The 55,411-nt window shown below is 74.6% G+C and carries 55 protein-coding genes and 4 pseudogenes (2 of these 59 cut by a window edge); 16 read left to right on the plus strand and 43 right to left on the minus strand.

The window, feature by feature from the left end; translation table 11 throughout:
• From KIN34_RS02505 to KIN34_RS02515, 3 genes are all read left to right on the plus strand, one after another.
• Positions 1-346, plus strand: partial view of an ABC transporter ATP-binding protein gene (locus KIN34_RS02505; protein WP_214346214.1) — the 3' portion only. The gene continues 779 nt to the left of window position 1, outside the view; 346 of the gene's 1,125 nt are visible here — the last part of the coding sequence; its start codon lies beyond the left edge, outside the window; the stop codon is at positions 344-346.
• 81 nt (positions 347-427) lie between these two features.
• Positions 428-1,984, plus strand: a complete 1,557-nt coding sequence (locus KIN34_RS02510; RefSeq protein ID WP_214346216.1) for a cation:proton antiporter — start codon at positions 428-430, stop codon at positions 1,982-1,984.
• 49 nt (positions 1,985-2,033) lie between these two features.
• Positions 2,034-3,317, plus strand: a complete 1,284-nt coding sequence (locus KIN34_RS02515; protein WP_214346218.1) for a DUF4032 domain-containing protein — start codon at positions 2,034-2,036, stop codon at positions 3,315-3,317.
• An 18-nt stretch (positions 3,318-3,335) separates the two neighbouring features.
• Here KIN34_RS02515 and KIN34_RS02520 read toward each other — a convergent pair whose 3' ends face one another.
• The 6 genes from KIN34_RS02520 to KIN34_RS02545 are packed head-to-tail and all read right to left on the minus strand — an operon-like array spanning position 3,336 to position 9,656.
• Positions 3,336-4,076, minus strand: a complete 741-nt coding sequence (locus tag KIN34_RS02520; protein ID WP_372449549.1) for a copper homeostasis protein CutC — start codon at positions 4,074-4,076, stop codon at positions 3,336-3,338.
• Positions 4,077-4,113: 37 nt separating this feature from the next.
• Positions 4,114-5,103, minus strand: coding sequence for a 23S rRNA (guanosine(2251)-2'-O)-methyltransferase RlmB (rlmB, locus tag KIN34_RS02525; RefSeq protein ID WP_214346220.1), 990 nt, complete (start codon positions 5,101-5,103; stop codon positions 4,114-4,116).
• Positions 5,103-6,536 carry a cysteine--tRNA ligase gene (gene cysS / locus KIN34_RS02530; protein WP_214346222.1) on the minus strand — a complete coding sequence of 478 codons (1,434 nt, stop codon included), beginning with the start codon at positions 6,534-6,536 and terminating at the stop codon, positions 5,103-5,105. Before cysS ends, rlmB begins: the two co-directional genes overlap by 1 nt.
• Before the next feature lie 20 nt (positions 6,537-6,556).
• Positions 6,557-7,735 (minus strand): amino acid deaminase/aldolase, encoded by a 1,179-nt coding sequence (locus tag KIN34_RS02535; RefSeq protein ID WP_214346225.1) that lies wholly within the window; start codon positions 7,733-7,735, stop codon positions 6,557-6,559.
• Positions 7,732-8,982: an MFS transporter gene (locus KIN34_RS02540; protein ID WP_214346228.1), complete on the minus strand. Its 1,251-nt coding sequence runs from the start codon at positions 8,980-8,982 to the stop codon at positions 7,732-7,734. The genes KIN34_RS02535 and KIN34_RS02540 overlap by 4 nt, the downstream gene beginning before the upstream one ends.
• Positions 8,979-9,656, minus strand: a complete 678-nt coding sequence (locus KIN34_RS02545; protein ID WP_214346231.1) for a TetR/AcrR family transcriptional regulator — start codon at positions 9,654-9,656, stop codon at positions 8,979-8,981. Before KIN34_RS02545 ends, KIN34_RS02540 begins: the two co-directional genes overlap by 4 nt.
• Before the next feature lie 141 nt (positions 9,657-9,797).
• Here KIN34_RS02545 and KIN34_RS02550 point away from each other — a divergent pair, with 141 nt between their 5' ends.
• Together KIN34_RS02550 and KIN34_RS02555 are read left to right on the plus strand one after the other, a co-directional pair.
• Positions 9,798-11,132 carry a D-arabinono-1,4-lactone oxidase gene (locus KIN34_RS02550; RefSeq protein WP_214346234.1) on the plus strand — a complete coding sequence of 445 codons (1,335 nt, stop codon included), beginning with the start codon at positions 9,798-9,800 and terminating at the stop codon, positions 11,130-11,132.
• Positions 11,133-11,223: 91 nt separating this feature from the next.
• On the plus strand, positions 11,224-12,168 hold the full coding sequence (locus KIN34_RS02555) for a quinone oxidoreductase family protein (protein ID WP_307858052.1): 945 nt from the start codon (positions 11,224-11,226) through the stop codon (positions 12,166-12,168).
• Positions 12,169-12,202: 34 nt separating this feature from the next.
• Here KIN34_RS02555 and KIN34_RS02560 read toward each other — a convergent pair whose 3' ends face one another.
• On the minus strand, positions 12,203-13,102 hold the full coding sequence (locus KIN34_RS02560) for a LysR family transcriptional regulator (RefSeq protein ID WP_214346239.1): 900 nt from the start codon (positions 13,100-13,102) through the stop codon (positions 12,203-12,205).
• Positions 13,103-13,174: 72 nt separating this feature from the next.
• Between KIN34_RS02560 and KIN34_RS02565 the strand changes: the two genes are divergently transcribed.
• A complete protein-coding gene (locus KIN34_RS02565) occupies positions 13,175-14,242 on the plus strand; it encodes an EamA family transporter (protein ID WP_443623138.1) in 1,068 nt (355 codons plus the stop codon).
• Here KIN34_RS02565 and KIN34_RS02570 read toward each other — a convergent pair.
• The 3 genes and pseudogenes from KIN34_RS02570 to KIN34_RS02580 all read right to left on the minus strand — a co-directional run.
• A pseudogene (locus tag KIN34_RS02570) lies at positions 14,164-14,592 on the minus strand (2-C-methyl-D-erythritol 2,4-cyclodiphosphate synthase); the annotation flags it as partial. The gene KIN34_RS02565 and the pseudogene KIN34_RS02570 sit on opposite strands and share 79 nt — an antisense overlap.
• On the minus strand, positions 14,589-15,335 hold the full coding sequence (gene ispD, locus KIN34_RS02575) for a 2-C-methyl-D-erythritol 4-phosphate cytidylyltransferase (protein ID WP_214346246.1): 747 nt from the start codon (positions 15,333-15,335) through the stop codon (positions 14,589-14,591). The gene ispD and the pseudogene KIN34_RS02570, both read right to left, overlap by 4 nt.
• Before the next feature lie 21 nt (positions 15,336-15,356).
• Positions 15,357-15,839: a CarD family transcriptional regulator gene (locus KIN34_RS02580; RefSeq protein WP_048341557.1), complete on the minus strand. Its 483-nt coding sequence runs from the start codon at positions 15,837-15,839 to the stop codon at positions 15,357-15,359.
• A gap of 360 nt (positions 15,840-16,199) precedes the next feature.
• Here KIN34_RS02580 and KIN34_RS02585 point away from each other — a divergent pair, with 360 nt between their 5' ends.
• A complete protein-coding gene (locus KIN34_RS02585) occupies positions 16,200-16,724 on the plus strand; it encodes a hypothetical protein (RefSeq protein ID WP_214346248.1) in 525 nt (174 codons plus the stop codon).
• Positions 16,725-16,791: 67 nt separating this feature from the next.
• On the opposite strand, the gene pstB is transcribed toward KIN34_RS02585, so the two are convergent.
• The 10 genes from pstB to KIN34_RS02635 form a co-directional block, all read right to left on the minus strand.
• Entirely contained in the window at positions 16,792-17,571 is a 780-nt protein-coding gene (pstB, locus tag KIN34_RS02590) for a phosphate ABC transporter ATP-binding protein PstB (RefSeq protein ID WP_214346251.1), read from the minus strand.
• A 10-nt stretch (positions 17,572-17,581) separates the two neighbouring features.
• Positions 17,582-18,550, minus strand: a complete 969-nt coding sequence (gene pstA, locus KIN34_RS02595; RefSeq protein ID WP_214346254.1) for a phosphate ABC transporter permease PstA — start codon at positions 18,548-18,550, stop codon at positions 17,582-17,584.
• Positions 18,550-19,560 (minus strand): phosphate ABC transporter permease subunit PstC, encoded by a 1,011-nt coding sequence (gene pstC / locus KIN34_RS02600; protein WP_214346257.1) that lies wholly within the window; start codon positions 19,558-19,560, stop codon positions 18,550-18,552. The genes pstA and pstC overlap by 1 nt, the downstream gene beginning before the upstream one ends.
• A 121-nt stretch (positions 19,561-19,681) precedes the next feature.
• Complete coding sequence (gene pstS, locus KIN34_RS02605) at positions 19,682-20,803, minus strand: phosphate ABC transporter substrate-binding protein PstS (protein WP_214346259.1); 1,122 nt, start codon at positions 20,801-20,803, stop codon at positions 19,682-19,684.
• Positions 20,804-20,944: 141 nt separating this feature from the next.
• Entirely contained in the window at positions 20,945-21,667 is a 723-nt protein-coding gene (locus KIN34_RS02610) for a response regulator (RefSeq protein WP_214346261.1), read from the minus strand.
• Positions 21,664-22,878 (minus strand): sensor histidine kinase, encoded by a 1,215-nt coding sequence (locus KIN34_RS02615; protein WP_214346263.1) that lies wholly within the window; start codon positions 22,876-22,878, stop codon positions 21,664-21,666. The genes KIN34_RS02610 and KIN34_RS02615 overlap by 4 nt, the downstream gene beginning before the upstream one ends.
• 142 nt (positions 22,879-23,020) lie before the next feature.
• On the minus strand, positions 23,021-23,503 hold the full coding sequence (locus KIN34_RS02620; protein ID WP_214346265.1) for a DUF1269 domain-containing protein: 483 nt from the start codon (positions 23,501-23,503) through the stop codon (positions 23,021-23,023).
• A gap of 10 nt (positions 23,504-23,513) precedes the next feature.
• Complete coding sequence (locus KIN34_RS02625; protein WP_237689029.1) at positions 23,514-23,885, minus strand: SHOCT domain-containing protein; 372 nt, start codon at positions 23,883-23,885, stop codon at positions 23,514-23,516.
• A 54-nt stretch (positions 23,886-23,939) separates the two neighbouring features.
• A complete protein-coding gene (locus tag KIN34_RS02630) occupies positions 23,940-24,368 on the minus strand; it encodes a DUF6325 family protein (protein WP_214346267.1) in 429 nt (142 codons plus the stop codon).
• A gap of 89 nt (positions 24,369-24,457) precedes the next feature.
• A complete protein-coding gene (locus KIN34_RS02635) occupies positions 24,458-24,862 on the minus strand; it encodes a DUF7144 family membrane protein (protein WP_214346270.1) in 405 nt (134 codons plus the stop codon).
• A gap of 260 nt (positions 24,863-25,122) precedes the next feature.
• Between KIN34_RS02635 and phoU the strand changes: the two genes are divergently transcribed.
• Together phoU and KIN34_RS02645 are read left to right on the plus strand one after the other, a co-directional pair.
• Complete coding sequence (gene phoU / locus KIN34_RS02640; protein WP_214351678.1) at positions 25,123-25,785, plus strand: phosphate signaling complex protein PhoU; 663 nt, start codon at positions 25,123-25,125, stop codon at positions 25,783-25,785.
• A gap of 225 nt (positions 25,786-26,010) precedes the next feature.
• On the plus strand, positions 26,011-26,922 hold the full coding sequence (locus KIN34_RS02645) for a hypothetical protein (protein ID WP_214346273.1): 912 nt from the start codon (positions 26,011-26,013) through the stop codon (positions 26,920-26,922).
• An 80-nt stretch (positions 26,923-27,002) separates the two neighbouring features.
• Here the strand turns inward: KIN34_RS02645 and KIN34_RS02650 are convergent, their stop codons facing one another.
• The 4 genes from KIN34_RS02650 to KIN34_RS02665 form a co-directional block, all read right to left on the minus strand.
• Entirely contained in the window at positions 27,003-27,740 is a 738-nt protein-coding gene (locus tag KIN34_RS02650) for a phosphoglyceromutase (protein ID WP_214346276.1), read from the minus strand.
• A gap of 85 nt (positions 27,741-27,825) precedes the next feature.
• Positions 27,826-29,139, minus strand: coding sequence for a glycosyltransferase (locus KIN34_RS02655; RefSeq protein WP_214351681.1), 1,314 nt, complete (start codon positions 29,137-29,139; stop codon positions 27,826-27,828).
• 129 nt (positions 29,140-29,268) lie between these two features.
• Positions 29,269-30,375 carry a lactonase family protein gene (locus tag KIN34_RS02660; protein ID WP_214346279.1) on the minus strand — a complete coding sequence of 369 codons (1,107 nt, stop codon included), beginning with the start codon at positions 30,373-30,375 and terminating at the stop codon, positions 29,269-29,271.
• Positions 30,376-30,404: 29 nt separating this feature from the next.
• Complete coding sequence (locus KIN34_RS02665; protein ID WP_214346282.1) at positions 30,405-31,598, minus strand: ROK family transcriptional regulator; 1,194 nt, start codon at positions 31,596-31,598, stop codon at positions 30,405-30,407.
• A 79-nt stretch (positions 31,599-31,677) separates the two neighbouring features.
• Here KIN34_RS02665 and xylA point away from each other — a divergent pair, with 79 nt between their 5' ends.
• Positions 31,678-32,868, plus strand: a complete 1,191-nt coding sequence (xylA, locus tag KIN34_RS02670) for a xylose isomerase (protein ID WP_214351684.1) — start codon at positions 31,678-31,680, stop codon at positions 32,866-32,868.
• Between the two features lie 32 nt (positions 32,869-32,900).
• The gene (gene xylB / locus KIN34_RS02675; protein WP_214346286.1) at positions 32,901-34,337 is read left to right on the plus strand and encodes a xylulokinase; all 1,437 of its coding nucleotides are present in this window, start codon (positions 32,901-32,903) and stop codon (positions 34,335-34,337) included.
• Between the two features lie 76 nt (positions 34,338-34,413).
• On the opposite strand, the gene KIN34_RS02680 is transcribed toward xylB, so the two are convergent.
• From KIN34_RS02680 to lysS, 3 genes are all read right to left on the minus strand, one after another.
• The gene (locus KIN34_RS02680; protein ID WP_214346289.1) at positions 34,414-34,749 is read right to left on the minus strand and encodes a histone-like nucleoid-structuring protein Lsr2; all 336 of its coding nucleotides are present in this window, start codon (positions 34,747-34,749) and stop codon (positions 34,414-34,416) included.
• Between the two features lie 84 nt (positions 34,750-34,833).
• The gene (locus KIN34_RS02685) at positions 34,834-35,028 is read right to left on the minus strand and encodes a hypothetical protein (RefSeq protein WP_214346292.1); all 195 of its coding nucleotides are present in this window, start codon (positions 35,026-35,028) and stop codon (positions 34,834-34,836) included.
• A complete protein-coding gene (lysS, locus tag KIN34_RS02690; RefSeq protein WP_214346295.1) occupies positions 35,025-36,566 on the minus strand; it encodes a lysine--tRNA ligase in 1,542 nt (513 codons plus the stop codon). Before lysS ends, KIN34_RS02685 begins: the two co-directional genes overlap by 4 nt.
• Positions 36,567-36,672: 106 nt before the next feature.
• Here lysS and KIN34_RS02695 point away from each other — a divergent pair, with 106 nt between their 5' ends.
• Positions 36,673-37,248: an RNA polymerase sigma factor gene (locus KIN34_RS02695; protein WP_214346298.1), complete on the plus strand. Its 576-nt coding sequence runs from the start codon at positions 36,673-36,675 to the stop codon at positions 37,246-37,248.
• Entirely contained in the window at positions 37,245-38,600 is a 1,356-nt protein-coding gene (locus KIN34_RS17035; RefSeq protein WP_214346302.1) for a hypothetical protein, read from the plus strand. Before KIN34_RS02695 ends, KIN34_RS17035 begins: the two co-directional genes overlap by 4 nt.
• Positions 38,601-38,628: 28 nt before the next feature.
• Here the strand turns inward: KIN34_RS17035 and nadC are convergent, their stop codons facing one another.
• From nadC to folP, 10 genes and pseudogenes are all read right to left on the minus strand, one after another.
• Positions 38,629-39,540, minus strand: coding sequence for a carboxylating nicotinate-nucleotide diphosphorylase (gene nadC / locus KIN34_RS02705; protein ID WP_214346304.1), 912 nt, complete (start codon positions 39,538-39,540; stop codon positions 38,629-38,631).
• 81 nt (positions 39,541-39,621) lie between these two features.
• Positions 39,622-41,310: an L-aspartate oxidase gene (locus KIN34_RS02710; protein WP_214351686.1), complete on the minus strand. Its 1,689-nt coding sequence runs from the start codon at positions 41,308-41,310 to the stop codon at positions 39,622-39,624.
• Positions 41,311-41,582: 272 nt separating this feature from the next.
• A pseudogene (panD, locus tag KIN34_RS16625) lies at positions 41,583-42,026 on the minus strand (aspartate 1-decarboxylase); the annotation flags it as partial.
• Positions 42,023-42,994: a pantoate--beta-alanine ligase gene (gene panC / locus KIN34_RS02720; protein WP_214346306.1), complete on the minus strand. Its 972-nt coding sequence runs from the start codon at positions 42,992-42,994 to the stop codon at positions 42,023-42,025. The gene panC and the pseudogene panD, both read right to left, overlap by 4 nt.
• Entirely contained in the window at positions 42,991-44,073 is a 1,083-nt protein-coding gene (locus KIN34_RS02725; protein WP_214346308.1) for a Rossmann-like and DUF2520 domain-containing protein, read from the minus strand. The genes panC and KIN34_RS02725 overlap by 4 nt, the downstream gene beginning before the upstream one ends.
• On the minus strand, positions 44,070-45,617 hold the full coding sequence (locus KIN34_RS02730) for a PH domain-containing protein (protein ID WP_307858053.1): 1,548 nt from the start codon (positions 45,615-45,617) through the stop codon (positions 44,070-44,072). Before KIN34_RS02730 ends, KIN34_RS02725 begins: the two co-directional genes overlap by 4 nt.
• Positions 45,614-46,120: a PH domain-containing protein gene (locus tag KIN34_RS02735; RefSeq protein ID WP_214346310.1), complete on the minus strand. Its 507-nt coding sequence runs from the start codon at positions 46,118-46,120 to the stop codon at positions 45,614-45,616. The genes KIN34_RS02730 and KIN34_RS02735 overlap by 4 nt, the downstream gene beginning before the upstream one ends.
• Positions 46,121-46,173: 53 nt before the next feature.
• Complete coding sequence (locus KIN34_RS02740; protein WP_214346312.1) at positions 46,174-46,653, minus strand: DUF3180 domain-containing protein; 480 nt, start codon at positions 46,651-46,653, stop codon at positions 46,174-46,176.
• Positions 46,653-47,912: a 2-amino-4-hydroxy-6-hydroxymethyldihydropteridine diphosphokinase gene (folK, locus tag KIN34_RS02745; RefSeq protein WP_214346314.1), complete on the minus strand. Its 1,260-nt coding sequence runs from the start codon at positions 47,910-47,912 to the stop codon at positions 46,653-46,655. The genes KIN34_RS02740 and folK overlap by 1 nt, the downstream gene beginning before the upstream one ends.
• Entirely contained in the window at positions 47,909-48,832 is a 924-nt protein-coding gene (folP, locus tag KIN34_RS02750) for a dihydropteroate synthase (RefSeq protein ID WP_307858054.1), read from the minus strand. The genes folK and folP overlap by 4 nt, the downstream gene beginning before the upstream one ends.
• A gap of 151 nt (positions 48,833-48,983) precedes the next feature.
• Between folP and KIN34_RS02755 the strand changes: the two genes are divergently transcribed.
• Positions 48,984-49,352 carry a VOC family protein gene (locus KIN34_RS02755; RefSeq protein WP_214346317.1) on the plus strand — a complete coding sequence of 123 codons (369 nt, stop codon included), beginning with the start codon at positions 48,984-48,986 and terminating at the stop codon, positions 49,350-49,352.
• Positions 49,353-49,388: 36 nt separating this feature from the next.
• On the opposite strand, the gene KIN34_RS02760 is transcribed toward KIN34_RS02755, so the two are convergent.
• Positions 49,389-49,805: a PIN domain-containing protein gene (locus KIN34_RS02760; RefSeq protein WP_214346320.1), complete on the minus strand. Its 417-nt coding sequence runs from the start codon at positions 49,803-49,805 to the stop codon at positions 49,389-49,391.
• Entirely contained in the window at positions 49,790-50,044 is a 255-nt protein-coding gene (locus tag KIN34_RS02765) for a type II toxin-antitoxin system Phd/YefM family antitoxin (RefSeq protein WP_214346322.1), read from the minus strand. The genes KIN34_RS02760 and KIN34_RS02765 overlap by 16 nt, the downstream gene beginning before the upstream one ends.
• A gap of 120 nt (positions 50,045-50,164) precedes the next feature.
• On the opposite strand from KIN34_RS02765, the pseudogene KIN34_RS16630 reads away from it, so the two are divergent.
• Positions 50,165-50,416, plus strand: a pseudogene (locus KIN34_RS16630) (IS21 family transposase); the annotation flags it as partial.
• A 25-nt stretch (positions 50,417-50,441) separates the two neighbouring features.
• Positions 50,442-50,672: pseudogene (locus KIN34_RS16635) on the plus strand (VOC family protein); the annotation flags it as partial.
• Between the two features lie 1,125 nt (positions 50,673-51,797).
• Here the strand turns inward: KIN34_RS16635 and KIN34_RS02775 are convergent.
• The 4 genes from KIN34_RS02775 to ftsH form a co-directional block, all read right to left on the minus strand.
• Positions 51,798-52,118, minus strand: a complete 321-nt coding sequence (locus KIN34_RS02775) for a hypothetical protein (RefSeq protein ID WP_214346328.1) — start codon at positions 52,116-52,118, stop codon at positions 51,798-51,800.
• Between the two features lie 541 nt (positions 52,119-52,659).
• The gene (locus KIN34_RS02780; protein ID WP_214346333.1) at positions 52,660-53,289 is read right to left on the minus strand and encodes a 1-acyl-sn-glycerol-3-phosphate acyltransferase; all 630 of its coding nucleotides are present in this window, start codon (positions 53,287-53,289) and stop codon (positions 52,660-52,662) included.
• A gap of 4 nt (positions 53,290-53,293) precedes the next feature.
• Complete coding sequence (folE, locus tag KIN34_RS02785) at positions 53,294-53,896, minus strand: GTP cyclohydrolase I FolE (RefSeq protein ID WP_214346348.1); 603 nt, start codon at positions 53,894-53,896, stop codon at positions 53,294-53,296.
• Positions 53,896-55,411, minus strand: partial view of an ATP-dependent zinc metalloprotease FtsH gene (ftsH, locus tag KIN34_RS02790; protein WP_214346351.1) — the 3' portion only. The gene runs 518 nt beyond the window's last position; the window shows 1,516 of its 2,034 coding nt (coding positions 519-2,034); its start codon lies beyond the right edge, outside the window; it ends in the stop codon at positions 53,896-53,898. Before ftsH ends, folE begins: the two co-directional genes overlap by 1 nt.

Consider the following 55,411-nt stretch of genomic DNA (forward strand, 5'->3'; position numbering starts at 1 on the left):
GCCCGTCGCCCGTGAGGCCATCGGCCAGTTCACCGAGGACGACAAGAACCACGTCACCATCGGCTTCCGTCCCGAGTCGCTCGACGTGCTCCCCCAGGGCTCGCCGGACTCGATCCCGGTCGTCGTGAACATCGTCGAGGAGCTCGGCTCGGACGCGTTCGTCTACGGCTCGCTCACCAACGAGTTCGGGCAGGCCGACGTCGTGCACTCCGGTGCCGGCGACGCGCAGGTCATCGTGCGCTGCGACCCGCGCCAGGTCCCCGCCAAGGGCGAGACGATCAACGTCCGCATCCGCCCGGGCGAGCAGCACCTGTTCCACGCGGGCTCGGGCGAGCGCATCGGCTGACCCACCCCGCACCGTCCGGAGGGCGGGCGGCGACCACCCGGTCGCTGCCCGCCCTCCGTCCGTCTGCGGCAGGCTGGGGCCATGCCCGTGCTGCTCGTGGTCGGAGTCCTGGTCGCCGGCGTCGTCGCACTGACGCCCGTGGCGGACCGCATCCGCGTCCCCTACCCCGTGCTGCTGACGCTGTTCGGCCTCGCGGTGCCCCTGGTCCCCGGCGTGCCGGACCTGCGCATCGAGCCGGACCTGATCCTGCCGCTGGTCCTGCCGCCCCTGCTGTTCGCCGCGACCCAGCGCGCCACCGGCCGCGACTTCAAGGACAACGCCGGGACGATCGGGTGGCTGGCCGTCGGCCTCACGCTCGCGAGCGCGGTGGCGGCGGCGGCGGTCGCGCACGCGATGGGCCTGCCCTGGGCGCCGGCCGCGGCGCTCGGCGCGATCGTGGCGCCCCCGGACCCCGTGGCGGCCACGGCGGTCGCGCGCCGGCTGCGCCTGCCGGGGCGGCTGGTGACGGTCCTCGAGGGCGAGGGCATGTTCAACGACGCCACCGCGCTCGTGCTCTACAACGTCGCGGTCGCGGCGGTGGTGGCGGGGCACGTCACCGCCGGGGACCTGGGCCTCGGCCTGGTGCTCGCGCTCGCCGTCGGCGTGGGCCTCGGGCTGCTCGCCGGCGTGCTGGGTCACTGGGCGCTGCACGGGCTCCACTCGGCGCCGGCCGAGACCACGGTGACCATCGCGCTGCCGTTCGCGGTGTACGTGCTGGCGGACCGCCTGGAGGGCTCGGGCGTGCTCGCGGTGCTCACGCTGGGGCTGTACCTGCGCGGGCGGAGCCACAGCGCGCTCACCTCCGGCGGGTGGCTGCTGGGGCGCGCGGTCTGGCGGTACGCGGACTACCTGATCACGAGCCTCGTCTTCGTCTTCATCGGGTTCGAGCTCACCGAGGTGCTGAGCAACCACGACGACCGCGGCGCCGCGCTGGCGATGGCGGGCTGGGTCTGCCTGACGCTCGTCGCCGTGCGGTTCGGCTGGGTGCTCGTCGTGACGTGGCTGGTCCCACGCGGCCGCGGCGACCGCCCGGCGAGCGGGCGTGAGGCGGTGGTGACCTCCTGGGCGGGCATGCGCGGGGTGGTGACGGTCGCGACGGCGCTCGCGCTCCCGGTCGCGGTGGACGGCGGCGGGGCGTTCCCGGACCGCGGCACGATCGTGGTCGTCGCGCTCGTGACCGTCCTGGTCACGCTGGTCCTGCAGGGGCTGACGCTCGCCCCGCTCGTCACCCGCCTGCGCGTCGGCACCGAGGTCGACCCGGCGCAGGAGGTCCGGGAGCTGCGCGAGCGCGCGACGCTGGCGGTGCTGGAGTCGCTGGACGACATCGGCGCGGGCGCGCCGGAGCGCGTCCGCGACGCCGTCCGGCTGGAGTACCAGGGCTACCTCTCGGCGCAGCTCGCGCTGACCACCGCCCGGTACGGCGGGGACGCCGACGACGACGAGGGCGACCGCGAGGCGGTCGAGGACCTGCTGCGCGCGGCCGGCGAGGTCGAGCGCCGCGTCGTCGTGGACGCCCGCAGCTCGGGCGCCATCTCGCCCGAGGCGGCCGACGAGGTGCTCGACGAGGTCGAGCGCCGCGCGGTGCGCGAGCTCGACTGACCCGTCCCCAGGGGCGCGCGCGGGGCCCGGGCGCTGGAAGGATGGGGGCATGAAGCCGAACCGGCAGCAGCTGCAGATCACCGCGGCCTCCCCCGACCCCGCGCTGCTCGACCTGCCGTGGCACATCCCGCTCGAGCACTGGCCGGCCGAGACGCTCGCGGCCCTGCCCCGCGGCATCTCCCGGCACATCGTGCGGTTCGCGCGCCTGTCCGGCCGGGTCATCGCGATCAAGGAGATCGGCGAGACGGTCGCGTACCGCGAGTACGAGCTGCTGCGCCAGCTGCGGCGCCTGGACGTGCCGTCGGTCGAGCCGGTCGGCGTGATCACGGGCCGGCGGTCGCCCGAGGGCGAGCCGCTCGAGGCGGTGCTGATCACCCAGCACCTGCAGTTCTCGCTGCCGTACCGCTCGCTGTTCAGCCAGTCGCTGCGCCCGGACACCGCCACGCGCCTGATCGACGCGCTCGCCGTCCTGCTGGTCCGGCTGCACATCGCGGGCTTCTACTGGGGCGACGTGTCGCTCTCGAACACGCTGTTCCGCCGGGACGCGGAGACGTTCGCCGCCTACCTGGTCGACGCCGAGACCGGGGACCTGCACGAGCGGCTCACCGCCGGCCAGCGCGGGTACGACCTCGAGGTCGCGCGCGTGAACATCATCGGCGAGCTCATGGACCTGCAGGCCGGCGACTTCCTCGAGGAGGACGTCGACGCCGTCGCGATCGGCGACGCGCTCGCCGAGCGCTACGGCGAGCTGTGGCGCGCGCTGACCGAGGTCGAGTCGTTCGGGTACGGCGAGCGCTGGCGCGTGCAGGCGCGCATCGACCGGCTCAACGACCTGGGCTTCGACGTCGGCGAGCTCGACATCACGAGCGACCTCGACGGGACCACCGTGCGGATCCAGCCCAAGGTCGTCGAGTCCGGTCACCACAGCCGGCGGCTCATGCGGCTCACGGGTCTCGACGTCGGCGAGAACCAGGCGCGCCGCCTCCTCAACGACCTCGACGAGTTCCGGGCGGCGACGGACCGGCAGGCGGAGGACGAGTCGTTCGTCGCGCACGACTGGCTGACCGAGGTCTTCGAGCCCGCCGTGCGGAAGGTCCCGCGCGAGCTGCGCGGCAAGCTCGAGCCCGCGCAGATCTTCCACGAGCTGCTGGACCACCGCTGGTTCCTGTCCGAGCAGCAGCACCGCGACGTCCCGATGAAGGAGGCGGTGAAGAGCTACGTGAAGAACATCCTGCCCAACCGTCCCGACGAGCAGGCGATCCTGGGCGTGCAGCCCGGCGACCTGCGGGACACCGAGACGATCCCGCGCGTCGACGACGAGATCATCGGCTGACGCCCCGGCGCGCCACCGTCAGCTGGCGGCGTCGAGGGCCTGACGAGCCTGCGCGACCGTGCCCGGGTCCGTCGCGGTCCGGCCCTGCGTGCCGCCGCCGCCCGGACCACCGTCGTCGGCCACCGGCACGGACGCGGACAGGTGCACCGCGTCCACGCCGAGCCCGACGAGCGCGGCGACGTCGTCGGGCCGCACCCCACCGCCGGCCATGACCTCGATCCGGCCCGCCGCCGCCCGGACGGTGGCCGCGAGGCGCGGGAGCCCGTCGCCCGCGCGGGCCGCGCCGCCCGAGGTCAGCACCCGGCGCACGCCCGCCGCCGCGAGCACGTCGAGCGTGCCGGCGACGTCGTCGAGCACGTCGAACGCCCGGTGGAAGGTGACCTCGCGCCCGTCAGCCGCCACGACCAGCCGCGCGAGCGCGCGCTGGTCGACGCCGCTCGCGCGCCCGTCCGCCAGCGCGCCGACGACCACGCCCGCGGCGCCCGCGGCCACCGCCGCCCGCACGTCGCGGACCTGCACGTCGACCTCGTCGTCGCCGTACCGGAACCCGCCCGGCCGCGGGCGCACCAGCACGTGCACGCCCGTCCCGGGGACCGCGTCGAGGACCGCCTCGAGCAGCCCGGGGCTCGGCGTCAGCCCGCCCGTGGCACCGAGCGCGACGCACAGCTCGAGGCGGTCCGCGCCCGCGGCCACGGCCGCGAGGGCACCGGCCACGTCCTGCACCGCGACCTCGAGCACGGGCACCGCACGCTCGGGCACCGCACGCTCAGGCACCGCACGCTCGGGCACGGCGCGCTCAGGCACGACGAGCGGCGACCTCGTAGAGCGCGATCCCCGCGGCGACGCCGGCGTTGAGCGACTCGACGTCGCCGCCGATCGGGATCGAGGCGATCGCGTCGCACTGCTCGCGCACCAGCCGCGAGATGCCCTTGCCCTCCGAGCCCACGACGAGCACGAGCGGGTCGGTCGCGTACGGCAGGTCGCCGATGGCCACGTCGCCGCCGCCGTCGAGCCCGACGACGAAGACGCCGGCCTTCTTCCACTCCTGCAGCGTGCGGGCCAGGTTGGTGACGCGCGCGACCGGCACCCGCGCCGCGGCTCCCGCGGAGACCTTCCACGCGGCGGCCGTGACGCCGGCCGAGCGACGCTCCGGCACCAGCAGCCCGTGCGCACCGAACGCGCCGGCCGAACGGAGCACCGCGCCGAGGTTGCGGGGGTCGGTGACCCCGTCCAGGGCGACGACGAGCGGGCTCGTGCCGGCCGCCGCCGCGCGGTCCAGCAGGTCCTCGTCGTCGGCGTACGCGTACGGCGGCACCTGGATCGCGACGCCCTGGTGCACCGAGCCGTCCGTGAGCCGGTCGAGCTCGGTGCGGGTCACCTCGAGCAGCGGGTAGCCCGCGTCGGCCGCGATCGAGATGATCTCGCGCGTGCGGTCGTCGGCCTCGAGCCGGGTCGCGAGGTAGACCGTGGCGATCGGCACGCCGACGCGCAGCGCCTCGAGCACCGAGTTCCGCCCGGACACGATCTCGTGCGTCGAGGACTTGCGGCCGCCCTTGAGCCCGGCGGGCCGCCCGCCCGAGGAGCCCCGCCCGCCCGAGGGCCGGCCGCCGGACTTCTCCGCGGCGACCTTGCGCTTGTGGGCGACGTGGTAGACGCGGTCCTCGGCCTTGGGCGTCGGGCCCTTGCCCTCGAGCGCGCGGCGGCTGTGCCCGCCCGTGCCCGTGGAGGCGCCCTTCTTCGAGCCCGTCTTGCGCGTCGCACCGCGACGCTGGGAGTTGCCGGCCATCAGTCCTCCGATCGGGGGGCGAGCGTCCAGCGCGCGCCGGTGGGCGAGTCCTCGACGACGATGCCCGCGGCCGCCAGGCGGTCGCGGATCGCGTCGGACGTCGCGAAGTCACGTGCGGCGCGCGCCGCGGCGCGCGCCTCGAGCTCGCCGGCGACGACCGCCTCGAGCGCGGACGCGTACCGCTCGTCGGCGGCGCGCGAGCGCCACTGCGCCGAGCCGGGGTCGAGGCCCAGCACGTCGAGCATCGACCGGAGCGTCACCATCGCGGCGCGCGCGGCCGCCGGGTCGCCGGCGGCGAGCGCCGTGTTCCCCGCGCGCAGCGTCTCGTGCACCACCGCGAGCGCGGCGGGCACGTTGAGGTCGTCGTCCATCGCCGCGACGAAGTCCGCGGGCAGCTCGGCTGCCGCGACCTCCTCGTCGGACGCGGTCCCCACCTGCTCGGCGGCGCGCGTGACGAACCCGGACAGCCGGTCCCACGTGGCCTCGGCCTCGCGTAGCGTGTCCTCGCTCCACTCGAGCATCGAGCGGTACTGCACCGCGGTCAGCGCGTAGCGGACCACCGCGGCGCGCGCCTGCTGCAGCACCACGTCGACCAGCAGGCCGTTGCCCAGGGACTTGCTCATCTTGGCGCCGCCCTGCGTGACCCAGCCGTTGTGCAGCCAGAACCGCGCGAACTGCTGGCCCGCCGCGTGCGACTGCGCGAGCTCGTTCTCGTGGTGCGGGAACCGCAGGTCGAGCCCGCCGCCGTGGATGTCGAACTCCGGGCCCAGGTACCGCACCGCCATCGCCGAGCACTCGAGGTGCCAGCCCGGGCGGCCGCGGCCGAACGGGGTGTCCCAGCTCGCCGTGGGCGGCTCGCCGGGCTTCGCGGCCTTCCAGAGCGCGAAGTCGTGCACGTCGCGCTTGGCGCCGCCCACCGGCGCGTCGTCGGGTGCGGGCACCATGTCGTCGACCGGCTGGTTGGTCAGCGCGCCGTATCCCGGGAAGGAGCGGACGTCGAAGTACACGTCGCCCTCGGCCGCGACGTACGCGTGGCCCGCGTCGACGAGGGTGCGCATCAGGTCGACCATCGCGGGGACGTGCCCGGTCGCTCGCGGCTCGTACGTCGGCGGCAGGACGCCCAGCGCGTCGTACGCGCGCGTGAACGCGCGCTCGTTCGCCATCGCCCAGGCCCACCACGGCTCCCCGGCGGCCGCGGACTTCGCCAGGATCTTGTCGTCGATGTCGGTGACGTTGCGGACCAGCGTCACGCGCAGGCCCTGGCGGCGCAGCCAGCGGACCAGGACGTCGAACGCGACGCCCGACCGGACGTGGCCCACGTGCGGCGGCGCCTGCACCGTGGCGCCGCACAGGTAGACGCCGACCTCACCCGCCGTGCGCGGCGTGAAGTCGCGCACCGTGCGGGTCGCGGTGTCGTACAGGCGCAGGGTCACCGGGCAAGGCTACCGGCGGGTCAGCCGAAGCAGAGCCCCTCGCCCCGGTACGTCGGCACGGTCGCCTCCACGGCCTCCCCGCGCACCAGGTGCACGTCGGCGAACCGCTCCATGACCTCGCCCGACTTCGCGTGCCGGAACCACACCCGGTCACCGACGCGCAGGTCGGCCCGGTCCCGCAGCCGCAGCGGCGTCTGCACCTCGCCCGCGCCCTCGCGCGGCGTCAGCGCGAGCCCTGCGGGCCACACCGGCCGCGGCTGCCGCGACGCGGTGGCCGGGCCGGACGCGACGTACCCGCCGCCGAACGCGGTCGCGAGCCCGGGCGCCGGCACGCGCACGACGTCGAGCCCGAAGTACGCGGCGGGCCGGGGCTCGAACGAGCGGTAGTCGTCGAACAGCGTGGGCACGAAGAGGCCGGAGCCCGCGGTCACCTCGGTCACCGTCGGGTCGCCGACCGACGTCTGCACCGACCCCGAGCCGCCCGAGTTCACCAGCTCGAGCCGGTGGCCGACGGCCTGGGTCACCGCGTCGACGCACAGCGCGCGCCGGGTGGCCAGGTCCCGCACCGACAGGCGCTTGACCGCGCGCACGGCGGCGCTCGAGTCCGGCATGCCCGCCACCTGCGCCTCGTAGAACATCAGCCCGCGCACGACGATGCCGTCGCGGCGCGCGATCGCCTCGGCCAGGTCGCCGACCTCCTGCGGCGTGTGCACCGGCGAGCGGCGCACCCCCAGGTGGGCGCGCAGCGGCCCGAGCGCGATGCGCAGGGACGCGTCGACGTCCAGGCACACGCGCAGCAGCGTGCCGTGCGCGACGGCGGCCTTGGCCGCGAGGTCCACCTGCGCGAGGTCGTCGACCATGAGCGTCACGGCCGCGGCCGCCGCCGGGTCCGCCGCGAGCTCGTCGAGCGCTCCCGTGTCCACGGACGGGTACCCGACGAGGACGTCCCGCACCCCCTGCCGCGCGAGCCAGACCGCCTCCCGCAGCGAGTAGGCCATCACGCCCGCGAAGCCCGGCGTCGCCAGCACGCGCTCGAGCACCGAGCGGACCCGCACGGACTTGCTGGCCACCCGCACCGGGGTCCCGGCGGCACGCACGACGAGGTCGGCCGCGTTGGCCTCGAGCGCGTCGAGGTCCACGACGGCGAGCGGTGCGGGCAGGTGCCCCGTGGCGGCGTCGAGCCGGGCTCCGAGCGTCATGCGTCCACCTTCCTGGCGTCCCGGCGGGCGTCGGCGGCGTCGTGCACCGCGAACTGGCCCGCCAGGGCGGTGATGACCAGCACCAGCGCGAGCGGCAGCAGGAACCCGACGCGGAACGAGGTGAGGCTGCTGACGACGCCCACCAGGACCGCGCCGAGGAGCGTGCCGCCGTAGTTGAACACGTTCAGGCGCGCGACCACCGCGTCGGCCGACTCCGGGGCGAGCGCCCCGGCCGCCGAGAAGCACAGCGGCGCGCCGAGACCGAGCCCCGCGCCGGCGAGCGCGAACCCGACGAGGGCCACCGCGGCACCGGGCGCCACGACGACGAGCAGGAGCCCGCCCGCCGCGACGAGGGACGCCGTGCGCACCACGCGCACGCGGCCCCACCGCCGCACGGCGGCGTCCCCGACGAGCCGCGGCACCAGCGCGGTCGCGAGGTAGGCCGCGAGCGTGAGCGGGCCGAGCCACGCGGCGGCGTCCAGCGTCTCGTCGACGTAGAGCGAGCCCCAGGTCTGCGCGGCGTTGTCCGCGGCGTAGAACGCGAGCAGCGCGACGCCGAGGACCAGCAGCGGCCGCCACGGGATCGCGAGGCCGCTCGCCCCGGCGTCCGCGGTCCCGCCGGTGCCGCCGGTGCCGCCGGTGCCGCCGACCCCGGCACCCGCGACGGGCGCGCGCAGGCCGTCGCGCAGCTCGAGCCAGGCGGCGCCCGCGGCGACGAGGAGCCCCGGCAGGAAGACGAGGAGCGCCGAGTCGTGCGGCAGCCACATCACCGTGGCGGAGCAGAACAGCGCCCCCACCACCGCGCCGACCGACCAGGACGCGTGGAAGCCGGACATCAGCGGGCGCCCGTACACCTGCTGCACCGCGACGCCCTGCATGTTGGTGCCCGCGTCGACCATGCCGAGCGCGACGCCGTAGAGGACGAACGCCCCGACCGCGAGGCCGTAGGACGGCGCGAACGCGAGCAGGGGCACCGTGGCCGCGACCGCGAGCAGGCCCGCCCCGAGCGCGACCCGGCTGCCCCCGGCGCGGCGCGTCACGCGGTCCGCGACGAACGAGCCGGCCGCGGCCGCGAGGAGCACGCCGAGCACCGCGAGGGTGAGCTGGTCCTCGGAGAGGTCGTACCGCTCCTGCACCACCGGCAGGCTCGCCAGGATCGTCGTGAGGACGTAGCCCTGCGCGGCGAACGCGACGGCGTCCGCCCGGCGCGCCCGCGCAGCGGCGGAGGCCGGGACCGGGCGGCTCACGCCTGGACCCGGGCGTCCGCGCCCGCGGGTCCCGCGGTCTCGTCGTCGGCAGCGCCCTCGTCGTCGGCGGCGTCGTCGTCGGTCGGGCGCGTCAGGCTCGCCAGGAAGCGACCGAAGCCCTGGATCGACGACCGGGCCGCGTCGTCGTCCCCGTCGACCAGCCAGGACAGCGAGATCCCGTCGACGAACGCGACGACGACCCTGGAGAGCTGCGCGGGGGGCACCGCCCAGGACACGTCCGACACGCGGCCGATCTCGGTGAGCACGGCCTGGGCCGCGGCCCACTGGCCCTGGTACTGCTCGAGCGCGACCTCCGTGAGCTCCGACTGCCGCAGCGAGGCGGTCGTCAGCTCGTAGCTGAGGAGCTGCGCCCCGCGCGCGCCGTGGATGGAGTCCCACAGCGCGGAGACGACCGCCTCGATCACCGACTCGACCGGCGCGCCCTCCGGGACGCCGGACAGGTCGGCCGGCGTGTTCTGGGCGGTGATCGCGTGCGCCATGGCCCGCATCAGCTCGGCCTTGTCCTGGAAGCAGTAGTGCACGACGCCCAGCGAGACCCCCGCCTCGGCCGCGACCGCACGCACCGTGGCGGCGTCGATCCCGTCCCGGCTCGCGACCGCCATGGCCGCCTCGATGAGCTGCTCGCGCCGCTCGGCCACAGGCATGCGGTTCATGCGGTCCCCTCCAGTGCACCTGTCGCGACCTCGTCGCCCCCTGTCGACCCCCGCAGGCCGCCGGTGTCGTCGGCTCAACGATAGACGTACGGTGCCGCACCCGGCTTGACTTGGACAAGCGTTCAGTCCACAGTCTGGACCATGGGAGAGCTGTCGTCGACGTCGCGCTGGGAGAACTGGGCGCGCACCGCAGCGGCCACGCCTGCGCGCGTGGTGCACCCCCGTGACCTGCAGGAACTGGCCGACACCGTCGCCAAGTCGGCCGCGGACGGCCTCCGCGTGCGGGCCGTCGGCGCGGGGCACTCCTTCACCCCGGCCGCCGTCACCGACGGGGTGCACCTGCACCTCGACCAGCTGGACGCGCTCGAGCGTGTCGAGCGCCGCGCGGACGGCACCGCGCTCGTCACCGTCGGCGCAGGCATCCGGCTGTCCGCCCTCAACGGCGTGCTCGACGCGCTCGGGCTGGCGATGCGCAACCTCGGCGACATCGACCAGCAGTCGATCGCCGGCGCGATCTCGACCGGCACCCACGGCACGGGCGTGCGCCTGGGCGGCCTCGCCACGCAGGTGGTCGGCGCGCGCCTGGTGACGGCGGCGGGCGAGGTGCTCGAGACGTCGCCGGAGCAGCACCCGGAGCTCTTCGAGCTCGCCCGCCTGGGCCTGGGCAGCGTGGGCGTGCTGGCCGCGGTCACGCTCGAGGTGGTGCCCGCGTTCCGCCTCGAGGCCGTCGAGGAGCCGTGGGCGCTCGACGACGTGCTCGCCGGGCTGGACGGCCCGGACGGCCTGGTCGAGGGCAACGACCACTTCGAGTTCTACTGGTTCCCGCACACCCGCCGGACCCTGACCAAGCGCAACAACCGCGCCGTCGACGGCCCCGGCCTCAACCCCGTGCGCGGCTGGATCGACGACGAGCTGCTGTCGAACGCGCTGTTCGAGGTCACCAACCGGCTGACCACGCTGGTCCCGCGGATCACGCCGCAGCTCAACCAGGTCGCGGCCCGGAGCCTGTCCCCGCGCCGCTACGTCGCGCGCTCCTCGCAGGTCTTCGCCTCCCCGCGGCGCGTCCGGTTCCGGGAGATGGAGTACGCGGTGCCGCGCGCGGCGCTCGTCGAGGTGCTGGACCGCGTGGACCACTGGGTGCGCTCGTCGGGCGAGCACGTGCCCTTCCCCGTGGAGGTGCGGTTCGCGGCCGCCGACGACCTGTGGCTGTCCACCGCGCACGGCCGCGAGACCGCCTACGTGGCCGTCCACCAGTACTGGCGCCTGCCCTACCTGCGCTACTTCACGGCGGTCGAGGAGATCGTCGCCGCGCACGCCGGCCGCCCGCACTGGGGCAAGCTGCACTGGCTCGAGGCCGAGCGGCTCGGCGAGCTGTACCCGCGGTTCGCCGATGCGCAGCGCGTCCGCGCCGGGGCGGACCCGGACGGCGTCTTCGACAACCCCTACCTCGAGCGCGTGCTGGGCCGCCGCCCCTGACGTCACCCGGTCGGGTGATCGCCGGGTCGCCACGGCAACTTCGACGGCCGCACCCTGGTCAGGAACAGGCCGGGGGTGCACTCTTGCCCGCGTGGCAACCACCAGGGCGGTCGTAGCCGTCGCGTACGGAGGACCGGAGCAGCTCCACGTCGTCGAGGTCGACCCCGGCGAGCCCGGTCCGGGCGAGGTGCTCCTCGACGTCCGCGCCGCCGCGGTCAACCCGGTCGACTGGAAGTCCTACGCCGCCGGCGACCCCGCGCGCCTGCCGCTGCGGCTCGGCCTCGAGGTCGCGGGCACGGTCGCCGCGACGGGCCCGAACGTGCGCTGGCTCAGCGAGGGCGACGAGGTGATCGCCTGGCGCGTCGACGGCGGCTACGCGGGCGCGCTCGTCGTGCCCGAGCAGTCCACGGTGCGCCGCCCACCCACGCTGCCGTGGGCCGAGGCGTCCGGGCTCATGGTCACGGGCACCACCGCCGTCCACACGCTCACCGCAACCCGCACGCGCACCGGGGACGTCGTGCTGGTGCACGGCGGCTCCGGCGGGGTCGGCCGCATGGTCACGCAGCTCGCGCTCCTGCGGGGCGCCCACGTGGTCGCCACGGCGTCGCCGGACGCGCACGACGACCTGCGCGAGCTGGGCGCGGTCCCCGTCGCCCACGGCGAGGACCTGGTGCGCCGCGTGCGCGCGGCGCTGCGGGACGCGGGCCTGGGCCCCGCCACCGTCGCGATCGACACGGTCGGGACCGACGAGGCGCTCGAGGCCAGCGTCGAGCTGGTCCGGGACCGCGGCTCCGTCGTCACCGTCGCCGGGTTCGGTCGCGCCGCGGAGCTCGGCATCCGGGCGCTGGGCGGCGGCCCGGGCGCCGACCCGGGCACGCAGGTGCGCGAGCAGGCGCGCGCGCAGCTCGTCGAGCTCGCCGGCGACGGGTCGCTCGACGTGCGCGTCGCGCGCACCTACCCGCTCGAGGAGGTCGCGCTCGCGCACACCGCGAGCCGCGGCGGGCACGCGCGCGGCAAGCTGGTGCTGCTGCCCTGACGGGCCCCGACGGGTTCCGACGGGTCCTGACGGGTCAGGACACGACGATCTCGCGCGCCAGCGCCGTGAGCTCCGCGAGCACCAGGCGCACGACGAGCCGCTCGGCCGTGTCTCGGCGCACCAGCGCCTCCACGTGCCGGCCGGCCCGGACGCCCGCGAGGGGCACCAGTCGGACGCGCGGGTCCGCCCCGAACGTCCACCGCGGCAGCAGCGTCACGCCGTGCCCGGCACCGACGAGGGCCGCGGCGACGTGGAAGTCGTTGATCCGGTGCCGGATCTGCGGCGGCCCGCCCGCGTGCGCGCCCACGGCCGCCAGCACCGTGGCCACCGGGAAGCCCTCCCGGACCGCCACCCAGTCCTCGTCGGCGAGCTCGTGCGGCTGCACCTCCCGCCGGTCCGCCAGCGGGTGCCCGGGCGCGACCGCGACGTCGAGCGGCTCGCGCAGCAGGGGGTGCACCACCACCGTGCCGCCCCACCCGGGCGACCCGTCCGGCCGGTGCGCGACCACGACGTCGATCTCGTCGGTCAGCGCGACGAACGCGTCCTGCGCCACGTCGTCGTCCGAGCACTCGACCCGGACGCCGGGCAGCCGCGCGACGCGCGTCAGCAGACCCGGCAGCAGGAGCTGCGCACCGCTCGCGAACGCGCTGACGCGCACCGTCCCCACGGGCCGGTCCCGGAGCGCGTCCACCGCGGCGGCGGCCCGCTCGAGCGCGACCGCGACGTCCGCCGCCGCCGCCGCGAGCGCCTCGCCCGCCGCCGTCAGGCGCAGGCCGCGGCCCACCCGCTCGGTGAGCGCGACGCCCACCTCCCGCTCCAGCCGGGCGACCTGCTGCGAGACCGCCGACGGCGTGAGGTGCAGCACCTGCGCGGCCGCGGTCACGCCGCCCTGGCTCCCGACGGCTCGAAGGGTCTGCAGCGCGTGCGCGTCCATGAAGCGACGCTACATCGTCGCTGTGGATGATTTCGATGGTCCTGAACGGTCGACCTGGCGCACGCTGGGCCCATGTCCACCCGCGACCGCCTGCTCGCCGTGCTCGTCGCGATCAGCTGGGGCCTCAACTTCCCCGCGATCCACCTGTCGCTGCAGCAGTTCCCGCCGTTCTTCCTGGTGGCGCTGCGGTTCGCGCTCCTCGCCGTGCCGACCGTGCTGCTGGTGCGCCGGCCCGCGGCGCCCTGGCGCTGGGTGCTGCTCTACGGCGCCGGGTTCGGCGTGCTGCAGTTCGTGTTCCTGTACTGGGCGATGGACGCCGGCATGCCGACGGGTCTCGCCTCGCTGGTCCTGCAGTCGTCGGCGCCCTTCACCGTGGTGCTCGCGGCCGCCCTGCTACGGGAGCGGGTCACCGCCCGCCAGGGCGCCGGGATCCTGCTCGCCGTCGCCGGGCTGACGGGCATCGCGGTGCACCGCGCCGGGCTGGCGGGCGGGGCGACGCTGGTGCCCGTGCTCCTCACGCTGTGCGGCGGCCTGGGCTGGGCCGTCGGCAACCTCGGCAACCGGCTCGCCGTGCAGGCGGCGCCGGGCGAGCCCATGCGGCTGCTGCTGTGGATGTCGGTGGTGCCCCCGCTGCCGCTGCTGGCGCTCTCGCTCCTGGTGGAGGGCCCGGACCGGATCGCGGGCTCGTTCGACGGCCTCGCGACCGCCACCGGTCTCGCCGCCCTCGGCGGCCTCGCGTACACCGTGGTCGTCGCCACGCTGGGCGGCACCGGGCTGTGGACGTCGCTGATGTCGCGGAACCCCGCGGGCGTCGTCGCGCCGTTCTCGATGCTCGTGCCCGTGGTCGGGATCGCGGCGTCGTGGGCGCTGCTCGACGAGCGCACCTCGCTGCCCGAGCTCGCGTGCGGCGCGGCCGTCGTCGCGGGGGTGCTGCTGGGCAGCATGCGCCGCCGGGTGCCCGGACCGGCGGGCCGGACGCGTCTCCCGGCTCAGCCGACCGGCACGACGAGCGCCGTCGCGACCGCGGCCACGCCCTCGCCGCGGCCCGTGAGCCCCAGCCCGTCCGACGTGGTCGCCGACACCGTGACGGGCGCTCCGGCCGCCGCCGACAGCGCCGACTGCGCCTCGTCGCGACGCTGACCGATCCGGGGCCGGTTGCCGATCACCTGCACCGCGACGTTGCCGATCTCGAAGCCCGCGGCGCGCACGCGCCGCGCGGCCTCCGCGAGCAGCGCGGTGCCCGCCGCGCCGGCCCACTGCGGCTCCGCGGTGCCGAAGTTGGAACCCAGGTCCCCGATCCCCGCCGCGGACAGCAGCGCGTCCGCCGCGGCGTGCGCGGCGACGTCCGCGTCGGAGTGCCCGGCCAGCGGCCGCTCGCCGGGCCACGCCAGGCCGGCGAGGTGCAGGACCGCGCCCGGGCCGTCCGCCGCCTCCGCGTCGTAGGCGTGGACGTCCACGCCGATGCCCGTGCGCGGCAGCTGCCCGCTCATGCGTCCTCCCCGAGGAGCTCGGCGACCCGCAGGTCGCGTGCCGTCGTGATCTTGGCGGCCCGCTCGTCGCCCGGCACCACCCAGACGGGCCGGCCCAGTCGTTCGACGAGGCCGGCGTCGTCGCTCGCTGCGACGCGCTCGTCGTGCGCGTGGCGCGCCGCCTCGTCGTGCGCCCGGCGCAGGAGGCCGAGGCGGAAGCCCTGCGGCGTCTGCACCGCGCGCAGCGCCGACCGCTCGACGGTCTCCCGCACCGGCTCGGCGTGCGCGACGTCCGCCGGTCCCACGCGCTTGACCGTGTCGGTCACCGGGAGCCCGGGCACGACCGCGTCGTGACCCGCCGCGACCGCCGCCACCACGCGTGCGACGAGCTCGGGCGGCGCCCAGGGCCGCGCGGCGTCGTGGACCAGCACCACCGCGTCGTCGTCGTCGCCCAGGTGCGCGAGCGCCGCGGCGACCGACGCCTGGCGCGTCGGCCCGCCCGGGACGACGACGAGCCGCACGCCGTCCGCGACCACGGGCGCGACCGCGCCGCGCACGGCGTCGACCAGGTCCGCGGGCGCGGTCACGACGAGCTCGTCGACCAGCCGGGTGGCGGCGCCGTCCGGCCCCGGACATGCCGCGAGGAGCCGCCGCGCCGCATGGGCGACGAGCGGCTCCTCGTGCAGCGGAACCAGGGCCTTGGGCAGGGCATGACCCAGACGGGTGCCGCTGCCGGCGGCCGTCAGGACGGCGAGGACCCTCACCTCAGGGCGTCGGTGACGACGTCAGGACGCGAGGACCTCGTCGAGGATGGCCTCGGCCTTCTCCTCCTCGGTGTGCTCCGCCAGCGCGAGCTCCGAGACGAGGATCTGCCGGGCCTTGGCCAGCATGCGCTTCTCGCCGGCTGACAGGCCGCGGTCGGCGTCGCGACGGGACAGGTCCCGCACGACCTCCGCGACGCGGATGACGTCGCCCGACGCGAGCTTCTCGAGGTTCGCCTTGTACCGGCGGGACCAGTTGGTGGGCTCCTCCGTGTAGGGCGCCCGCAGCACCTCGAAGACGCGGTCGAGGCCCTCCTGGCCCACCACGTCACGCACACCCACGAGGTCGACGTTCTCCGCCGGGACCTCGATCGTCAGGTCGCCCTGGGCGACCTTGAGCTTGAGGTAGATCTTGTCCTCGCCGCGGATGGTCCGGGTCTTGATCTCTTCGATCAGCGCTGCACCGTGGTGCGGGTAGACGACAGTCTCCCCAACCGTGAAAGTCATCTGCAGGTGTCCCCTTTCGCAGGCGGCCTATCCTAGCACGCCGGCTCCGCGCTCCCGACCGTCGTCCGGCTCCCCTCGAGGGGCATCTGCGCAGGTCATAGGCCATATCGCCGTCGGACAAGCGTCCAGGACGAGCGGTCGGCCCGACCGCTCGTCGGGCGCCGCCGGCCGGCCGCGGACCCACGGACGCCGCCGCGGTGTGGTGCGCCTCACGCGTCCGCGCGGCCCAGGGACCCCACCCGCGCGGCCCGCCCACCACCTGGGCGACCACGCGCCCGATAGGCTGTGCGTGCCCGTGCGCGGCCCCGCCGCCGCGCCCGCGCGTCGCCCGTCGCACCCGTCGTCCGCGTAGGAGTCATCGTGACCTCGCTCCGTCCCCGCCGCCCCGGCACCCGCGCCGTCGCCGCAGCCGCCGGCCTCGCCGTCGGGCTCCTGCTGGCCGGCTGCTCGGCGACCAACCCGATCCAGACGGAGCACGACTACAGCCCGTCGGACGGCGTGCGCGTGACGGTCGGCGACGTGCGTGGCAACAACCTCATGCTCCTGACCAGCGGCGAGGGCGCACCCGGCGTGCTGCACGGCGCGTTCACGAACGACGCGACCGAGGACCGCACCGTCACGGTGTCCTTCGCCGGCGCGGACGGCGCCGAGGCCACCGACGCGACCACGGTCCAGGTCCCCGCGCGCTCCACCGTCCTCCTCGACGGGACGGAGGACGAGGGCCGCGCGGAGGTCTCCGTGGCCGCGACGCCGGTCGCCCCCGGCGACGTCGCCACGATCACGCTCGAGACCGACGCCGACGGCTCGACGGACCTGCAGGTCCCCGTGCTCGACGGCACGCTGCCCGACTACGCGACGTCGGTGCCCTCGCCCTCCGCGAGCTGAGCCCCCCACGCAGCACGACGCCCGCCACCCCCGAGGGGTGGCGGGCGTCGTCGTGCCCGGGGTCACGTCACCCGAAGCGGCCCGAGATGTAGTCCTCGGTCGCCTGCTCCTTGGGCGCGGAGAAGATCACCGACGTGTCGTCGATCTCGACGAGTTTGCCCGGCTGCCCCTGCCCCGCGAGGTTGAAGAACGCCGTGCGGTCGGACACGCGCGCCGCCTGCTGCATGTTGTGCGTGACGATCACGATCGTGTACTCCGCCTTGAGCTCGGCGATGAGGTCCTCGATCGCGAGCGTCGAGATCGGGTCCAGCGCCGAGCACGGCTCGTCCATGAGCAGGACCTGCGGACGCACCGCGATGGCGCGGGCGATGCAGAGGCGCTGCTGCTGACCGCCGGACAGCCCGGAGCCCGGGCGGTCGAGGCGGTCCTTGACCTCGTTCCAGAGGTTCGCGCCCCGCAGCGACTCCTCGACCAGGTCCTGCGAGTCGCCCTTCGACATCCGCCGGTTGTTCAGGCGGACGCCCGCGAGCACGTTCTCCGCGATCGACATCGTCGGGAACGGGTTCGGCCGCTGGAAGACCATGCCGACCTGGCGGCGGACGGCGACCGGGTCGACGTCGGTCGCGTACAGGTCCACCCCGTCGACCTCGACGCGGCCCTCGACGCGCGCGCCGGGGATGACCTCGTGCATGCGGTTGAGCGTCCGCAGGAAGGTCGACTTGCCGCAGCCCGAGGGGCCGATGAAGGCGGTCACCGAGCGGGGCTCGACGGACATCTCCACGTCGGCCACGGCGCGGAAGTCGCCGTAGTAGATGTTCAGGTCCTTGACGTCGATGCGCTGTGCCATGGGGGGGTCCTCAGCTGATGGTCTTGGGTGCGAAGAGACGGGTGACGAGCCGGGCGATCAGGTTGAGCACCATGACGATGAGGATCAGCGTCAGGGCGGCGGCCCACGACCGGTCGTAGGCGACGGTCGCGATGCACGCGGTGTCGTCCGGGGAGCAGGGGATGAGGCCCTGCTGGAACTGGCGGTACACGTAGACGGGGAGCGTCATCATGCGGCCGTCGAACAGGTTGAAGTTGATCGAGTCGGCGACGCCCACGGTGATGAGCAGCGGCGCCGTCTCGCCGATGACGCGGGCGATGGCGATCATCACGCCGGTCACGATGCCGGCGACCGCGGTCCGCAGGACCACCTTGACGACGACCAGCCAGCGCGGCACGCCCAGGGCGAGCGCCGCCTCGCGGAGCTCGTTCGGCACCAGCCGGAGCATCTCCTCGCACGAGCGCACGACGACCGGGATCATCAGGACCGACAGCGCGATCGACCCGACCGCACCCATCCGGATGCCCGGGCCGAGGATGACCGCGAACAGCGCGTACGCGAACAGGCCCGCGACGATGGACGGGATGCCGGTCATCACGTCGACGAAGAACGTGACCGCGCGCGCGAGCGAGCCGCGGCCGTACTCGACCAGGTAGATCGCGGTGAGCAGCCCGATCGGCACCGAGATGAGCGCCGCGAACAGCGTGATCTCGACCGTGCCGACGATCGCGTGGTAGATCCCGCCCGCGTCCATGCCGCCGTACACGCCGCGCATCGAGTGCGTCAGGAAGTAGGCGTTGAACCGCTCGATGCCGTGGGAGACCACGGTCCAGGCGACCGAGACCAGCGGGACCATCGCGAGCGCGAACGCGCCCGTGATGACCCACCGCATGAGCCGGTCCTTGCGCTTGCGGCGCGGGTCGACCTGCCGGAGCAGCTCCGCGAGGTCGACCGTCGGCGCGGACCCCGGGGCGGGCGCGTCAGCTGTGGTGGCGGCCATCAGTTGGCTCCCGAGAAGTCCTTGCGGCGCGCGACGATCGCGCGCGCGGCCATGTTCACGACGAGGGTGATGACGAACAGCGCGAGCCCGGTCGCGATGAGGACGGACATGCCCATCTCGCTGGCCTCGGGGAACTGCGCGGCGATGTTCGCGGCGATGGTCTGCTGCTGCCCGGCGACCAGGAGCAGGAACGAGTACAGGAAGCCCTGCGAGATGATCATCAGCACGGCCATCGTCTCGCCCAGCGCGCGGCCCAGGCCCAGCATCGCGGCGGACACCACGCCCGAGCGGCCGAACGGCAGCACGGTCATCCGGATCATCTCCCACCGCGTCGCGCCGAGCGCGAGCGCCGCCTCCTCGTGCAGACGCGGGGTCTGGAGGAACACCTCGCGGCTGACGGCGGTGATGATCGGCAGGATCATGACGGCCAGCACCACGGCCACGGTCATGATCACGCGCCCGGTCGGGGAGACCTCGCCGCCGAAGAGCGGGATCCACCCGAGGACCTCGTTGAGCCACTCCCACACCGGCTGCACGAACGGCGCGAGCACCAGGGCTCCCCACAGGCCGTAGACGACCGACGGCACCGCCGCGAGCAGGTCGACCACGTAGCCGAGGGTCGACGCGAGCCGGCGGGGTGCGTAGTGGGAGATGAACAGCGCGATGGCGATCGCGACCGGCACGGCCAGGAGCAGCGCCAGCGCGGCCGCCAGGACCGTGCCGAAGACGAGCGGGCCGACGTAGTCGAGCAGCGACGACGAGTTCCGCATGAAGCTGACGTCGTCGACGAGCTCGCCGGAGGACGCCGACAGCGCGGGCATCGCCTTCACGACGAGGAACACCGCGACCGCCGCGAGCACGACGAGGATGAGCGCTCCCGCGCCGGTCGCGACCCAGCGGAACACGCGGCTCGCACCGCGGTCCGCGACCCGACGGCTCGGCCGGCGTCCGGGTTCCCGGGTGCCGCCCGGGTCGGTGCCCGCGATGACGGGACTGGTGGTGGCAGTCACTTCTGCTCCTGCACGTGAGGTCGGGGAGGACTGGGGGGGACATCCCCTCGCGGCCGCGAGCCGCGAGGTCGTCGGTGGCCGGCCCGCGTCCCCCCCGGGACGGGCCGGCCACCGACAGCCGTCAGGCTCCGGCGATCGCGTCCACGGCCGCCTGAGCCTCCGCCGCGAGCTCGGCGGGCAGCGGCGCGGAGCCCGCGGCCTGCTGCGAGGCCGCCTGGCCCTCGTCGCTCACCATGTAGCCGAGCAGACCCTTGACCAGGTCCGCCGTCTCGGTCGAGTCGTAGTCGAGGCACGCGACCGCGTACGACACGAGGATCAGCGGGTAGGCGCCGTCCGCGGTCGTGGTGCGGTCGACCGAGATCGCGATGTCGTGCTCGGCCCGCTCCTCGTCGCGCGGCGACGCGGCGAGCGCGGCGCCCGCGGCCTCGGCCGTCGGGGCGACGAAGCCCTCGCCGACCTTGATCGAGACCTTGCCGAGCGAGCCGGCGGCCGACTCGTCGGCGTAGCCGATCGTGCCCTGGCCGGCCTGCACGGCCTGGATCAGGCCCGACGTGCCCGTGCCGGACTCCCCGCCCTGCAGCGGCCAGTCGTCCGCGGCCTCGTCGGCCCACGCGCCGTTGCCGGCCTTGTTGAGGTAGTCCGTGAAGTTCTTGGTGGTGCCCGAGCCGTCGGCGCGGTGCACGGGCGTGATCTTCGTGGCGGGCAGCGACGCGTCCGGGTTGTCGGCCTTGATGGCCTCGTCGTCCCAGGAGGTGATCTTGCCGGAGAAGATGTTGGCGATCGTCTCGGCGGAGAGGTTCAGCTCGGTGACGCCCTCGAGGTTGAAGACCACCGCGATCGGGGAGATGTACACCGGGATGTCGATGGCCTCGCAGCGCGCGGCGGCCGACTCGATCTCCTCCGGCTTGAGCGCCGAGTCCGAGCCCGCCCAGTCCACGCCGCCGTCGATGAACTGCTGACGACCGCCGGACGAGCCGACCGGGTCGTAGTTGACCGTCACGTCGGCGTTCGCGGACTGGAAGCCGGCGCGCCAGGCGTCCATGGCCTTCTCCTGCGACGACGCGCCCGCGCCGTTGAGCTCGCCGGACAGGTCACCGACCGGGGCCATGTCCGAGCCGCCGGTGGAGTCCGAGCCGCCGGTCGCGTCCGCGATCGGGTCGTCCGATCCGCAGGCCGTCAGGGTCAGGGCGAGGGCACCGGCAAGGGCGACCGCGCCGACACGGCCGTGGAGGGAGAGCTTCACAGTGGGTCCGTCCTGTCGATCTGGTGCGCACGGGGGTGTGCGCGCAGACGGCAGGTTGCCGGGCGGACGTGACCGGCCGCCTGGCATCGGGTGAACCCCGGGTGAACGCTGGCCGACGAACGCTCGCGGGCTCGGACCGCCTCAGGACGCGGCGGCCGAGTCGTCGTCGAGCTTGTAGCCCAGGCCCCGCACGGTCACCAGCAGCGTCGGGTTCGCCGGGTCGTCCTCGATCTTGGCGCGCACCCGCTTGACGTGCACGTCGAGCGTCTTGGTGTCGCCGACGTAGTCCGAACCCCAGATGCGGTCGATGAGCTGGCCGCGGGTCAGCACGCGCCCGGCGTTGCGCAGCAGCATCTCGAGGAGCTCGAACTCCTTGAGCGGGAACGGCACCAGCTCGCCGTGCACGCGGACGGTGTGGCGCTCCACGTCCATGCGCACGGGGCCGGCCGCGAGCAGGTCCTCCTGCCCGTCCTCGTCGGCCCGCGCGTCCTCCTGCGACGACGAGCCCCGCCGCCGCAGCACCGCGCGGATCCGCGCCACGAGCTCACGCGACGAGTACGGCTTGGTCACGTAGTCGTCGGCGCCGAGCTCGAGCCCGACGACCTTGTCGATCTCGTCGTCCTTGGCGGTCAGCATGATGACCGGCACGTCGCTCACGGCCCGCAGCGCCTTGCAGACCTCCGTCCCGGACAGCCCCGGCAGCATGAGGTCGAGCAGGACCAGGTCCGCGCCGCCCTCGTCGAACCGGGCCAGCGCGTCCGGTCCCGTCGCGGCGGCGACCACCTCGAAGCCCTCGCGCTCCAGCGCGTAGGTGAGGGGGTCGCGGTAGGACTCCTCGTCCTCCACGAGGAGGATCCGGGTCATGACGCACTCCGGTGCTGCACGTGCTCTCCCTGGTTCTCGGGTTCCTGCTCCTGCGCGCGGTCGCCCGCGCCGTACGCCTCCGTGGCCGGGACGCGCGGGAGGCGCAGCGTGAACGTCGAGCCGCGGCCGGGCTGCGACCACACCGTCACCTCGCCCCCGTGGTCCGCCGCGACGTGCTTGACGATCGACAGCCCCAGGCCGGTGCCGCCCGTGGCGCGCGAGCGCGCGGGGTCCACGCGGTAGAACCGCTCGAACACGCGCTCCTGCTCCGCGGCCGAGATGCCGATGCCCTCGTCGACCACCGCGATCTCCACCAGGTCGCCGCTCGCCCGCACGCCGACGCCCACGTGCGCCCCCTCGCCCGAGTACGCGACCGCGTTGTCGACGAGGTTGCGCACCGCGGTCACCAGCAGGTCGTGGTTGCCGAACATCTGGACGCCGGACTCGCCGCCCACGTCGATCCGCACCTGCTTGGCGGCCGCCGTGGTGCGGGACCGGTCCACGGCCTCCGCGACCACCCGGTCGACGTCGACCATCGCGAGCGGGCCGAGCGCGCCGGCCACCTGCAGCCGCGAGAGCTCGATGATCTCGTGCACCAGCGCCGAGAGCCGCTGCGCCTCCGCCTGCATCCGGCCCGCGAACCGGCGCACCGCCTCCGGGTCGTCGGCGGCGTCCTCGGTCGTCTCCGCGAGCAGCGTGAGCGCGCCGACGGGCGTCTTGAGCTCGTGCGAGACGTTCACGACGAAGTCGCGGCGGATCGCCTCGAGGCGGCGCGCCTGCGTCATGTCCTCCGCGAGCACGAGCAGGTGCCGGGCGGTCACCTGCGCGACGCGCACCTGGACCAGCTGCGTCCCGCGGCCGGACGGACCCCGGGGCACCTCGAGCTCGTCGTCGCGGATCACGCCGTCCCGGCGTACCTGCATGACCATCTCGCGGATCGCCGGCGGCCCGATGCGGCCGTCCCGGACGAGCCCGAGCGCGTACGCCGGTGCGCTCGCGCGCACCACCTGGTCCTCCTCGTCGAGCACCACGGCCGCCGAGCGCAGCACGGCGAGCGTCCGGACCAGGCCGTCGTCGACCTCCGGCGCCGGGGCGGCCGGCACGGCGTGCTGCACGGCGTCGCTCCAGCGGAACGCCAGCACGGCGCCCGCGCCGACGAGCACGCCCAGCACGCCGGCGACGAGCAGCGTCACGCCGTCGATCCCGTTCACAGCGCCACCCTAGGGCGCGCGCGGTGCCCCGCCCGCCAGGAACGACGAGGGCGGGCGCACGGTCGCCGAGCGTTCATCCGGTGTTCACCGGGACGCTCGGACCGTGCACCCGCCCTCGTCGTGGCGGTCGCGGGCCCGCCGCTCAGCCGAAGGCCTCGAGCAGCGCGCTGCGCTCGGCGTCCGTCAGGTTCGTCGCGACGAGCGTCGAGTGGAGCCCGTGGAACCGCTCGGCGACCCGGTCGGTGTTCCCCTCCTCCGTCACGGCGCACAGCATCGACGTGCCCGGCGTCACCTGCTCGCGCAGGTTCTTGAGCTGGTCCTCGGTCAGGCCCACCGCGTTGAGCGTGCGGCTGATGCCGCCGATCGCGGCGCCGGCGGCCGCACCGAGCAGCGGCACGAAGAACAGGCCGCCGAACAGCAGCCCCCAGAACGCGCCCCACCCCGTGCCGCGCCACTGGTCCTCGTGCCCGTGCTGCACGGTCGGCTTCGAGGCGTCCTGCGGCCAGGTGACCACGGCGTGGTCGAGGACCGTGATGAGGCCGTCGTCCGCGGCGCCTCGCAGCGCGGCGTAGGCGTGGTCGGCGCCCTCGGTGTCGTCGAACCGCCAGGCGGTGAAGGTCGTCATCGGCCCGTCCTCACGCGAGCAGCTTGGCCTTGGCCGCCGCGAACTCCGCGTCGTCCAGCAGGCCCTGGGCGTGCATCGCGCCGAGCTGCTGGAGCTTGGCCATGAGGTCGTCCGCGGGGGCGGCCGGCGCGGCGACGGGCGCCGCGACCGGAGCGGCGACGGGTGCGGCGGCAGCCTGCTGGGCGACGGCCTGGCGGGCCGCCTCCTCCATCTGCCGCTGCTGCTCGGCGGCGGCGAGCTGCTGCTGCTCGTAGCTCGACTGCGCGCGCCCCATCTGGCGGCGGGCGACGCCGCCGGACACGGCGGTGGCGGTGCCGGCGATGACGGCGGTGCGGGCGGCGGTCCCGATGAGGCCGGGACGGCCCATGCGACGGATCGGCATGATCTCTCCTTGAGAGGGTCGGCGGGTGCTGGGGGTGCTGTGGGACCGGTCGGGTCAGTCGTCGGACTCGGCGAGCTCGACGACGGCCGCGACGACCTCGGCGGGGATCCGCTCGGACGCGAGGACGACGCCCCCGGTCGAGCGCACGGCGTTCGCGATGCCGCTCATCCACAGGTGCTCGATGACGAGGACCAGCGCGGACGCGCCCGGGGGGACGGCGTCGGCGATCTCGTCGATGTCCTCCTGGCCGGCGAGGCCGCCGCCGGCGAGCTGGAGGTCGACGATGTCGAGCTCGTCGCCCACCTGCTCGATCTCGATGATCTCGAGGTCGCCGTCGAGCGGGCGGCGGACGACGACGAGGTCGACGATCCGGACCTGCTCGGACGCGACCAGGAGCGCGAGCTCGGCCTTGACCTCGTCGGGGATGCGGTCGCTCGGGAACTCGAGCGCGAACAGCTCGACGGGTCCGAAGCTCTGTGCCATGTGACTGCGCCTCTCGCTGGGTGGTGCCGGTGCGGGACCGGGGGAAGGGGTGCGCGCGGTGGCGCGCGCGGGTGGTGCGGGGCCGGGCGTCAGGAGACGGCGCGCTCGACCTCGTCGCCGTGCACGGTGAGCGCCCACAGGACGACCGCGCCCAGGATGATCGACGCGATCGACCACCAGGGGGTCACGGGCAGCCAGACGAACTGCCAGACCATGTTCACGACCACCACGACGATCGCCACGACGCGCGCCCACATCGCCGCGCTGAACAGGGCCAGGCCGGTGATCGTGAGGATCGCGCCGAGCACCAGGTGCACCCAGCCCCACGTGGAGATGTCGAGCACCCAGACGCCCTGGCCGCCGCCCCAGGCGAGGACCTTCTCGTCGTTGAACACGGCGATGAGGCCGGCGACGAGATCGAACAGGCCGACCGTGAGCAGGGCGAACGCCCCGAACCACACCCAGCCGACCCAACCGGTGACCCTCTGTGCCATCGCTTCCTCCTGCGTCCGGGCGCCGGGCGACGCCGCTGCATGGTGACGACCGTCCCGTCGAGCAGGCCGCCGGGACCACCGTAGTGCGCGGCGCCCCGCCCGGCACCGACCAGTTTGCGGCACGCGCGCGGTCGCGCACGGGTCCCGAACGGCTGCCGTCCGTTCACCGTCGCGGTCCCGTCCGTTCACCTTCACGTGCGACGGTGGGCGCCGCCCGCGACGACGTGCGTCCGGGCCGCCCCATCCTCGAGAGGGAACCAATGCGGGACATCTTCGACGCCGAGCTCACCCAGCTCGGCGAGGACCTCGTCGCCATGAGCGCCCGGGTCGAGCGCGCCGTCACCAACGCCGGTGTGGCGCTGCTGACCGCCGACCTGCCGCTCGCCGAGTCGGTGATCGCCGACGACCTCGGGATCGACGCCATGGAGCGCGACCTCGACGAGCGCTGCGTCCTGCTGCTCGCGCAGCAGCAGCCCGTCGCCACGGACCTGCGGATCGTCGTCTCCGCCCTGCGCATGAGCGCGTCGCTGGAGCGCATGGGCGACCTGGCCCGGCACGTCGCCCAGGTGACGCGCGGGCGCTACCCCCGTCACGCGGTGCCGCAGTCGCTGTCCGGCACGTTCACGGAGATGCACGACGCGGCGGTCCGCGTCGCGCGCCGCACCACGACGCTGCTGGAGAACCACGACATCGCGCTCGCCGAGAGCATCGAGACCGACGACGACCTGCTCGACGAGCTGCACGAGGACACGTTCACCGCGCTGCTCGGCGGCTCGTGGGCCGGCACCGCGCAGGAGACCGTCGACGTCACGCTCCTGGGCCGCTACTACGAGCGCTTCGGCGACCACGCCGTCTCCGTCGCCCGCCGCGTCACCTACCTGGTGACCGGCGCCCTCTCGGAAGACGCCCCCACCCCCGCCTGACCACACCCCCCGCCCCGCCGCACCGCCCGTCGAGGACGTCGGTTCCCGCTGAGCACGTCGGTTCTTTCCGACGAGCTCGACGGGAACCGACGTCCTCGAGGGCTGTCGGAGAAGGAGCCTGGGGTCGGGTGGGCGTGCACAGGCCCCGCGCGCGGCGTCCAGGACGACCTCACCGCGCGACAGTGAGGCGTGGGACGACGACCGGGGGCGCCGCAGCCCCTGCCTATGACACGGCTCCCGTCCGTGCGTCTGGCCTCGGACCAGGCCGCGGACGTCCTCGGGGCACGCCTGCGGGACGACGAGTGGGAGCGGATCGGCCACGGCGTCTACCTGCCGCGCGGCGGAGATCCTCAGGTCGACCCGGCACGGCGGAGAGCACTCGCACTCGTCGAGGGCGTGCGTCGGAGGTCAAGCGCCCCGGTCGTGTTCTCGCACACGAGTGCGGCTGCGCTCTGGGGTCTGGCGCTGTGGCGGCAGGTCGAGACCGTGCACCTCTACCACCCGAGCTGTGCGGGAGGTGAGCGGGACCGGTCGCCGAGCCGGCACCACGGCCTGCCCCCCGACGAGGAGGTCGGCACCGTGGCGGGCGTCCGCGCCACGTCCCTCGAGCGCACGCTCGTCGACTGCGCGCGCCTCCTGCCCCCGCTCCCTGCACTGGTCACGGCCGACAGCGCCCTGGCCGCCGGCGCGGATCCCGTGCTCGTCGAGGAGATCCTCCGGCGGATGGCCGGAGGGCGGCACGTCAGGCGAGCCCGCGAGGTCCTGCGGTACGCCGACGCCGGCGCTGAGTCGCCCTACGAGAGCGCGTCGCGATTCGTCGTCCTGCGCGACGGCCTGCCCGTCCCGCAGACGCAGGTCCCGGTCGAGACCCGGCTCGGAGTGTTCTGGGCAGACTGGGGCTGGCCGGACCTGCGGATCCTGGCGGAGTACGACGGCCGCACGAAGTACACGTCCGGCGCGATCGACGCATTCATGGCCGAGAAGCGCCGCCACGACGCCGTCGTCGAGCAGGGGCACCGCGTGCTGCGTGTCGTGCGGGAGGACATCTGGGGCACCACGCTCAGCCGCCGTCTGAGCCCTCTTCTGCCCGCCGCAGTCCGGGCCGCGATCAGCCCACGCGCCGGACTCCGGTCCTGACCCGCCGCGAACCCGTCGGAAGACGTCGTCGTCGCCGTGGGACGGCGGGCGAGCGGCGGGGAGGGACGGCTGGCGGTGGGTCAGCGGCCTTGGTTGGCGACGGCCGCGATGGCCGCTTCCGCGGCGGCGGCGTCCAGGTAGCGGCCGCCGGGGACGGTGGGCTTGAGGTCCTCGTCGAGCTCGTAGACCAGCGGGATGCCGGTCGGGATGTTGAGCCCGGCGATGGTCTCGTCGCTGATGCCGTCCAGGTACTTCACCAGGGCGCGGATCGAGTTGCCGTGCGCCGCCACCAGGACGATCTTGCCGGCGCGCAGGTCGGGGACGATGCCCTCCTCCCAGTACGGCATCTCCCGCTCGAGGACGTCCTTGAGGCACTCGGTCAGCACCTGCGGCTCACCGGCGTAGCGCGGGTCCGCGTCCTGCGAGAACTCCGAGCCGACCTCGATCGCGGGCGGCGGCACGTCGTAGGACCGGCGCCAGAGCATGAACTGCTCCTCGCCGAACTCCTCGAGCGTCTGCTTCTTGTCCTTGCCCTGCAGCGCGCCGTAGTGGCGCTCGTTGAGGCGCCACGAGCGCTTGACCGGGATCCAGTGGCGGTCGGCGGCGTCGAGCGCGAGGTTCGCCGTGGTGATCGCGCGGCGCAGCAGCGACGTGTGCACCACGTCGGGCAGGATGCCGGCCTCGGTCAGCAGGGCACCGCCGCGCTTGGCCTCCTCGACGCCCTTCTCCGAGAGGGCCACGTCGACCCAGCCGGTGAACAGGTTCTTCGCGTTCCACTCGCTCTCGCCGTGGCGGAGCAGGACCAGGGTGTACGTCATGCCCCCATCCTGCCGCAGGGCGGGACCCCCGGCGCAGGGACGTCCGTCCCCCGGTCACGGGGCAGCACGACGAGCGCGGCGCGGCTCAGGCGGGCTCGCGCGCGATCGCGTAGACCTTGAGCAGCTGGTCCGCGGCGGCGTCCCAGCCGAACCGCTCGGCCGCGCGGCGGGCGCCCGACGAGAACGCCCTGAGGCGGTCCCGGTCGGCCAGCACGTCGGCGAGGACGTCCGCCCAGCGCCGCGGGTCGTGCCCGCGCACCAGCACGCCGGACACCCCGTCGTCGACGATCGTGCGCAGCCCGCCGACGGCCGCCGCGACCACGGGCACGCCCGCGGCCTGCGCCTCGGCCGCCACGAGGCCGAACGACTCGGAGCGCGAGGGCATCGCGACCACGTCGGCCGCGTGGTACCAGGTGGGCAGCTCGTCGCGCGGGGCGGGCGGCCGGACCAGCACGCTGTCGCCGACCCCCGCGACCTCGGCGAGCGCCTCGAGCTCACGGACCGCGGTGGACCGGCCGGAGGGCCCGCCCAGCACGACGAGCAGGGGCACCGGCCGGCCGGTCGCGCGCAGCACCCCGAGCGCGTGGACCAGCACGTCGGGCGCCTTGAGCGCCTGCACCCGCCCCGCGAAGAGCACCACGTCCCGGTCCGCCGGCAGTCCCAGCGAGCGGCGGGCGGCCGCGCGCTCCTCGTCGGGCACGGGGGCGAACCGCGCGAGGTCGACGCCCGGCTCCACCACGTGCACGCGCGCCGGGTCGGCGCCGTAGAGCTCCACGAGCTCGGTGGCCTCCGCGGGCGTGGACGCGACCAGGGCGTCGGCGTCCGCGACCACCTGCTCCTCACCCAGCACCCGCGCCGCAGGCTCGGGCTGGTCCCCCGGTGCGAGCGTGGCGTTCTTGACCTTCGCCAGGGTGTGCGCGGTGTGCACCAGCGGCACCTCCCACCGGTCGGCGGCGATCGCGCCCACCTGCCCGGAGAGCCAGTAGTGCGAGTGCACCACGTCGTACCACCCCGGCCGGCGCGCGGCCTCCCACCGCAGCACGCCCGCCGCCATGCCGCACAGCACGCCGGGCAGGTCGTTCTTGTCGAGCCGCTCGAACGGGCCGGCCGGCACGTGGTGCACCAGGACCGGCGGGGTCACGCCCGGCTCGACGACCTCCGCCGTGAGCACCTCGCGCACGCGGTCGACGTCGACCGTGGTGTCCAGGGGCTCGCCGTCGGCGTCCGTGCCGGGCAGCACCACCGTCTCGGGCAGGTCCGACGAGGTGGCACGCGTGAAGATCTCGACCCGCGCGCCGCGGTCCGCGAGCGCCCGGGCCAGCTCGAGCACGTAGACGTTCATGCCGCCGGCGTCGCCGGTGCCCGGCTGGTCCAGCGGCGAGGTGTGCACCGACAGCATGGCGATGCGCGGGGCGTGCTCCACGGGCTCTCCTGCTCGACGGGACGGGTGCTCCCGCCATTCTCGCCCACCGCGCGCCACGCACCACTCGCGGGCGGGTGCCGCGCCGGCGGGCGTGGGGCGAGGGTGTCAGGCGCGCGGCAGCACGCAGGTCGCGGAGGGGAGCGCCGTACGCCCCCTGACGGCACCGTCCCGGGACAGCACGACGAGCTCGCCCGACCGCTCGAGCGCGACCACGACCCACGCGCCCACGACCGCGAAGTGCCGCGGCCAGTGGCCGCCCAGCGGGTGCGACGTGCCCGCGCCGAGCAGCCCGTCGGTGCCCACCTGCCAGCGCGTGAGGACGTCCGCGCCGCGCACGGTCACCAGGACCTGGTCGCCGTCGAGGACCAGGTGCGAGGGGAGGACGTCGTCCCCGGAGCCGGCCTGGCCGGTCGCGTCGCCGTCGACGCGCGCACCCTCGTCGGACCCGGGCGGGACGACCGCCGGGACGACCGCCGGGACGACGGCCGGGACGGACTGGACGAGCGTGCCCGTGGCGGTGGCGGCGTCCCACGCGAGGACGTGCACGGCGACGTCGAGCTCGCCGGAGACGTACGCGAACCGGCCGTCGGGGGAGAAGTCGAGGTGCCGCGGGCCGGTGCCGGGCGGGAACGTCACGGCGATGCCGTCGGGCGTCGCGGTGCGGCCGTCCCACGCGTACCGCCGCACCTGGTCCGTGCCGAGGTCGACGACGAGCACGTGGCGGCCACCGGGCGCCAGGGCTACGAAGTGCGCGTGCGGACCCTCCTGCCGGTCCGCGTTCGGCCCCGACCCCGCGTGGCCGTGCACCTCCGGTGCGGCGGCCGTGAGGGAGCCGGCGGCGTCGAGCGGGAGGACGCCGAGCGTCCCGGAGCCGTAGTTGGCGACGAGCAGGGCGTGCTCGGTCGCGACGACGTGGCACGGGTACGCGCCGCCGGACGGGACCGGGGCCGACGGGACCAGGCTCGCTGCCCGGTCCGGCCCGTCCACGGGGAAGCCGACGACCGCGCCCGGGTCGTCCTCCACGACCGCGAACAGCCGGGCACCCTGCTGCGCGACGAACGACGGGGAGGGCACCGTGGCCACCTGCCGCGGCTCGCCCAGGGCGCCGGTCTCGTCGTCGAAGGGGACGCTCCAGACGCCCTCGCCGCGCCCGACGGGCGTCCCGGCTCCGGCGACGGGGTAGGTGCCGATCCACAGCTCGCGCGAGGTCACCGGGCGAGTCTAGGCAGCGGCGCCGACGCTCACGTCAGCCAGGCGCTGGGATCCGCGATCACGCGGTCGAGCACCGTGAGCGCGGCGCCCGTGAGCGCGGGGATCTCCCCCGCCCGCGCGACCGCGACGGCCGGCGGCGCCCAGGGCGCGGCCAGGACCTGCGCACGCAGCGCGGTCAGCACGGGCGCGGTCAGGTGATCCGCCAGCGCCGCGTACGTGCCGCCCAGCACGACGTCCGAGACGTCGACCGCGTTGACCACGTTGGCCAGGGCCGTGCCGAGCGCCTCGCCGGCCGCCGCGAGCGCGCCGTGGGCCGCGGCCTCGTCGGACCGCAGCGCGGCCAGCAGCGGACCCACGCCCGCCTGCCGGTCGAGGCCCGCGGCGCGCAGCATGGCGTCCTGACCGGCGACCTGCTCGAGCCGGCGCCCGTCCGCGACGAGGGTGTGGCCGAGCTCGCCGGCCCAGCCGTGACGGCCGCCGAAGACCGTGCCGTCGAGCACGATGGCCGCGCCGATGCCGATCTCGCCGGAGACGTAGACGAACGAGCTGGGCCCGTCCGGTCGCTGGGCGCGCAGCTCGGCCCGCGCGGCGAGGTCCGCCTCGTTCGCCAGGTGCGGCGGGTGCGCGCCCAGGACGCGGGACGACGAGGCGAGCGCGGCCAGGACGTCGACCTCCCGCCAGCCCAGGTTCGGCGCGAGCAGGAGCGTGCCGGTGTCCCGTGCGACCAGGCCGGGCAGCGCGAGCGCGGTCCCGACGACCCGGCGGTCCCCGGGGCGGTCCCCGCCGGCCAGCGCCTCGTCCGTGACGTCGTCGGCGGTGCTCGCGAGCGCGCGGAGCACCGCGGCGGGGTCGCTGCCGCGGTGGTCCCCGGGCACGACGCGCTCGGCGAGCACCTGCGCGCGCAGGTCGATCGCGCGGACCGCGAGGTAGTCGACGTTCACCTCGGCGCCGAGCGCGACGAGCGTGCCGCCCGCCGGGACCAGCGGCACGGCGGGGCGGCCGGCGCGCAGCGTCGGCGTGGGCTCGAGCTCGGCGAGCAGGCCGCCGGCCACCAGGCGGTCGACGAGCGCGGAGACCGTGGCGCGGGCCAGCCCGGTGGCGGCCGCGACGTCGGCGCGCGACGGTGGAGGCTGGTGGCTCACGGCGGCGTCGAGCACCTCGCGCAGCACGAGCCCCAGGTTCAGCTCGCGCAGCGTGCCCTGTCGCGCCGCCGTCGGTCTCACGGGCTTGACCCTAGCCCGTCCGCGGCATAAGTTCAGCCGTACAACAAATATCCCCCACTCGATGACGAGAGGTACCACGATGGTGCGCAAGCCCACCCCCGCCGACAAGTTCTCCTTCGGTCTGTGGACCGTCGGCTGGAACGCGCAGGACCCCTTCGGCGCGGCCACCCGCCCGTGGCTCGACCCGGTCGAGTCCGTGCACAAGCTCGCCGAGCTCGGCGCGGCCCACGTGACGTTCCACGACGACGACGTGGTCCCCTTCGGCTCCTCGGACGCCGAGCGCGACAAGATCCTCGAGCGCTTCAAGGGCGCCCTGACCGAGACCGGCATCACGGTCGAGATGGTCACGACGAACACGTTCACGCACCCGGTGTTCAAGGACGGCGCGTTCACGTCGAACGACCGTCGCGTGCGCCGCTACGCGCTGCGCAAGATCCTGCGCAACGTCGACCTGGCGGCCTCGCTCGGCGCCGACACGTTCGTGATGTGGGGCGGTCGCGAGGGCGCGGAGTACGACTCCGCCAAGGACCTCTACGCCGCGCACCAGGCGTACGCGGACGGGATCGACACAGTCGCCGCGTACATCAAGGACAAGGGCTACGGCCTGCGCATCGCGCTCGAGCCCAAGCCCAACGAGCCCCGCGGCGACATCCTGCTCCCGACGATCGGCCACGCGCTCGGCCTCATCGCGCGGCTCGAGCACGGCGACATCGTCGGCCTCAACCCCGAGACGGGCCACGAGCAGATGGCCGGGCTGAACTACACCACCGGCCTCGCGCAGGCGCTGTGGGCGGAGAAGCTCTTCCACATCGACCTCAACGGCCAGCGCGGCATCAAGTACGACCAGGACCTGGTCTTCGGCCACGGCGACCTGTTCTCCGCGTTCGCCACGGTCGACCTGCTCGAGAACGGCTTCCCGGGCGGCGGCCCGCGGTACACCGGCCCGGTGCACTTCGACTACAAGCCCTCGCGCACCGAGGACTTCGACGGCGTGTGGGAGTCCGCGCGCGCCAACATGGCGACCTACCTCCTGCTCAAGGAGCGCGCGATCGCGTTCCGCGAGGACCCCGAGGTCAAGGAGGCCATCGAGGCCGCCGGCGTGCTCGAGCTCGCGAAGCCGACGCTGGACGAGGGCGAGACGCTGGCCGACTTCCTCGCCGACCGCTCGGTGTTCGAGGACTTCGACGCCGACGAGGTCGCGAAGCACGGCTTCGGCTTCGTGCGCCTCAACCAGCTCGCGCTCGAGCACGCGCTCGGCGCGCGCGGCTGACGCTCGTCGCGAACGAGAGGACGGACTCAGGCATGGCGCTCGTCGCCGGGATCGACTCGTCGACCCAGTCCTGCAAGGTCGTCGTCCGGGACGCCGCGACCGGAGCGCTCGTGCGCTCCGGTCGCGCGTCCCACCCCGACGGCACCGAGGTCGCCCCCGCCGCGTGGTGGGACGCCCTGCAGACCGCGATCGCGGACGCGGGCGGCCTCGACGACGTCGACGCCGTCAGCGTCGGCGGCCAGCAGCACGGCATGGTCACGCTCGACGAGCAGGGCGAGGTGGTCCGTGACGCGCTGCTGTGGAACGACACCCGCTCGGCCCAGGCCGCGCTCGACCTGATCGACGAGCTCGGGGGCCCGCAGGCGTGGGCGGACGCGACGGGCTCCGTGCTGGTCGCCTCGCTCACCGTGACCAAGCTGCGCTGGCTGCGCGACGCGGAGCCGGAGAACGCGGCGCGCGTCGCGGCGGTCGCACTGCCGCACGACTGGTTGACCTGGCGGCTGGCCGGGCACGGCCCGGGCTCCGGCGCCGCCGGGCTCGCCGAGCTCGTCACCGACCGCTCGGACGCGTCCGGCACCGGCTACTGGTCGCCGCAGACCGACGGCTACCGGCACGACCTGCTCGAGCTCGGGCTCGGCCACGACGCGGTGCTCCCGCGCGTGCTGGGCCCGAGGGAGGCGGGTCCGCGGTCGGCCACCGGCGCTCGTCGTCCCGTGCTCGGCCCCGGGGCCGGGGACAACGCGGCGGCCGCGCTCGCCCTGGGCCTGCGCCCGGGCGACGTCGCCGTCTCGATCGGCACGTCCGGGGTCGTCTCGGCGGTCACCGGCTCGCCGACGGCCGACGGCTCCGGCCTGGTCACGGGCTTCGCGGACGCGAGCGGGCACTACCTGCCGCTCGCGTGCACGCTCAACGCGTCGCGCGTCCTGGACGCGACCGCCCGGATGCTCGGCGTCGACCACGCCGGCCTGTCCGCGCTCGCGCTGCAGGCACCGGCGGGCGCCGACGGCCTGGTGCTCGTCCCCTACCTGGAGGGCGAGCGGACGCCGAACAAGCCCGACGCGACCGGTGCGCTGCACGGCCTGCGCCTGGCCAACACCACGCCCGCGCACCTGGCCCGGGCGGCGGTCGAGGGCATGCTGTGCGCGCTCGCGGACGGCATCGACGCGCTGCGGGCGCAGGGCGTCGCGGTCGAGCGGCTCTTCCTCATCGGCGGCGGCGCGCGGTCCGAGGCGGTCCGGCGCATCGCGCCGAGCGTCTTCGGCCTCGACGTCGTCGTCCCGACGCCCGGCGAGTACGTGGCGGACGGTGCCGCCCGCCAGGCGGCATGGGTACTCTCGGGCGACGACGAGCCGCCCGCGTGGAGCGCGGCGGGATCGGCCGAGGTGGTCTCGGGCGAGCCTGCCCCGCGCGTCCGCGAGCAGTACGCGGCGGTGCGGGAGCTGACCGCCACCCGCCCGGACGTCACCTGACGCGTCCCTCCCGAGGGACGACGCGAGAAGGGCCCGGCACCGCTGCGGTGTGCCGGGCCCTTCTTCGCGTGCGGGGTCAGTGCGCGGCGTCGTACGCCTGACGCACCTCGGCGCTGATGCGGCCGCGCTCGGAGACGTCGAGTCCCTGGCCCTTGGCCCAGTCGCGGATCGCGGACGCGTCGCTGGCGCCGCGGCTGGAGCGGCGCGCCGCGGGACGGGTGCCCGACGAGGAGCGTCCGCCGACCTTGCGGGCGTGGCCCACCCAGGTGGCGAACGCGTCGCGCAGCTCGGCGGCGCGCGCGGTGGTGAGGTCGATCTCGTAGGTGACGCCGTCGAGGGCGAACGTCACCGTCTCGTCAGCCGTGCTGCCGTCGACGTCGTCGACCAGCAGGACCTGAACCTTCTGGGCCATGGCATTCTCCGTGTGCTCGTGGGCGCACGATTCAAGGGGCTTTCTTGTGCGCCGCAGACAGCATCACATCACGGAACAATTCCGTCAAACGTTGCCGGGCTCATTCTTCGACGATTCCTCCACGGGCTTCGCCGCGATCTGCGCCTCGTGGTCCATCCGCGCGAGGGCCTGGCGTTCCGTGCGGTCCGCATTCACGATCGCACGCATCGCGAACCAGAAGATCAACCCCACGCCGATCGACGGCAGCACCGCCGCGAGGACCCCGCCCAGGCCGTTCATGACTGCGGCTTCACGAGCGGGAAGAGGATCGTGTCCCGAATTCCCTGACCCGTCATCGCGATGAGGAGCCGGTCGATCCCCATCCCCATGCCACCGGACGGCGGCATCGCGAACTCCATCGCGGTCAGGAAGTCCTCGTCGATCCGCATGGCCTCGTCGTCGCCGCGCGCCGCCAGCAGCGCCTGCGCCTCGAACCGCTGCCGCTGCACCACGGGGTCGACGAGCTCGGAGTACGCGGTCGCGAGCTCGAGGCCGCGCACGTACAGGTCCCACTTCTCGACGAGGCCCGGCTTGCTGCGGTGGTCGCGCGTGAGCGGCGAGGTCTCCACCGGGAAGTCCCGCACGAACGTCGGGGCGTGCAGGTGCGCGCCGACGTGGTGCTCCCACAGCTCCTCGACGAGCTTGCCGTGGTTGCGCTGCGCCGGCGCCAGCTCGATCTCGGCCTTCTCGAGCAGCCGCAGCAGCTCCGCGTCCTCGGTGTCGTGCGTGATCTCGACGCCCACCGCCTCCGACAGGGACTCGTACATCGTCAGGTGCGTCCAGTCGCCCCCGAGCTCGTACTCGGACCCGTCCGCGAGCGTGACGACCGTGGTGCCGAGCGCCTCGAGCGCGGCGGTCTGCACCAGGTCCTGCGTGAGCGCGGCCATGGTGTCGTAGTCGCCGTAGGCCTCGTACGCCTCGAGCATCGCGAACTCCGGAGAATGCGTGGCGTCCACGCCCTCGTTGCGGAAGTTGCGGTTGATCTCGAACACCTTCTCGACGCCGCCGACCGCCGCCCGCTTGAGGAACAGCTCCGGAGCGATCCGCAGGAACAGCTCGATGTCGAAGGCATTCATGTGCGTCTCGAACTGCCGCGCCGCCGCGCCTTCCGGACGCGACTGGAGCATCGGCGTCTCGACCTCGAGGAATCCGCGCCGCGCGAAGTTGTCCCGCAGCGAGCGCACCACGGCCGCGCGCGTGCGCACCATGTCCCGCGCCTTCGGGTTCACGATGAGGTCGACATAGCGCTGGCGCACGCGCGCCTCGTCGGACAGCTCCGCGCCCTCGTACAGGTTCGGCAGCGGACGGATCGACTTCGCGGCCATCCGCCACTCGTCGGCGAACACCGACAGCTCGCCGCGCTTGGACTGGATGACGCGCCCGTGGATGAAGAGGTGGTCGCCCAGGTCGACGTCGGACTTGAACGCCGCGAGCCGCTCCTCGCCGACCTCGGCCAGGCTCAGCATGGCCTGCAGCCGGGTGCCCGCACCGTCCTGGAGCGTCGCGAAGCAGAGCTTGCCCGTGTTGCGGAGGAAGACCACGCGGCCGGCGACGCCGACCTCGTCGTCCGTCTCCTGGCCCGCCTCCAGGTCCGGGTACGCCGCACGCACCTCGGCGATGGTGTGCGTGCGCGGGAGAGAGACCGGGTACGGCTGGGTGCCCTCCGCGAGCAGCCGCTCGCGCTTCTCGCGCCGGATCCGGATCTGCTCCGGGGTGTCGTCGACGGGTGCGCCGGCCGCGGGCGCGTCCGTCGCGGGCGAGAGGGGGGTGTCGGTCACGCGACCATCGTAATCGGCGGCCCGGGGCGCGATATTCACCCCAACGCGGTCGCCGCGAGGACCGTTGTCAGGTCGACAACCGTCACCACCGGAAAGCAGGAGCGCAGTGGCACGTCCGTGGGAACAGCTGCTCGACCAGGTCGCGCGTGAGCGCTACCCGCGCCTGGTCGCGCACGCCGCACTGGTCGCGGGCTCGGCGAGCGACGCACCGGACCTGGTCCAGGAGGCGTTGATCGCGACGTTCCGCGGCCGCGCCCGGTTCACGACCGTCGAGCAGGCGGAGGCGTACGTCCGACGAGCGATCGCGTCGCGCGCGGTCGACGAGCACCGTCGGCGCCGGCGTGAGCGGCTGGTCGCGCTGCGTGCCGCGGCCGAGCCCACGCCCTCCCCCGAGGTCGAGGTGCCGGGACCCGGCCGCGACGTGCTGCGCGCGCTCGCCCTGCTCAGCCCGCGCGAGCGCGCGTGCGTCGTGCTGCGGCAGATGGAGGACCTGTCGGTCGTGGAGACGGCCTCGGTGCTCAACCTCAGCGAGGGCTCCGTCAAGCGCTACACGTCCGACGGCCTCGCGCGGCTCGCCGAGGTCCTGCAGGCCCGCCCGAGCACGGACGAGGGCATCCCGGTCCGGCCGACCACCACCACGACCGGCGGTTCCGCCGGACCCACGACGAAGGGCGCACGATGAACGACCTCGACCAGCTCCTGCACGGCGCCCGCGACGCGATCGCCGAGGCCACCGGTCCGCTCGACGAGCGCGCGCTGAGCCGCGTGCGGGGCACCGTGCGGCGCGCCCGGATCCGTCGGCACACGGTCGAGGGAGTCGGTGCGGCCGCGTGCGTGGGTGCCCTCGGCGTCGGCGCGTGGTTCGCTGCCGGCACGAGCGACCCGGTCCCGGTCCCCCCCGCGCGCACCGGCACGCCGACGAGCGGGCCGACGCCGACGCCGACGAGCACGCCGACCCCGACACCCGCGGCCACGCCCTCCGGCCCCGTCGAGCGGGCCGCCCGGATCGACGACGCGACGGTCCGCGAGCGGCTCCTCGCGCCGCGCACCGGCGAGACCTGGACCGACCCGGTCGAGGACGACGAGGCGGCCGCGCGGCTGCTCGACGCGTCGTCGCGCGACGCGTGGACGGTCTACCGCGTCGGCACCCGGGGCGCGGCGACGCTGTTCGCGGCGTTCGACGACGCGACCGTCGCGCGGGACACCCCGCTCGACCAGCCGGCCGTCCTGTTCGAGGTCGACGACGCGGGCGCCCGCCTGGTCACGTGCCCGAGCGCCCGCACCGGCGACCTGTGCGTCGACGACGGCAACGGCGTCCCGCTCGGCCTCGCTGCCGACGTGACCCTCGACGAGGACACCTTCTACGACACGCTCACGCTCCCGGCGCGGATCGCCGCGGGCGGCACGTGGACGTTCCGCACCGACGCGTCGCGCGCGGACACGTTCACGGGTGCGTACGGCGTCCCGTGGGGTCCCGACGAGGCGCAGTCGCACCGCGTGCTCGTCGACCTCGGTCCGCTCGCGCTGGTCCTGCGCGACGAGGCCACCGAGGGCGTGCCCGGCCTGACGTCGTCCACGTACGCGGTGCGACTGCCGTTCGGCGCGTACGTCCCGCTCACGCAGGAGGACCTCCCCAACGCCGCGTTCGACACCATCACGTGGGACGACGGCACGCCCAGGACCGACGAGGTCGGCCCGGGCACCGTGGCGCCGGGGGCGTTCGTCTGCCTCGACGCGCAGGTCAGCACCGAGGCGCAGCACGACCCGGCGCAGTGGCGCGAGGCCGGCACGACCGCGGAGGGCGAGCGCGTGGTGGTCCCGGTCGCGGGCGGCAACGCCGTGTCGCGCGCCGTGCGGGCGTTCCAGGAGGACCAGTCGTTCGGCTTCGACGAGAGCGTCGACCCGGGCTACCGGTACCCCGACGACGGGTCGTTCCTCGACGCGCACGCGCTGTGGGCGGTCCAGGCGCCGGACGGGGCGTGGCACCTGCACCTGCGGCAGGACGCCGCCTCGGTGGTCTACGAGTGCGTGTGACCCACCGGGCGGCGACGCCCGGGCGGCCTCAGGCGCGCAGGTCGAGGGCCAGGTCCAGGATCGGGGACGAGTGCGTGAGCCCGCCGACCGAGAGGTAGTCGACGCCGGTGCCGGCGACCTCGGTCGCCCGGTCCAGCGTGAGGTTGCCGGTGGCCTCGAGCTCCGTGGCCGGAGCGACCGCCCGGACGGCGGTCACGACGTCCGCCAGCACCGGCGTGGGCATGTTGTCGAGCAGCAGGAAGCCGGCCCCCGCGCCCACGGCCTCGAGCGCCTGCTCGCGGGTGTCCGCCTCGACCTGGATCGCGACGTCGGGGAAGCGCGCGCGCACCGCGTCGATCGCCGCCGTGATCGACCCGGCCGCCGCCACGTGGTTGTCCTTGACCATCGCCACGTCGTACAGCCCCATGCGCTTGTTGGTGCCGCCGCCGCAGCGGACCGCGTACTTCTCCAGCGCGCGCAGGCCCGGGGTCGTCTTGCGCGTGTCCAGCACGCGCGCGCCGGAGCCCTCGAGCGCGTCGGCCCAGCGGCGCGTGTGCGTCGCGACGCCGGACGCGCGGGACGCGAGGTTGAGCAGCGTCCGCTCCGCCACGAGCAGCAGCTGCACGGGCCCGGTGAGCTCGGCCAGCACGTCGCCCCGGCGTACCCGGGAGCCGTCCGGCACGTGCACGACGAGCGTCGCGGGCGCCAGCCCGAGCCGCGCGGCGACCTGACGCAGCACGTGCGGCACGACGACGAGCCCGGCGACGACCCCGTCGGCGCGCGCGACCAGGTCGGCCGTGCCGGTCGCGGTCGGCGCGATCGTGGCCTGCGACGTCACGTCCCGGCCCGGCGCCGGGCCGAGGTCCTCGTCGAGCGCCACCGCCACCAGCCGCTCGAGCGCGGCGTCGTCGGGACCCGGGTCACCGGGCAGCACGCCGGGGCGCGCGGTCGTCTCGGTCATCGTCGTCCTGGGGTCGGTCGGGTGCGGTCAGCGGGTGCGGTCAGCGGGGGTGCGGTCAGCGGGTGTGGTCAGCGGGTGCGGTCAGCCCAGGGGGACGCGGGCGAGCGCCAGGCGGCCGTCGGGGTCGAGCCGTGCCTCCAGGCGTAGCCGCCAGTGCTCGTCGTCGCGGTCGGGGAAGTCGCTGCGCGCGTGCCCGCCGCGGCTCTCCTCGCGCGCGAGGGCCGTCGCGGTCAGCACGCTCGCGACCTGGTGCACGTTGGTGGTCTCCCACTCGGCCACCTGGGGCGCCGCGGGGAGCCGGCCGTCGTCCTGACGCTCGTGCGCGTCGGTCGGCACGTCCGCCAGGCGGCCGGCCGCGCGGCGCAGCCCGTCCGACGAGCGCAGCACGCCGGGGCCGTCGGTCGCGGCCCGCTGCACCCGCGACCGGGACGCCGCGGCGACCAGCGCCTCGTCCCCCGCCCGCTGGACGGGGTCGGCGTGGCGCAGCGTGCCGTAGGCGACCTGGTCGGTGATGTGCCGCGCGGCGCGGTGCGCGAACACCAGTCCCTCGAGCAGCGAGTTGGAGGCCAGCCGGTTCGCCCCGTGCACCCCCGTGCACGCGACCTCGCCGACCACGTACAGACCGCGTACCGACGTGCGCCCGACGAGGTCGCTGACGACGCCGCCGGAGTGGTAGTGCTGCGCGGGCGCCACGGGGACCAGGTCCGTCGTGAGGTCGATCCCGTGCTCGAGCAGCCGCTCGTGGATCGTCGGGAAGCGCCGCCGCAGGAAGTCGCCGCCCAGGTGACGGGCGTCGAGCCAGACGTGGTCGGAGCCGGTGGCGGCCAGCTGCCGCACGATCGCGTGCGCCACCACGTCGCGCGGCGCGAGCTCCGCCATCGGGTGCACGTCGAGCATGAACCGCACGCCGTCGGTGTCGAGCAGGTACGCGCCCTCGCCGCGCACGGCCTCGGAGATGAGCGCGAGCTGGCCCTTGACCCCCGCGCCCAGCCACAGCACGGTCGGGTGGAACTGCACGAACTCGACGTCGCCCAGCACGGCGCCCGCGCGCAGCGCCGCGGCGATGCCGTCCCCGGTCGCCTGCGGCGGGTTCGTCGACGAGCGGAAGGCCTGGCCGATGCCGCCGGTCGCGAGCACGACCGCCTTCCCGAGCGCCGCGCCCACGCCGTCGCGCTGGCCCTCGCCGATCACGTGGAGCGTCACGCCGCAGACGGCGCCCGGGCGCCCGTCCGGGCCCGCCGGACCGGTGAGCACGTCGAGGACCAGCGCGTGCTCGATCACCTCGATGCCCGGGTCGTGGCGCACGGCCTCGATCTGCGCGACGAGGGCGCGGGAGATCTCCGCACCGGTCGCGTCGCCCCCGGCGTGCACGATGCGGTCCGCGTGGTGCCCGCCCTCACGCGTGAGCGAGATCCGCCCGTCGGGGGAGGTGTCGAACACCGCGCCCAGCCCGACGAGCTCGCGCACGCGTTGGGGGCCCTCGGTGACCAGCACCTCGACCGCGCGGGGGTCGCACAGGCCGCCACCAGCGACGAGCGTGTCCGCGAGGTGCGCGGCGGGCGAGTCCTCGGGCGCCAGCGCGGCCGCGATGCCGCCCTGCGCCCAGACGGTGGAGCCCGACGCGAGCCGGTCCTTGGTCACCAGCAGCACGCGCGGCACGCGGGCCCGCAGCTCGAGCGCCGCGGTCAGGCCGGCGATGCCCGAGCCGACGACGATCGCGTCGACCTCCACGGTCCAGCCCGGCGCGGGCGCGGCGAGCCGCGTGGCCATGCGCGGCGCGAGCGCCGCGTCGATCCCGGGTGCGACCGCCGGGGCCGGGCGCGGGCCGGCACCCGGGAGCGCGGTCTCGTCGGACGGGAGGGTGGGGGACGAGGTGGTCACCGCGCGGCGCCGCGCGTGACGGTGCCGCCCAGCGGTCCACCGGTCGGGCCACCGAGCGCGTCCGGCGTCGCCGGTCCGTGCGTGTGCGGCTCGCGCACGCCGCAGCCGGCGTGGGTGTGCGCCGCGGTGCGGTCGACGTCGTGCGGGTGCTCGACGAGGTCGCGGCCCTGCGCGAACGGCACGCCGCTGGGCTGCAGGCCGGCGGCCGCGGTCCACTCGTCCGGCACCTGGCCCGGGTCGTCGGACAGGTCGACGATCTTGTTCTCCGAGTCGACCAGCACCACGTGCGGCTCGTACGTGCGCGCCTCGGCGTCGGACATCAGCCCGTACGCGATGAGGATCACCACGTCGCCGGGGTGCACCAGGTGGGCCGCGGCGCCGTTGATGCAGATCTGGCCCGAGCCCGCCTCGCCCGCGATCGCGTACGTCGTCAGCCGCGAGCCGTTGGTGACGTCGACGATGTCGACCTGCTGGCCCGGCAGCAGGTCCGCCGCCGCGAGCAGGTCCGCGTCCACGGTCACCGAGCCGACGTAGTGCAGGTCCGCCTGCGTCACCGTCGCGCGGTGGATCTTGCCGGTCATCATCGTGCGCATCAGCGTGGTCATGCCGGGCCTCCCAGGGTGACCGTCGTGTTGTCGATGAGCCGCGTGCCGCCCACGCGGGCGGCGAGCAGGAGCAGCGCCTCGCCGGTGTGGTCGGCGGCCACGGGCCGGAAGTCGTCGGGTCGGACGAGCGCCACATAGTCGACCTCGTCGGGTGCCGTCCGCTGCGGGTCCGCTCCCGCGGTCCCGTCCGGCGACCCGCCGGCGAGGCCGCCGACGAGCGCGGCGAGCGTCGCCGTGCGCACCACGTCGGCCGACGAGCCCGCGGTGGCCGCCGCGACGCCCGTCGCCAGGGCGGTCGACAGCGCGAGAGCGCGCACCCGCTCATCGGGCGTCAGGTAGGCGTTGCGGCTGGACATCGCCAGGCCGTCCGGCTCGCGGACCAGCGGGGCGCCCACGACCTCGACCGGGACGTCGAGGTCCCGCACCATGCGGCGGACCGCGGCGAGCTGCTGCGCGTCCTTGCGCCCGAAGATCGCGACGTCCGGGCGGGTCAGGTGCAGGAGCTTGAGCACCACCGTCAGCACGCCGTCCAGGTGGCCGGGCCGCGAGGCGCCCTCGAGCACCGAGCCGATCGCGCCGGCCGAGACGCGCACGAGCGGGTCGCCGTCGGGGTACATCACGTCGGGCGTCGGGGCGAACACCACGTCGCCGTCGTCGAGCAGCCCGGGGCCGGTGAGGAGCGCCAGGTCGCCCGCCAGGTCGCGCGGGTAGCGGGACAGGTCCTCCCCCGCGCCGAACTGCAAGGGGTTGACGAAGATGGTCACGACGACCTGGTCCGCGAGCTCCTTGGCCTGCCGCACCAGCGACAGGTGGCCCGCGTGCAGGGCGCCCATGGTCATGACGACGGCGCGGCGGCGGTGCGTGCCCGCCTCACCCGGCGCCTCGCCCGGCGCGTCGCCGGGGCCCGTCCCGAGCGCGGCCGCGAGCTCGTCGCGGGTGCGCGCGAGCGTGCCGACTGCGGTGATCATGCGTCCTCCCGGCCCGGTGGCCCGTCCTCGTCGTGCCCGTCCTCCTGCTGCAACCATCCCGCACCGTCGTCTGTGCCCGCGACCCCGGAGACCGGTTGTGACGTACCTGACGCGAGCGCGTCCAGCACCGCCGCGGCCGCGGGCTCGGGCAGCAGCCCCGCCGCGAGCGCGCGCGCACCGGCGGCGCGGGCGAGCGTCCGGTACGCCGCGGGCACGTCCGTCGCGCCCGTCGTGGCGGCGAGCGCGTCCAGCACCGCCAGGTGCTCGACGACGGTGCCGACGTCGCCGCGCCGCACCGGACCGGTGAGCGCGGCCACCGCGCCCGGCCCGCGCACGTCCTCGACCGCCGGCAGCCCACCGCCCGCCAGCGCCGCGGCGTCCGTCCCCGTGGACTCGGCGCGCAGGGCGCCGTCGAGCGCGGCCTCGAGCAGCGGCCGGAGCATGCGGCCCGGGTCGGCCACGCCCGCCGAGGCCAGCGCCTGGGCGGCCTGCGCGACGAGCACGACGAGGTGGTTCGCGCCGTGCGCCAGCGCCGCGTGGTAGAGCCCGCGCGCGGCCTCGTCGAGCACCGTGGGCTCGCCGCCGACCTCGACCGCGAGCGCCTGCCCGATCGGCAGGACCGCGGCGGGACCGGTCACCGCGAACGGGCAGCCGACGAGCCGCGCCAGGTCCAGCGACGTGCCGGTGAAGGTCATCGCGGGGTGGATCGCGAGCGGGATCACCCCGGCGGCACGCGCGGGCGCCAGGACCTCGACCCCGTAGCGACCGGAGGTGTGCACGACGATCTGTCCCGCCTGCCACGCGCCGAGGTCCGCCAGGCCGCGCACCAGGTCGGCGAGCGCGTCGTCGGGCACCGCGAGGAGCACCAGCTCGGCGCGCCGCACGACCTCCGGCACCGCGAGGACGGGCACGCCGGGCAGCAGGCTCTCCGCGCGGTCGCGGGACTCCTGCGACACTGCGCTGACGGCCACGACCGGGTGCCCCGCGGCGCGCAGCGCGCTGCCGAGCACGGCGCCGACGCGCCCCGCGCCCACCACGCCCACGCCGAGCCGGCCCGGCCGGTGCGCCGGGGCGGTCACGGCGTCGACCGCATCCACAGCTCGGGGCCGGCGGCGGCGCGCGCCGTGCGGGCGCGCTCGGACTGCTCGTCGAGCAGCGCGGCGGCCACCAGGCCGTCCAGGTGGTCGACGCGCGGGCGCACGGGGCCGGGCGTGGAGTGCACGACGAAGCTCGCGACCCCGAGCCGGCGCTGCAGCGGGCCCTGCTCCAACCCGAGCGACTGCGTGCGCTCGTGCGGCACCACCACGACGTGCCGGACCAGGCGCCCCGAGCGCGCGACCAGCGCGGTGCGCGTGACGCGCACGCCCTGCCGGCGCCACGCGACGGGGTCGAGCCAGCGGGCCTGCCGCGGCGCCGGCGTGAAGCCGCCCTCGTCGTCCCGGCCGGACATGGCCGCGTCGACGACGGCCCGCGGGTCCTCGACCCCGAGGTCCGGCAGGACCAGCCACAGGGCCGCCGCCGCCTCGTCGCGCGTCGCGACCGGGTGCAGGACCGTCGCGCGCGCGGCGTCGTCGCCGGTGCCGTACCCGGCGACGTTGATCTCGATGCGCCACCAGTCCGGCCCGCGCCACCACAGGCCCTGGCTCAGCCGCACGGCCTGCACGCGTCCCGGGGGGACGGTCTGGGCGCGCTGCTCGGTGAGGCCGTGCCGCAGCCGGATGCCGTCGGGCGAGAGCGCGGCCCGGAAGCCGGCACCCCCGTTGATGCGGCCCCACAGCGTCCCGACGAACCCCAGCGCCGCGGGGAACAGCACGAACAGCGGACCGACGTCGCGCGCGAGGATCGCGCCGACCACGAAGGCGGCGACGAGCAGCACCAGCCCCGCGACGGTCGCGCTGCGGAGCGTCGAGACGAGCAGGCGCGGCATCGGGACCGCGTACACCTCGCGCTCGGGCGCCTCCTCGAAGCCCGCGCGCGGACCGGCCGCGGTGGCGCCGGGGACGGCGCTCAGCGGGTCCGTGCCCGGCCCCTGCGGGTCCAGCCCGGCGGCGCCGGGCGCGGCGCCGTCGTCGACCGACCCGGGCGCGCCGGCGGCCGGCGCGGGGGCGCCGGCCGGACGGCGCAGGCCGGCCGCGAGCGCCAGGAGGTCGCTGCGGAGCGCCTGCGCGTCGGGCTCCCGCAGGTAGGCCAGCGACACCGCCGAGCCGGAGCCGCCCGCGACCTCGAGCCGCAGGTCGGCCAGCCCGAAGAGGCGCGCGAGCAGCGGCTGCACCACGTCGACGGCCTGGAGCCGGTCGAGCCGCGCCTGCCGCTGCTGCCGGAACAGCACGCCGGTGCGCAGGTGCACCGCCTCGTCGGTCACGGCGTACCGGGTCATGCGCCAGGCGATCGCGGAGTACCCGAACCCGACGAGCGCCACGAGCGCCACGGCGCCCAGCACCAGCAGCCAGCCCTTGCCGCCCAGCAGCTCCGAGGCGGTCCGCACGTCGTCGGCCACCTGGTACCCGACGACCGCGATGACACCCACGAGCACCTTCCAGCCCTTGAGGGCCGGCGTCACGGGGTGCATGCGCCGCCAGGCATCGGCCGGGACGGCGTCGTCGGACTCGGCGGGCGCGCTCACAGGCCCGCCAGCCGGGCCTCACCGCGCGACGCGAGCCGGTCGCGCAGGCGCGCCGCCTCGTCGGGACGCAGGCCCTCGATGGTCGCGGTGGTCTGCGGCGACGCGGTGTGCAGCTGGACCGACGCGATCCCGAACCAGCGGGCGACCGGGCCGGCCGACACGTCCACGTACTGCATGCGGCCGTAGGGGACGACGACGAGCGAGCGGAACATGATGCCGCGCCGCACCAGGAGGTCGTCGGCGCGCTCGGCGTACGCGAGCGCGCGGACCTGGCGGGGCACCAGCAGGCCGATCCACAGCGCGAGCGCCGCGACGATCCCGAACGGCAGCCACAGCCACGGCTGGGGCACCGCGAGCGCGATCACCGCGAGCACCAGCAGGACGGGGCCGAGCACCACCGCGAGCGTCGTCAGGCGGGCGGTGGCGAGGCGGTGCGAGACCGGGGTCCAGACGACTCCGGCCGGCTCGAACGGGACGCTCACGGGCGTCGGTTCCGTGGTCACGCCGTCATCCTCCCATCCAGGCGGGGTCGGCCGGCGCCGGTCCGGCGCCGGGGTCAGCCCGCGCTGGGGTGCGGGGCCGCCTCGCGCTCCTCGTCCTCCGGCGGCGGGATCCGGCAGAAGCCCTCGACGACGAGCCCGACGACCGCGAGCACCACGGCCCCGACCGCGGCGGCCCCGGCGGACAGTGCACGGCCGCCGTTGCCGACGGTCTGGAGGTCCGTCACGAGCACGATCGTCTGCCCGGCGTACCAGCCGGTGAGCAGCGCGCCGGTGTAGCAGGACGCCTTGGCCAGCACCGCGGTGCGCGCGGCGCGGATGGGGTCGAGGTTCGGCCGCTTGCCGCGCAGGAACTGGCGGACCGCCCAGCCCAGCGAGAGCACCACGGCCGCGATGACGACCTCGACCGCGGCGACCAGCCACGGCACCTCGGGCGGCAGCCCGCCGTTGCCCTCGATCGCGTCGAACACGATCCACGTGGCGGCGGCGACCCCGAGCGCGACGACCAGGAGCGTCTGCCAGCGCGTGCGTCCCATCAGGCCCCCGGACCACCCGGGCGGGGTCCCGCGTCCGCCTCCCAGTGCGCCGCCGGCAGGGGCGCGGTCAGCCAGTCGAGCGCGAGCCAGCGCACGCCCTCGCGGTCGGGCGCGGTGGCCGCGAGCGCCGCGACGGGTCCGCCGCCGAGGCCCGGCAGGAACGCGTCCGGGTCCACCTGGGCCCAGGGCTGCAGGACGAACGCGCGCTCGTGCGCGCGAGGGTGCGGCAGCTCGAGGTCCTCGGTGACCGCGAGCACGGTCCCGTACACGATCAGGTCGACGTCGAGCGTGCGCGGGCCCCAGTGCTCGAGCCGCTCGCGCCCGTGCGCCTGCTCGACCGCCTGGGCCGCGCGCAGCAGCTCCCGCGGGGCCAGCGAGGTGCGCACCAGCACGACGGCGTTGAGGAAGTCCGGCTGGTCCGGCCCGCCCACGGGCGCCGTACGCGCCAGCGGCGAGACGTCCACGATCTCGATCCCCGGCACCTGGCCGATCTCGGTGATCGCGGCGCGCAGCGTCTCCTGCGCATTGCCGAGGTTCGCGCCGAACGCGAGCACCGCGTCGACGGGCGCGTCGGGCGCGACGTCGAGGCGGTCCGTGACCACCTCGCCCACGACCTCGTCGTCGGCGGGCGCCGCGATCGGAGCCGGCGCCTCGAGGTCGGGGACCGTGAACGCGGTCGTCGGCTGGTCGTCGGGCGCGACGGGCAGCTGCGCGGTCCCGGTCGGCGGCTCGAGGGGCGGCACGACGAGCGGCGCGACGTCGAGGGGGGCGATCTCGAGCGGCTGCTCGACCGCGCCGACCGCGTGCGTCGGCGGGGCGGTCACGGGCGGCACGTACGGCTCGGCGGCGGGCAGCTTGGTCCGGTCCCGCCGGATCGCGACCACCACGTCACCGAACGGCACCGCGATGGGCGCCTGCGGCTTGTGCACCGCCACGTCCACCGCGCTGACGGTCCCGTCCGCCAGGACGGTCGCCGCGATCCGCTCGGCCAGGGTCTCGATCAGGTCGTACGCCGGGCCCTCGATCACGGCCACGACGAGCTCGGCGAGCTCCCCGTAGTGCAGCGTGTGCCGCAGGTCGTCGCCCGCCGCGGCTCGTCGGGTGTCCAGGTGCACGACGACGTCCACGACGAACGTCTGCCCGTCCCGCTTCTCGTGCTCGAAGACCCCGTGGTAGCCGGTCGCGCTCACGCCCGTCAGCCGGATCTGGTCGAGACGGTTCCCGCGGGCGTCCGTCACCGGCCCTGTCGCGTCGCTCACCGCGACTCCTCTCTCGTCGTACCCGCGCCGCTCGTCGTACCCGCGCCCCCGCTCGTCGTACCCCGGACACCCTCCCACGCCGCGGCGACGCGGACGGCGTCCGCGGACGCCGCGACGTCGTGCACCCGCACGCACCACGCGCCCGCCGCCGCGGCCAGCGCGGTGACCGCGGCGGTCGCGTGGTCGCGCTGCAGCGGCGGCGCGGGCGTGCCGTCCGGCGCCGCGAGCAGGTGGCCCAGGAAGCGCTTGCGGCTCGCCCCGACGAGCACGGGGAACCCGTCGCCGACGAGCTCGGGCAGCCGGGCGAGCAGCGGCCAGTTGCTGGCGCCCGGCTTCGCGAACCCCAGCCCCGGGTCCAGCACCACCTGCTCGTCGCGCACGCCCGCCGCCCGCAGCGCGTCGACGCGCTCGGCGAGCTCGCGCCGCACGTCCGTCACCACGTCGTCGTAGTCGTCCAGCTCGTCCATCACGTCCGCGTGCCCGCGCCAGTGCATCGCCACGTACGCGACCCCGGTCTCCGCGACGACCCCGTACATCGCGTCGTCGGCCAGGCCGCCGGACACGTCGTTCACGACGAGCGCGCCCGCCTCGGCCGCCGCGCGCGCCACCTGCGCCCGCGTGGTGTCGACGCTGACCGCCACGCCGCGGCGCACCAGCTCGGTGATCACCGGCAGCACGCGCTCGCGCTCCTCGTCGATCGGCACCCGCCTGGCCCCGGGCCGCGTCGACTCGCCGCCCACGTCGAGCAGGTCCGCGCCCTGCTCGAGCAGCGTCAACCCGTGCGCCACCGCGGCGCCGGGCGTGAACCACCGCCCGCCGTCGGAGAAGGAGTCGGGCGTGACGTTCACGACCCCCATCACCAGGGTGCGGCCGGCCTCGCGGAGCGGGGGCGGGAGCACGGCAGGTCCGACGACGTCCACCCCCCGAGCCTAGGGGGCGGCGAACCGCGTGACCCGTGTCGGCGGCCGGGCCTACGCTGCGGGAGTCCGGAGAATCCGGGCGTATCCACCCTCCCGGGGCAGCGGCGCCCGCAGGCGCGTCGCACGGGGGACGACGAGCGAGGAGAGAGTCATGCCGCACGGGGACATCACGCACATCGACATCCCGGTCTCGGACAACGAGGCCGGCGGCCGCTTCTACGGCGGGCTCTTCGGCTGGCAGATCGCCGAGATCCCCGGCTTCGAGGGCTACCCCATGTGGCAGGCGCCCAACAAGATCAGCGGCGGCGGCCTCGCACCCCGCTCCGAGGGGTTCACCCAGCCCCGCAGCTACGTCGAGGTCGACTCGATCGACGAGTCGCTCGCCAAGGTCACCGAGCTCGGCGGCAAGGTCCTGCGCGGCAAGGAGCCCATCGACGACAAGAGCTGGTGGGCGATCTTCGAGGACCCGGACGGCAACGTCATGGGCCTCTACGAAGGAGCCCCCGGCGCCGACTCGTGACACCCGGTGAACGCCTGCGCGTGGCCAGCAGACCCCTCAGCGGGACGCGTGCGGCGGGGTTGGCGCCCAGGTGATGTCGGGCAGGTCGTCGTACCGTGCTTGCGCGTCGGCAGACATCACGGTGCGCGAGTGTTCGGCAGCGGTCGCCGCGATGATCAGGTCGTGTGCACCGCGGGGGCGTCCGGTGCGGCGGGTATGGGCAAGGAGACGTGCGTGCATGTTCGCAGTCCGGGCCGTGTAGTCCAGGACGGGGACGGATGACACGATCGCGTCCAGAACCGCCTGGCGGTGCGCCGCCCTCGAGGGGGTATCGGCGAGCTCGACGCCGAGTCGGAACTCGGCGACGGTGATGGCCGCGATAGCGACGTCGTCGTCGGCGAGCGCGGCGCGGTCCAGGGTGCGGCGCTCGAACGCTATGAGGGCGGTGGTGTCGAGGATCAGGCGTCGGGCCACGGGTTCCCGTTCGAGAGCAGCTTCGTCGCCGCGGTGATGTCCGCCTCGAACGTGTCGTCCAAGGACACTGTGGAGGCGTCGAGGGCGTCGCTCAGGGCGCGACCGGACGCGACGGGGACGGGCCGCAGCTCCGCGACGGGGACACCGGCCCGGGTGATGGTGATGGTGTCGCCGTGCTGGACCGCGTCCAGGACCTCCGAGAAGCCTCGCGAGACGCGGGTGGCTGTCATGGTCCGCATAGCACCGACAGTATCAGATAATCAGACATCGGTCCCCGGGGATGTCGCCGACGCATGAAAGCTGACCCCTGGGGCCCGTTGCATCTTGACCCCTCCAAGAACCATTGGAGGGTGATCACGATGGAGCACTGGGCTGAGATCGGTAGGTTGCGTCGAGCGGAGAGCGTTCCGATCAAGGAGGCCGCGCGCCGCTTGGGGATGGCGCGGACACGGTGCGGGCGGCGTTGGCCTCCGGCGCGCCACCGAGGTATGAGCGTGCAACGCGGCCTTCGCTGGTCGACGCGGTGGAGCCCCAGGTGTGGGCGCTGCTGCGGGAGCCCGACGATGGCGGCGACGGTGGTCGCCGAGCGGACCGGCTGGTCGCACTCGATGAGGATCACGTCATGCCGCAGGGGACATCACGCACATCGACATCCCGGTCTCGGACAACGAGGCCGCCAGCCGCTTCTACGGCGGCCTCTTCGGCTGGCAGATCGCGGAGATCCCCGGCTTCGAGGGCTACCCCATGTGGCAGGCGCCCAACAAGATCAGCGGCGGCGGCCTCGCACCGCGCTCCGAGGTCTTCACCCAGCCACGCAGCTACGTCGAGGTCGACTCGATCGACGAGTCCCTCGCCAAGGTCACCGAGCTCGAACGAGGTCCGCGCGATCCCTGCGGCGTCAGAGGACGACGTCTTGCGACCCAGAGCGTCGTACGCGTACCGCAGCGTCCGACCCTGCCCGTTGGTCACCGCGGTCACCTGCCCCAGCAGGTCGCAGGCGGCCCGGGTCGCTCGCCGTGACCTGCCGGCCCGCGAAGTCGTAGGAGTACCCAGGAGTTGTCGTCACCGCCCGCCACGCCATTGCGGCCCTGGTCGGCGACCGTGGTCAGATTCCCCGCCGGATCGTAGCCGTGCCCCACGCTCACCACCCCACCGGCCGGCCTGGCACGGCCGTCGAACCCGGGCACACTGCCCGCCCCCGTCAGCGGATCGATGGCGACCTTGGGAGCGGGGATTGTGCTCGGTCAGCTCGACCGTGCGACCCCGCACGTCGGTGACGGTCGTCGTGGCCGTGCCGTGGCACCGCGCCCTGGTTCCCGATCCCGTTCATCACTGCATCTCGCCAGGCCGAAGGGAACACCGTCCTTCGTCGTTGCACGCCTTCCGACCAAGGAGAGGCAAGCGTCGTCGAAACCTCGGACACTCGCCTACACATCGACGCCGGCAGGGTCTTCCGCGACCATTCTTATGCGATTCGACGGCCCCATCTAGTAATCAGCGAAATCTATCCGGGATCCGAGCGAGCCTCACCTGCACGTCCAGCCCGTCGGACGGGACGGAGGCATCAGCCCAGACCGCTCCGGCGGCTAGCCATCGGTACCTATAACGCTTGGCTGCGACTTCAGTCGCGTCGCCATATCCGAATTCGACACCGCAACACGGGCAGAAATCCCACGAGGGGTCGCTGCCGGACTGCCCCCATGGCGGCTGATCGGGGAGATAGCCGCAAACGCGGCAGCATACATTCTGTTCACTGTGCATTGAAGTAGTCCATGTTGGTCGCATATCCATGCTGAGTCCGCCCGGTCATGCCGAGACTCCGCCACATACGTGCCCCACCCGAACGCACCGACCATCCACGCCGGCACCGACGTCGCATCGAAGTACGTCGTGACTGTCTCGCCACCCAACACCCGCGCCCCACCAGACGCCCCCTTCCTGGTGATCTGCGGGAGCGTGAGCGTCTAGATGCGTGACTTACGAGACGTGGCATTAGCAATCGTCCTGAAGAACTACGCCGCGACATTCCACAGAGATGCTCCGATCGCCCTCCCATTTAACATCGCATTGAATGCCGCCTTGGAGTTCAGCGATGCTGACGTGCGCAACCTCGCTCAAGCCCCAGTCGATATTCTCAGGATGCTCCAGCATGTATATGTTTAGGCCGCCGTGGAGCATAAAGAGCTGGACGCCGTCGAGCTCGATGCGCACGGCGCGCGATACCTGGCGCGGACGACCGGTCTTGCCGTCGATCACCATCGAGAACGTCAGGTGCACAGAATACCCGTGGTGGGCAAACTCGATCCTGGTCAACAGCGCTTCTGAGAGACCTCCCTCGCCGTAAAGCCATTCGACAACGGCGCCGGGTCCCAAGATTCTCATCTCGAAAGAACCCGAATGCCGTGCGAACCACTGTTCCCGGCGACATTGCCATGCCCGTCCAAGCAGTTGTTTGCCCTATTGCGAATGCGGATATCCCACCCGCCTCCTCGACTCGTGATGCACACCTGCTCGCCCGTCCGGTTCGAATAGATATAGCCGGATTTTTTCCCAGGTGAGGCTCGGGCGGAATCCATTGTCGAGCAAGCCGGATCGAAAATCGATCATTAGTCTTCCCCTGACTCTCCCCCGCTGAAGACGCCCTTAGCCAACTCAGCCGTCCTCTCAGCTCACCGAGATCCGCGTCGACGTCGCATCTCCGCACCCATCAAAGCACCGCGCCCACCGGCGCGGAGGACGCCTCGAACGATTGGTCGCGATCAGGCCGCGAGCATGGCCAGGCCGATGGAGCCGACCAGTGCGAGGACCGCGACGACTGAGACGGCCACCAAGACGGTGCGGGAGCGCATGAACCTCACGGGCGTACCTCCGGGTCTTCGGCGCCGTCGGCCGTCGGCTGAGAGGACTGCCCTGCGGCCTGCTCGGACGCCAGGCGGGGTTCCGTGCGGCGCTCGGGGCGGAAACCGGCCTTGTCGGCGTAGAACGCGCGGATGACGTCCATGTCGGCGCGCACGTCGCCGGTGAGCTCGATGGTCGGGCCCAGGCCCGTGGTCATCGTCGTGCGGTCGACGTAGCCGAGGGTGACACCCCAGCCCGTCTCGCGGGCGATGCGGTAGAAGCCCGACTTCCAGCCCTGGCCGCTGCGGGTGCCCTCGGGCGTCACGACGAGGTAGAACCGCTCGCCGTCGCGCACGCGGGCGATCAGCTCGTCGACCAGGCCAGCGGGATCGCGGCGGTCGACGGGGATGCCGCCCAGGCCGCGCATGAGCGGGCCGGCCGGGCCGGAGAACAGCGTGTGCTTGCCGAGCCAGCGGAACGGGATGCCCTGCTCCCAGGCGATCGCGAGCATCAGGACGAAGTCCCAGTTCGAGGTGTGCGGGGCGCCGATGAGGATGCCGGCACCGTCGCGCGGCGGGCGCTCGGTGACCAGGCGCCAGCGGCTGACCCGCCAGTAGGCGCGCGCTGCGGCGCGTCGGAGGTCCATGGGATCAGCGCGCGTGGATGAGGCTCATGGCCTCGGCCCGGGTGGCGACGTCACGCATCTGGCCGCGGACCGCCGAGGTGACCGTGCGGGAGCCGGGCTTGCGGACGCCGCGCATCGACATGCACAGGTGCTCGCACTCGACCACGACGATCACGCCGCGCGGCTCGAGCGCCTCGACCAGCGCGTCGGCGATCTGCGACGTCAGCCGCTCCTGCACCTGCGGGCGGCGCGCGAACACGTCCACCAGCCGCGCGAGCTTGGACAGCCCCGTGATCCGGCCGTGCTCGCCCGGGATGTAGCCGACGTGGGCGACACCGTGGAACGGCACCAGGTGGTGCTCGCACGTCGAGTACACCTCGATGTCCTTGACCAGCACCATCTCCTCGTGACCGAGGTCGAACGTGGTGGTCAGCACGTCCTGCGGCGACATCCGCAGGCCGGCGAAGATCTCCCGGTACGCCCGGGCGACGCGCGCCGGGGTGTCCCGCAGGCCCTCGCGCTCGGGGTCCTCGCCGACCGCGAGCAGCAGCTCGCGGATGGCGGCCTCCGCGCGGTCCTGGTCGTACTCGCCGACGGCGCCGGTGGGGGCCGTGATCGGGTCGACCATCAGTCGAGCTCGGGCGTCTGCGACGGCGGCGTCTCGACGGCCTCGACCGGCGGGCGCTCGGGGTTCGCCGCGGCGGCCTCGTCCTCGGGCACGACGGCCTGGCCGTCCTGCACCGCGATCTCGGCGGGCGTGAGCACCGGCGGACGGTCGGAGACCGAGCGCTGGTCGCTCGAGAGCCAGACCTGGCGCGGCGGGCGCTTCACGATGGGCTGGAAGATCTCCGCCAGCTGCTGCGCGTTGAGCGTCTCCTTCTCGAGCAGCTCGAGCACCAGCGCGTCGAGCACGTCGCGGTACTCGACCAGGATCTCCCACGCCTCGTCGTGCGCGTCCTCGATCAGCCCGCGGACCGCGGCGTCGATGCGGCCCGCGACCTCCTCGGAGTAGTCCCGCTGGTGGCCCATGTCGCGGCCCAGGAAGACCTCGCCCGAGTCCTGGCCCAGCCGGATGGCGCCCAGGTCGCTGCTCATGCCGAACTGCGTGATCATCCGGCGCGCGGTCGCGGTCGCCTTCTCGATGTCGTTGCCCGCGCCCGTCGTCGGGTCGTGGAACACCAGCTCCTCCGCGACGCGCCCGCCCATGGCGTACGCGAGCTGGTCCAGCAGCTCGTTGCGCGTGACCGAGTACTTGTCCTCGACCGGCATGACCATCGTGTAGCCCAGCGCGCGGCCGCGCGGCAGGATCGTCACCTTGGTCACCGGGTCGGTGTAGCGCAGGGCCGCCGCGACCAGGGCGTGGCCGCCCTCGTGGTACGCGGTGAGCTTCTGCTCCTTGACGTTCATGACGCGCGTGCGCTTCTGCGGGCCGGCGACCACGCGGTCGATCGCCTCGTCCAGCGCGTGGTCGTCGATGAGCTGCGCGTTCTGGCGCGCGGTGAGCAGCGCGGCCTCGTTCAGCACGTTCGCCAGGTCCGCACCCGTGAAGCCGGGGGTCCGACGAGCGACGGCGGTCAGGTCCACGTGCGGCGCCATGGGCTTGCCCTGCGCGTGCACCGTGAGGATCCGCTCGCGGCCCTTGAGGTCCGGCGGCTCCACCGCGACCTGGCGGTCGAACCGGCCCGGGCGCAGCAGCGCGGGGTCCAGGATGTCCGGCCGGTTGGTCGCGGCGATCAGGATGACGTTCGTCTTGACGTCGAACCCGTCCATCTCGACGAGCATCTGGTTGAGCGTCTGCTCGCGCTCGTCGTGCCCGCCGCCCAGGCCCGCGCCACGGTGGCGACCGACGGCGTCGATCTCGTCGACGAAGATGATCGCCGGGCTGTTCTCCTTGGCCTGCTGGAACAGGTCACGCACGCGGCTGGCGCCGACGCCGACGAACATCTCGACGAAGTCGGAGCCGGAGATCGAGTAGAACGGGACGCCCGCCTCACCCGCGACGGCGCGGGCGAGCAGCGTCTTGCCGGTCCCGGGCGGGCCGTACAGCAGCACGCCCTTGGGGATCTTGGCGCCGACGGCCTGGAACTTGGCCGGCTCGGAGAGGAACTCCTTGATCTCCGTGAGCTCCTCGACGGCCTCGTCG

The organism is Cellulomonas fulva (assembly GCF_018531375.1).
Classification (GTDB): Bacteria; Actinomycetota; Actinomycetes; order Actinomycetales; family Cellulomonadaceae; genus Cellulomonas; species Cellulomonas fulva.

What these genes read in the sequence shown, in the direction of transcription:
- KIN34_RS02550 (WP_214346234.1), top strand. Translation starts at nt 9,798, where the DNA reads ATGGGAGAGCTGTCGTCGACGTCGCGCTGGGAGAACTGGGCGCGCACC.
- KIN34_RS02620 (WP_214346265.1), bottom strand. Translation starts at nt 23,503, where the DNA reads ATGACGACCTTCACCGCCTGGCGGTTCGACGACACCGAGGGCGCCGAC.
- KIN34_RS02780 (WP_214346333.1), bottom strand. Translation starts at nt 53,289, where the DNA reads ATGGACCTCCGACGCGCCGCAGCGCGCGCCTACTGGCGGGTCAGCCGC.
- KIN34_RS02560 (WP_214346239.1), bottom strand. Translation starts at nt 13,102, where the DNA reads ATGGACGCGCACGCGCTGCAGACCCTTCGAGCCGTCGGGAGCCAGGGC.
- KIN34_RS02680 (WP_214346289.1), bottom strand. Translation starts at nt 34,749, where the DNA reads ATGGCCCAGAAGGTTCAGGTCCTGCTGGTCGACGACGTCGACGGCAGC.
- KIN34_RS02565 (WP_443623138.1), top strand. Translation starts at nt 13,175, where the DNA reads ATGTCCACCCGCGACCGCCTGCTCGCCGTGCTCGTCGCGATCAGCTGG.
- KIN34_RS02635 (WP_214346270.1), bottom strand. Translation starts at nt 24,862, where the DNA reads ATGGCACAGAGGGTCACCGGTTGGGTCGGCTGGGTGTGGTTCGGGGCG.
- KIN34_RS02685 (WP_214346292.1), bottom strand. Translation starts at nt 35,028, where the DNA reads ATGAACGGCCTGGGCGGGGTCCTCGCGGCGGTGCTGCCGTCGATCGGC.
- pstA (WP_214346254.1), bottom strand. Translation starts at nt 18,550, where the DNA reads ATGGCCGCCACCACAGCTGACGCGCCCGCCCCGGGGTCCGCGCCGACG.
- KIN34_RS02610 (WP_214346261.1), bottom strand. Translation starts at nt 21,667, where the DNA reads ATGACCCGGATCCTCCTCGTGGAGGACGAGGAGTCCTACCGCGACCCC.
- KIN34_RS02655 (WP_214351681.1), bottom strand. Translation starts at nt 29,139, where the DNA reads ATGCTGTCGGTGCACACCTCGCCGCTGGACCAGCCGGGCACCGGCGAC.
- rlmB (WP_214346220.1), bottom strand. Translation starts at nt 5,103, where the DNA reads ATGGCCGGCAACTCCCAGCGTCGCGGTGCGACGCGCAAGACGGGCTCG.
- pstB (WP_214346251.1), bottom strand. Translation starts at nt 17,571, where the DNA reads ATGGCACAGCGCATCGACGTCAAGGACCTGAACATCTACTACGGCGAC.
- KIN34_RS02535 (WP_214346225.1), bottom strand. Translation starts at nt 7,735, where the DNA reads ATGACGCTCGGAGCCCGGCTCGACGCCGCCACGGGGCACCTGCCCGCA.
- KIN34_RS02740 (WP_214346312.1), bottom strand. Translation starts at nt 46,653, where the DNA reads ATGGGACGCACGCGCTGGCAGACGCTCCTGGTCGTCGCGCTCGGGGTC.
- KIN34_RS02580 (WP_048341557.1), bottom strand. Translation starts at nt 15,839, where the DNA reads ATGACTTTCACGGTTGGGGAGACTGTCGTCTACCCGCACCACGGTGCA.
- panC (WP_214346306.1), bottom strand. Translation starts at nt 42,994, where the DNA reads ATGATCACCGCAGTCGGCACGCTCGCGCGCACCCGCGACGAGCTCGCG.
- nadC (WP_214346304.1), bottom strand. Translation starts at nt 39,540, where the DNA reads ATGACCGAGACGACCGCGCGCCCCGGCGTGCTGCCCGGTGACCCGGGT.
- folE (WP_214346348.1), bottom strand. Translation starts at nt 53,896, where the DNA reads ATGGTCGACCCGATCACGGCCCCCACCGGCGCCGTCGGCGAGTACGAC.
- phoU (WP_214351678.1), top strand. Translation starts at nt 25,123, where the DNA reads ATGCGGGACATCTTCGACGCCGAGCTCACCCAGCTCGGCGAGGACCTC.
- KIN34_RS02645 (WP_214346273.1), top strand. Translation starts at nt 26,011, where the DNA reads ATGACACGGCTCCCGTCCGTGCGTCTGGCCTCGGACCAGGCCGCGGAC.
- KIN34_RS02515 (WP_214346218.1), top strand. Translation starts at nt 2,034, where the DNA reads ATGAAGCCGAACCGGCAGCAGCTGCAGATCACCGCGGCCTCCCCCGAC.
- KIN34_RS02765 (WP_214346322.1), bottom strand. Translation starts at nt 50,044, where the DNA reads ATGCGGACCATGACAGCCACCCGCGTCTCGCGAGGCTTCTCGGAGGTC.
- KIN34_RS02710 (WP_214351686.1), bottom strand. Translation starts at nt 41,310, where the DNA reads ATGGCCACGCGGCTCGCCGCGCCCGCGCCGGGCTGGACCGTGGAGGTC.
- KIN34_RS02755 (WP_214346317.1), top strand. Translation starts at nt 48,984, where the DNA reads ATGCCGCACGGGGACATCACGCACATCGACATCCCGGTCTCGGACAAC.
- KIN34_RS02630 (WP_214346267.1), bottom strand. Translation starts at nt 24,368, where the DNA reads ATGGCACAGAGCTTCGGACCCGTCGAGCTGTTCGCGCTCGAGTTCCCG.
- xylA (WP_214351684.1), top strand. Translation starts at nt 31,678, where the DNA reads ATGGTGCGCAAGCCCACCCCCGCCGACAAGTTCTCCTTCGGTCTGTGG.
- xylB (WP_214346286.1), top strand. Translation starts at nt 32,901, where the DNA reads ATGGCGCTCGTCGCCGGGATCGACTCGTCGACCCAGTCCTGCAAGGTC.
- KIN34_RS02625 (WP_237689029.1), bottom strand. Translation starts at nt 23,885, where the DNA reads ATGCCGATCCGTCGCATGGGCCGTCCCGGCCTCATCGGGACCGCCGCC.
- KIN34_RS02650 (WP_214346276.1), bottom strand. Translation starts at nt 27,740, where the DNA reads ATGACGTACACCCTGGTCCTGCTCCGCCACGGCGAGAGCGAGTGGAAC.
- KIN34_RS02545 (WP_214346231.1), bottom strand. Translation starts at nt 9,656, where the DNA reads ATGAACCGCATGCCTGTGGCCGAGCGGCGCGAGCAGCTCATCGAGGCG.
- KIN34_RS02510 (WP_214346216.1), top strand. Translation starts at nt 428, where the DNA reads ATGCCCGTGCTGCTCGTGGTCGGAGTCCTGGTCGCCGGCGTCGTCGCA.
- KIN34_RS17035 (WP_214346302.1), top strand. Translation starts at nt 37,245, where the DNA reads ATGAACGACCTCGACCAGCTCCTGCACGGCGCCCGCGACGCGATCGCC.